At 65.8% G+C, this 56,236-nt stretch carries 52 protein-coding genes, 3 tRNA genes and 1 pseudogene (2 of these 56 cut by a window edge); 24 read left to right on the forward strand and 32 right to left on the reverse strand.

Translation table 11 applies throughout. The features are described from left to right. The 4 genes from R9J51_RS11475 to adhP all read left to right on the forward strand — a co-directional run. Nucleotides 1–562, forward strand: the 3' portion of a protein-coding gene (locus R9J51_RS11475; RefSeq protein WP_179504522.1) for a flavin reductase family protein. Its footprint begins 74 nt before the window's first position; only the last 562 of its 636 coding nucleotides appear in the window; the start codon falls outside the window, past its left edge; its stop codon occupies nt 560–562. A 189-nt stretch (nt 563–751) separates the two neighbouring features. Then, a complete protein-coding gene (locus R9J51_RS11480; RefSeq protein ID WP_169474091.1) occupies nt 752–3,256 on the forward strand; it encodes a TonB-dependent receptor in 2,505 nt (834 codons plus the stop codon). Nucleotides 3,257–3,351: 95 nt separating this feature from the next. After that, nucleotides 3,352–4,212: a pirin family protein gene (locus R9J51_RS11485; protein WP_179504523.1), complete on the forward strand. Its 861-nt coding sequence runs from the start codon at nt 3,352–3,354 to the stop codon at nt 4,210–4,212. Nucleotides 4,213–4,308: 96 nt separating this feature from the next. Beyond that, nucleotides 4,309–5,334: an alcohol dehydrogenase AdhP gene (adhP, locus tag R9J51_RS11490; RefSeq protein WP_179504524.1), complete on the forward strand. Its 1,026-nt coding sequence runs from the start codon at nt 4,309–4,311 to the stop codon at nt 5,332–5,334. Between the two features lie 41 nt (nt 5,335–5,375). Here adhP and R9J51_RS11495 read toward each other — a convergent pair. From R9J51_RS11495 to R9J51_RS11530, 8 genes are all read right to left on the reverse strand, one after another. Continuing rightward, nucleotides 5,376–5,451, reverse strand: a tRNA-Lys gene (locus tag R9J51_RS11495). Nucleotides 5,452–5,495: 44 nt separating this feature from the next. Beyond that, nucleotides 5,496–5,571, reverse strand: a tRNA-Lys gene (locus tag R9J51_RS11500). Nucleotides 5,572–5,619: 48 nt separating this feature from the next. Further along, nucleotides 5,620–5,695 (reverse strand) — tRNA-Lys (locus tag R9J51_RS11505). Nucleotides 5,696–5,799: 104 nt separating this feature from the next. Beyond that, a complete protein-coding gene (gene rodA, locus R9J51_RS11510; protein ID WP_168555473.1) occupies nt 5,800–6,915 on the reverse strand; it encodes a rod shape-determining protein RodA in 1,116 nt (371 codons plus the stop codon). Nucleotides 6,916–6,920: 5 nt separating this feature from the next. Beyond that, nucleotides 6,921–8,999 carry a penicillin-binding protein 2 gene (gene mrdA / locus R9J51_RS11515; protein ID WP_169474213.1) on the reverse strand — a complete coding sequence of 693 codons (2,079 nt, stop codon included), beginning with the start codon at nt 8,997–8,999 and terminating at the stop codon, nt 6,921–6,923. 1 nt (nt 9,000) lies between these two features. Then, nucleotides 9,001–9,555: a rod shape-determining protein MreD gene (locus R9J51_RS11520; RefSeq protein WP_168554597.1), complete on the reverse strand. Its 555-nt coding sequence runs from the start codon at nt 9,553–9,555 to the stop codon at nt 9,001–9,003. A gap of 15 nt (nt 9,556–9,570) precedes the next feature. Next, complete coding sequence (gene mreC / locus R9J51_RS11525) at nt 9,571–10,482, reverse strand: rod shape-determining protein MreC (protein ID WP_168554598.1); 912 nt, start codon at nt 10,480–10,482, stop codon at nt 9,571–9,573. A gap of 108 nt (nt 10,483–10,590) precedes the next feature. Further along, nucleotides 10,591–11,637: a rod shape-determining protein gene (locus tag R9J51_RS11530; protein WP_168554599.1), complete on the reverse strand. Its 1,047-nt coding sequence runs from the start codon at nt 11,635–11,637 to the stop codon at nt 10,591–10,593. Between the two features lie 189 nt (nt 11,638–11,826). Between R9J51_RS11530 and mutL the strand changes: the two genes are divergently transcribed. From mutL to R9J51_RS11545, 3 genes are all read left to right on the forward strand, one after another. Further along, entirely contained in the window at nt 11,827–13,680 is a 1,854-nt protein-coding gene (gene mutL, locus R9J51_RS11535) for a DNA mismatch repair endonuclease MutL (protein ID WP_179504525.1), read from the forward strand. A 149-nt stretch (nt 13,681–13,829) separates the two neighbouring features. Continuing rightward, nucleotides 13,830–14,567: a ribonuclease E inhibitor RraB gene (locus R9J51_RS11540; RefSeq protein ID WP_179504526.1), complete on the forward strand. Its 738-nt coding sequence runs from the start codon at nt 13,830–13,832 to the stop codon at nt 14,565–14,567. Next, nucleotides 14,564–14,956: a hypothetical protein gene (locus tag R9J51_RS11545; RefSeq protein WP_179504527.1), complete on the forward strand. Its 393-nt coding sequence runs from the start codon at nt 14,564–14,566 to the stop codon at nt 14,954–14,956. Before R9J51_RS11540 ends, R9J51_RS11545 begins: the two co-directional genes overlap by 4 nt. 121 nt (nt 14,957–15,077) lie before the next feature. Here the strand turns inward: R9J51_RS11545 and R9J51_RS11550 are convergent, their stop codons facing one another. Then, nucleotides 15,078–15,896 carry an AAA family ATPase gene (locus tag R9J51_RS11550; RefSeq protein ID WP_432787401.1) on the reverse strand — a complete coding sequence of 273 codons (819 nt, stop codon included), beginning with the start codon at nt 15,894–15,896 and terminating at the stop codon, nt 15,078–15,080. A 130-nt stretch (nt 15,897–16,026) separates the two neighbouring features. Between R9J51_RS11550 and R9J51_RS11555 the strand changes: the two genes are divergently transcribed. Together R9J51_RS11555 and R9J51_RS11560 are read left to right on the forward strand one after the other, a co-directional pair. After that, the gene (locus tag R9J51_RS11555) at nt 16,027–16,521 is read left to right on the forward strand and encodes a hypothetical protein (protein WP_179504529.1); all 495 of its coding nucleotides are present in this window, start codon (nt 16,027–16,029) and stop codon (nt 16,519–16,521) included. 122 nt (nt 16,522–16,643) lie between these two features. Continuing rightward, nucleotides 16,644–17,096 carry a hypothetical protein gene (locus R9J51_RS11560; RefSeq protein ID WP_179504530.1) on the forward strand — a complete coding sequence of 151 codons (453 nt, stop codon included), beginning with the start codon at nt 16,644–16,646 and terminating at the stop codon, nt 17,094–17,096. Nucleotides 17,097–17,146: 50 nt separating this feature from the next. Here the strand turns inward: R9J51_RS11560 and R9J51_RS11565 are convergent, their stop codons facing one another. Both R9J51_RS11565 and ychF read right to left on the reverse strand, forming a co-directional pair. Continuing rightward, nucleotides 17,147–17,605 carry a MaoC family dehydratase gene (locus R9J51_RS11565; RefSeq protein ID WP_168554605.1) on the reverse strand — a complete coding sequence of 153 codons (459 nt, stop codon included), beginning with the start codon at nt 17,603–17,605 and terminating at the stop codon, nt 17,147–17,149. Nucleotides 17,606–17,648: 43 nt separating this feature from the next. Next, complete coding sequence (ychF, locus tag R9J51_RS11570; protein ID WP_169474219.1) at nt 17,649–18,749, reverse strand: redox-regulated ATPase YchF; 1,101 nt, start codon at nt 18,747–18,749, stop codon at nt 17,649–17,651. Between the two features lie 171 nt (nt 18,750–18,920). On the opposite strand from ychF, the gene R9J51_RS11575 reads away from it, so the two are divergent. Further along, complete coding sequence (locus tag R9J51_RS11575; protein WP_179504531.1) at nt 18,921–20,495, forward strand: tetratricopeptide repeat protein; 1,575 nt, start codon at nt 18,921–18,923, stop codon at nt 20,493–20,495. A 158-nt stretch (nt 20,496–20,653) separates the two neighbouring features. Here R9J51_RS11575 and R9J51_RS11580 read toward each other — a convergent pair whose 3' ends face one another. The 5 genes from R9J51_RS11580 to R9J51_RS11600 form a co-directional block, all read right to left on the reverse strand. Further along, nucleotides 20,654–21,067: a PEP-CTERM sorting domain-containing protein gene (locus R9J51_RS11580; protein WP_169474221.1), complete on the reverse strand. Its 414-nt coding sequence runs from the start codon at nt 21,065–21,067 to the stop codon at nt 20,654–20,656. 212 nt (nt 21,068–21,279) lie between these two features. After that, a complete protein-coding gene (gene pth, locus R9J51_RS11585) occupies nt 21,280–21,849 on the reverse strand; it encodes an aminoacyl-tRNA hydrolase (RefSeq protein ID WP_179504532.1) in 570 nt (189 codons plus the stop codon). 117 nt (nt 21,850–21,966) lie between these two features. Next, a complete protein-coding gene (locus R9J51_RS11590) occupies nt 21,967–22,578 on the reverse strand; it encodes a 50S ribosomal protein L25/general stress protein Ctc (protein WP_169474223.1) in 612 nt (203 codons plus the stop codon). Nucleotides 22,579–22,709: 131 nt separating this feature from the next. After that, complete coding sequence (locus R9J51_RS11595) at nt 22,710–23,591, reverse strand: TraB/GumN family protein (RefSeq protein WP_168554611.1); 882 nt, start codon at nt 23,589–23,591, stop codon at nt 22,710–22,712. A gap of 3 nt (nt 23,592–23,594) precedes the next feature. Next, nucleotides 23,595–24,524 (reverse strand): TraB/GumN family protein, encoded by a 930-nt coding sequence (locus R9J51_RS11600; protein WP_179504533.1) that lies wholly within the window; start codon nt 24,522–24,524, stop codon nt 23,595–23,597. Nucleotides 24,525–24,622: 98 nt separating this feature from the next. Between R9J51_RS11600 and R9J51_RS11605 the strand changes: the two genes are divergently transcribed. The 3 genes from R9J51_RS11605 (at nt 24,623) to ppdK (ending at nt 30,371) form a co-directional block, all read left to right on the forward strand. Beyond that, entirely contained in the window at nt 24,623–25,528 is a 906-nt protein-coding gene (locus R9J51_RS11605; RefSeq protein WP_168554613.1) for a glycine--tRNA ligase subunit alpha, read from the forward strand. After that, nucleotides 25,525–27,639 (forward strand): glycine--tRNA ligase subunit beta, encoded by a 2,115-nt coding sequence (gene glyS / locus R9J51_RS11610; protein WP_432787402.1) that lies wholly within the window; start codon nt 25,525–25,527, stop codon nt 27,637–27,639. Before R9J51_RS11605 ends, glyS begins: the two co-directional genes overlap by 4 nt. A 65-nt stretch (nt 27,640–27,704) precedes the next feature. Further along, on the forward strand, nt 27,705–30,371 hold the full coding sequence (ppdK, locus tag R9J51_RS11615) for a pyruvate, phosphate dikinase (RefSeq protein WP_168554615.1): 2,667 nt from the start codon (nt 27,705–27,707) through the stop codon (nt 30,369–30,371). A 133-nt stretch (nt 30,372–30,504) separates the two neighbouring features. On the opposite strand, the gene R9J51_RS11620 is transcribed toward ppdK, so the two are convergent. Further along, entirely contained in the window at nt 30,505–31,332 is an 828-nt protein-coding gene (locus tag R9J51_RS11620) for a methyltransferase domain-containing protein (RefSeq protein ID WP_432787403.1), read from the reverse strand. 67 nt (nt 31,333–31,399) lie between these two features. On the opposite strand from R9J51_RS11620, the gene R9J51_RS11625 reads away from it, so the two are divergent. The 3 genes from R9J51_RS11625 to R9J51_RS11635 all read left to right on the forward strand — a co-directional run bounded on the left by R9J51_RS11625 (nt 31,400) and on the right by R9J51_RS11635 (nt 33,447). Then, nucleotides 31,400–32,146, forward strand: coding sequence for a ComF family protein (locus tag R9J51_RS11625; RefSeq protein ID WP_179504535.1), 747 nt, complete (start codon nt 31,400–31,402; stop codon nt 32,144–32,146). 401 nt (nt 32,147–32,547) lie between these two features. Next, the gene (hisI, locus tag R9J51_RS11630) at nt 32,548–32,931 is read left to right on the forward strand and encodes a phosphoribosyl-AMP cyclohydrolase (RefSeq protein ID WP_432787404.1); all 384 of its coding nucleotides are present in this window, start codon (nt 32,548–32,550) and stop codon (nt 32,929–32,931) included. Nucleotides 32,932–32,964: 33 nt separating this feature from the next. After that, nucleotides 32,965–33,447, forward strand: coding sequence for a MerR family transcriptional regulator (locus R9J51_RS11635; RefSeq protein WP_179504536.1), 483 nt, complete (start codon nt 32,965–32,967; stop codon nt 33,445–33,447). A 22-nt stretch (nt 33,448–33,469) separates the two neighbouring features. On the opposite strand, the gene R9J51_RS11640 is transcribed toward R9J51_RS11635, so the two are convergent. The 5 genes and pseudogenes from R9J51_RS11640 to tyrS all read right to left on the reverse strand — a co-directional run bounded on the left by R9J51_RS11640 (nt 33,470) and on the right by tyrS (nt 38,208). Continuing rightward, nucleotides 33,470–34,171 (reverse strand): dienelactone hydrolase family protein, encoded by a 702-nt coding sequence (locus tag R9J51_RS11640; protein ID WP_168554617.1) that lies wholly within the window; start codon nt 34,169–34,171, stop codon nt 33,470–33,472. A gap of 6 nt (nt 34,172–34,177) precedes the next feature. Then, a pseudogene (cysK, locus tag R9J51_RS11645) lies at nt 34,178–35,094 on the reverse strand (cysteine synthase A). A gap of 30 nt (nt 35,095–35,124) precedes the next feature. Further along, nucleotides 35,125–36,420, reverse strand: coding sequence for an MFS transporter (locus tag R9J51_RS11650; protein WP_349237437.1), 1,296 nt, complete (start codon nt 36,418–36,420; stop codon nt 35,125–35,127). 113 nt (nt 36,421–36,533) lie between these two features. Beyond that, nucleotides 36,534–36,872 carry a PilZ domain-containing protein gene (locus R9J51_RS11655; protein WP_168554619.1) on the reverse strand — a complete coding sequence of 113 codons (339 nt, stop codon included), beginning with the start codon at nt 36,870–36,872 and terminating at the stop codon, nt 36,534–36,536. 109 nt (nt 36,873–36,981) lie between these two features. Further along, a complete protein-coding gene (gene tyrS, locus R9J51_RS11660) occupies nt 36,982–38,208 on the reverse strand; it encodes a tyrosine--tRNA ligase (RefSeq protein ID WP_179506441.1) in 1,227 nt (408 codons plus the stop codon). A gap of 31 nt (nt 38,209–38,239) precedes the next feature. On the opposite strand from tyrS, the gene R9J51_RS11665 reads away from it, so the two are divergent. Together R9J51_RS11665 and R9J51_RS11670 are read left to right on the forward strand one after the other, a co-directional pair. Beyond that, nucleotides 38,240–38,806 (forward strand): DOMON-like domain-containing protein, encoded by a 567-nt coding sequence (locus R9J51_RS11665; RefSeq protein WP_248290278.1) that lies wholly within the window; start codon nt 38,240–38,242, stop codon nt 38,804–38,806. Continuing rightward, nucleotides 38,803–40,005, forward strand: a complete 1,203-nt coding sequence (locus R9J51_RS11670) for a DUF1343 domain-containing protein (protein ID WP_179504537.1) — start codon at nt 38,803–38,805, stop codon at nt 40,003–40,005. The genes R9J51_RS11665 and R9J51_RS11670 overlap by 4 nt, the downstream gene beginning before the upstream one ends. 60 nt (nt 40,006–40,065) lie before the next feature. On the opposite strand, the gene R9J51_RS11675 is transcribed toward R9J51_RS11670, so the two are convergent. Together R9J51_RS11675 and R9J51_RS11680 are read right to left on the reverse strand one after the other, a co-directional pair. After that, nucleotides 40,066–40,629 (reverse strand): outer membrane beta-barrel protein, encoded by a 564-nt coding sequence (locus R9J51_RS11675; protein ID WP_169474229.1) that lies wholly within the window; start codon nt 40,627–40,629, stop codon nt 40,066–40,068. Nucleotides 40,630–40,836: 207 nt separating this feature from the next. Further along, entirely contained in the window at nt 40,837–41,274 is a 438-nt protein-coding gene (locus R9J51_RS11680) for a GFA family protein (protein WP_218843467.1), read from the reverse strand. Between the two features lie 95 nt (nt 41,275–41,369). Between R9J51_RS11680 and R9J51_RS11685 the strand changes: the two genes are divergently transcribed. Next, nucleotides 41,370–42,110 carry a glutathione S-transferase family protein gene (locus R9J51_RS11685; protein WP_179504538.1) on the forward strand — a complete coding sequence of 247 codons (741 nt, stop codon included), beginning with the start codon at nt 41,370–41,372 and terminating at the stop codon, nt 42,108–42,110. Between the two features lie 156 nt (nt 42,111–42,266). Continuing rightward, nucleotides 42,267–43,076, forward strand: coding sequence for a hypothetical protein (locus R9J51_RS11690; RefSeq protein WP_169474231.1), 810 nt, complete (start codon nt 42,267–42,269; stop codon nt 43,074–43,076). Nucleotides 43,077–43,095: 19 nt separating this feature from the next. Here R9J51_RS11690 and R9J51_RS11695 read toward each other — a convergent pair whose 3' ends face one another. From R9J51_RS11695 to R9J51_RS11715, 5 genes are all read right to left on the reverse strand, one after another. After that, nucleotides 43,096–44,193: a hypothetical protein gene (locus R9J51_RS11695; RefSeq protein ID WP_179504539.1), complete on the reverse strand. Its 1,098-nt coding sequence runs from the start codon at nt 44,191–44,193 to the stop codon at nt 43,096–43,098. Between the two features lie 347 nt (nt 44,194–44,540). Further along, entirely contained in the window at nt 44,541–46,466 is a 1,926-nt protein-coding gene (locus R9J51_RS11700; protein WP_179504540.1) for a methyl-accepting chemotaxis protein, read from the reverse strand. Between the two features lie 114 nt (nt 46,467–46,580). Beyond that, a complete protein-coding gene (locus R9J51_RS11705; RefSeq protein WP_218847417.1) occupies nt 46,581–47,450 on the reverse strand; it encodes a hypothetical protein in 870 nt (289 codons plus the stop codon). A gap of 79 nt (nt 47,451–47,529) precedes the next feature. Next, nucleotides 47,530–49,554: a DNA topoisomerase IV subunit B gene (locus R9J51_RS11710; RefSeq protein WP_179504542.1), complete on the reverse strand. Its 2,025-nt coding sequence runs from the start codon at nt 49,552–49,554 to the stop codon at nt 47,530–47,532. A 69-nt stretch (nt 49,555–49,623) separates the two neighbouring features. Then, nucleotides 49,624–50,859: a penicillin-binding protein activator gene (locus R9J51_RS11715; RefSeq protein WP_432787405.1), complete on the reverse strand. Its 1,236-nt coding sequence runs from the start codon at nt 50,857–50,859 to the stop codon at nt 49,624–49,626. Between the two features lie 9 nt (nt 50,860–50,868). On the opposite strand from R9J51_RS11715, the gene rsmI reads away from it, so the two are divergent. From rsmI to R9J51_RS11735, 4 genes are all read left to right on the forward strand, one after another. Next, on the forward strand, nt 50,869–51,711 hold the full coding sequence (rsmI, locus tag R9J51_RS11720; protein WP_179504543.1) for a 16S rRNA (cytidine(1402)-2'-O)-methyltransferase: 843 nt from the start codon (nt 50,869–50,871) through the stop codon (nt 51,709–51,711). Further along, on the forward strand, nt 51,708–52,058 hold the full coding sequence (locus R9J51_RS11725) for a YraN family protein (RefSeq protein WP_179504544.1): 351 nt from the start codon (nt 51,708–51,710) through the stop codon (nt 52,056–52,058). The genes rsmI and R9J51_RS11725 overlap by 4 nt, the downstream gene beginning before the upstream one ends. A gap of 200 nt (nt 52,059–52,258) precedes the next feature. Then, complete coding sequence (gene gshB, locus R9J51_RS11730; protein WP_169474238.1) at nt 52,259–53,209, forward strand: glutathione synthase; 951 nt, start codon at nt 52,259–52,261, stop codon at nt 53,207–53,209. Nucleotides 53,210–53,267: 58 nt separating this feature from the next. Next, nucleotides 53,268–53,909: a DedA family protein gene (locus tag R9J51_RS11735; protein WP_179504545.1), complete on the forward strand. Its 642-nt coding sequence runs from the start codon at nt 53,268–53,270 to the stop codon at nt 53,907–53,909. An 89-nt stretch (nt 53,910–53,998) separates the two neighbouring features. On the opposite strand, the gene accC is transcribed toward R9J51_RS11735, so the two are convergent. The 3 genes from accC to aroQ all read right to left on the reverse strand — a co-directional run. Next, a complete protein-coding gene (accC, locus tag R9J51_RS11740; RefSeq protein WP_168554633.1) occupies nt 53,999–55,351 on the reverse strand; it encodes an acetyl-CoA carboxylase biotin carboxylase subunit in 1,353 nt (450 codons plus the stop codon). A 13-nt stretch (nt 55,352–55,364) separates the two neighbouring features. Further along, nucleotides 55,365–55,853, reverse strand: a complete 489-nt coding sequence (gene accB, locus R9J51_RS11745; RefSeq protein ID WP_432787406.1) for an acetyl-CoA carboxylase biotin carboxyl carrier protein — start codon at nt 55,851–55,853, stop codon at nt 55,365–55,367. A gap of 118 nt (nt 55,854–55,971) precedes the next feature. Next, nucleotides 55,972–56,236, reverse strand: the 3' portion of a protein-coding gene (gene aroQ, locus R9J51_RS11750; RefSeq protein ID WP_179504546.1) for a type II 3-dehydroquinate dehydratase. Its footprint extends 182 nt past the window's final position; 265 of the gene's 447 nt are visible here — the last part of the coding sequence; the start codon falls outside the window, past its right edge; the stop codon is at nt 55,972–55,974.

Consider the following 56,236-nt stretch of genomic DNA (forward strand, 5'->3'; position numbering starts at 1 on the left):
GATCGCCTGGGTCACCAGCCGCTCGTCCGCCGGAGTGGCCAACGCCGCGCCGTTCAGCTTTTTCAACATGGTGGCGGCCGATCCGCCGCTGGTGGCGATCGGCTTTTTGCGCCAGGCGGATGGGCGGCACAAGGATACCCCGGCCAACATTCTGGAAACGAAGGAATTCGTTGTAAACCTGGTGTCCGAAGCCGATGCCCCGGCCATGAATTTCACGTGCATTGACGCCCCACCTGAATTCGACGAGGCGGCCCACGCCGGCCTGGCACTGGCGCGTTCAAGCGTGGTGGCCCCTGATCGCATCGCCACCGCGCCGGTTTCGATGGAATGCCGCCTCTACCAGGCGATCGAGGCGGGGCAGAGCACGATCGTGCTGGGCGAAGTGGTGCGTTTTCACATCCATGATCGTTTCATCGACGCGGAAAAGCTGCATGTCGATACCATGGCCATGGGCCTGGTGGCGCGCATGCACGGGGCGGGTTGGTACAGCCGCAGCGACACCTCGTTCCAATTGCTGCGGCCGCGCTATGCCGATTGGCTGGCGGCGCAAAATGACCGCTGATTGACGGAATTCGTGCGAAATCGTTGCAATGCGGCATTCGTTTCGCCGCATTGCCACATCTTGCCAATGTAGTTTCATGTGTATCTTTGATAAACAAAAATATCAATATAAAACAACGGTATATACCGAATAACTGTAGCAAATCCGGCATATTTGCGCCTTATCCGATCGCGGTTTCAAGGAGGCAATATGACCCATCAAAAATACCGTCTGGCGGGCTACGCCAGCGCAGCCGCGCTTGCCCTGGCAGGTTTGGCCGCAGCCACGCCCGTGCTGGCCCAGTCCACCGGCACGCTCGATTTCGGCAACCAGATCGTGGTGACCGCCACGGGCCAGAAGGGCATTGCCGGGGTGGCCAATCCCGACACCACCAAGGCTTCGGCGATCCTCACTCAGGCCTGGATCGAGCGGCAGACGCCGGGCCAGTCGATCAACGACACGATCAACTATCTGCCCGGCGTGAGTTTCCAGAACAACGATCCCTATGGCGGCAGCGGCGGCACGCTGATGATCCGCGGCTTTGACGCAACGCGCATTTCCGAAACCATCGACGGCGTCACGCTCAATGACGATGGCAACTATGCGCTCTATTCGGGCGAACTCCTCGATTCCGAAGTGATCGACCAGGTTTCGGTGAACCTGGGCACCACCGACGTGGACAGCCCGACGTCTTCGGCTTCGGGTTCGAGCATCAACATCCGTTCGCACCGCCCGACCGAGGATTTCCACCTCAAGGCTTCGGGCGCGCTGGGCACCGACAACTATTACCGTGTGATGGGTATGGTGGACAGCGGCGCGATCGGGCCGGCCGGCACGCGCCTCTATGGCGAATACAGCCGCTCGCACAACGACTCGCCGTTCAACAACTATGGCAAGGTGCGCCGCGAACAGGCCAATGGCGGCATCTACCAGCCGCTTGGCAACAACGGCGATTTCCTGTCGCTGACCGGCACTTATGTGGGGACGGAAAACAACTTCTCGGGTTCGGTGCCGCTTTCGAACGTGGCGCTGACCAGCGACACCGGCACCGGCTTCACCTATTTCCCCACCAGCTTCAAGAACGCCTATTACAAGTACAGCCCGTGCACCACGGCCAGCGCCAATGCCGGGGTGGCCGATGCGGCCAACACCTGCGGCTCTGCCTATGACTACCGCGTCAATCCGGCGCAGTTGTTCAACTTGCGCGGCAGCGCGCGGCTGACGCTGGCACCCGGCCTGGTGTGGACGATCGATCCCAGCTTCCAATGGACCAAGGCCAATGGCGGCGGCACGGTCGTGGCCTCGGAAGGCACGTCGAGCGGGATGACCGGCTACATCAACGGCACATACTACCTGGGCAAGGACCTCAACGGCGATGGCGACACGCTGGACAAGGTGCGCCTGCTGGCCCCCAGCCAGACCGTGACCCATCGCATCGCGCTGACCACTTCGATGCGCTACGATCTGGATGATCACCAGGCCGTGCGCCTGGCCTATGCCTTCGCTCGCTCGGTCATCGCGCAGACGGGCGAACTGGGCACGCTGAACAGCGACGGTTCGCCCACGCTGATCTCGCCGGTCAACGATCCGCTGACCGACGCGGCCGGCAACGTGGTGGAAAAGCGCGACACGCGCTCGATCGCGCTGCTCAACCAGGTTTCGGCCGAATATCGCGGTACGTTCCTGGACAATCGCCTGAAAGTGAACGCCGGCCTGCGCGCGCCGTTCATGCACCGTGACCTGACCAACTATTGCTTCACCCGCAATTCCAGCGGCAGCGTGACCTGCGCGTTCGGGGATTCGGCCACGACATATGCCGCCTCGATCACCACGAGCCCCTATTACGGCGCGCCGCAGCGCCGCACCTATAACTACAGCGCCGTGCTGCCCAGCCTGGGGGTGACCTATGACCTGCCCGCGGCCGGGCAGATCTTCTTCAATTACTCCAAGGGCATGTCCGTTCCGCAGACGACCTCGCTCTACCAGTCGTTCTATTTCGCCAATGGCAGCGACGCCGGGCTGGTGAACCCGGAAAAGACCGACAACTTCGACCTGGGCTTCCGCCGCACCAGCGGTCCGCTCCAGGCGCAGGCCGATCTGTGGTATACCCACTTCACCAATCGCCTGGGCACGGCCTACCAGCCCGATGCGCAGACCACGATCTATACCAACCTTGGCACGGTGGACCGCTATGGCATCGATGCCAACCTGTCCTACCGCTTCAGCAGCCATGTGAGTGGCTATGTCTTCGGGTCCTGGCTGCATTCGCGGATCAAGGACAACGTGACCTCGTCCACCGGCGATCTGGCCACGGCGGGCAAGTTCGAATCCGCCGTTCCGATTACCACGTTCGGCGCGCGGCTTTCGGGCAATTTCCAGCCGTTCACGCTGGGTGCGCAGGTCAAGCGCACGGGCCCGCGCTATGTCAACGACCAGAACACGCCCTATTACCTGGCTGGCACCACCACGGTGGCCTATGGCGCCAAGACGCCGTCGTACACGGTGGTCGATCTCGACGCCCGCGTGGCGCTGGGCGCGGTGGGCCTGAACGACAAGTCGTACCTGCAGCTTAACGTGACCAACCTGTTCAACCAGTATTACGTCGGCGGGTTCTCGGGCACCTACAACAACCAGATCAGCTATTCGGGCAGCTATACCAATGCCCAGATCGGCGCGCCGCGCGCGGCGATCGCCACGCTGGTGCTGGCCTACTAAGCGACAACTTGCGTGCATCGATGGGGCGGCGGTTCGCAAAGGGCCGCCGCCCTTTTTTTCGCGCATTTGCCCTTGGCTTGCGCCTATCATGCGGCATGAGCACGATTTCCTGCGCGATTCATCGCCTTCATCCCGCCCAGCGCGACGATATCGGAGACCTGGTCACGCGCCGGCCGTTGCCGGGGCCCGATCTTGATCACCTGGGTGCGTTCCTGTTTCTCAACCACCATGGGCCGCAGGTCTATCCTGCGCCCAACCGGGGCCTGCCGTTCGGCCCGCATCCGCATCGCGGGTTCGAGACCGTCACGTTCATTCTCGACGGCGAACTGACCCACCGCGATACCGGCGGCCACGAGAGCACGATCTACGCCGGGGGTGTGCAATGGATGACGGCCGGCAGCGGCCTGATCCACGCCGAAATCTCGTCAGAGGCGTTCAAGCAGGCCGGTGGCCGCCTCGAAATCCTGCAATTGTGGGTGAATCTGCCAGCGCGGCTCAAGATGACGGCGCCGCGCTATACCGGGGTGCAGGCCGATGCCGTGCCGGTGCTGGTGGAGGACGAGGGTCGCGTGCATGTGCACCTGGTGGCCGGATCGCGCGGCGGCGCAACCGGGCCGGTCGATTCGCTGACCGGGGTGTTCATGAGCTTTGCCCACCTGGCCCCGGGCGGCACCCTGGCCATCGACGGTTTGGGCGGGCGCGACGTGTTTCTCTATATCGTGCGTGGGGCAGTCAGCATCGCTGGGCAAGTGGCGCCGGCGTTTCACCTGGCGGAGCTGGTGCCCGGCGAGCGGCTGGAATTGACGGCGCAGGAGGACAGCGTGATCCTGCTGGGCCATGCCGGGCCGATTGCCGAACCGATCGTGGCGCACGGACCCTTCGTGATGAACAGCGTGGCGGAAATTCACCAGGCCTATGCCGATTTCCGCGCTGGTGCGTTTGGTACCATGGGCTGAAATGCAGCACAGAACCGCCGATCGTTGATCGAGGCCAAAGCCTGTAGCGACGGGCAATGTCATTCTTCATGCAATTGGCAAAAAAGGAGAATGGCAATGGTCGATATGATGAAGGCCGCCGTGGTGCATGGCTTTGGGCAGCCGCTGGTGATCGAGGACGTGCCCGTGCCCACCCCGGGGCCTGGGCAAGTGCTGGTGAAGATCGCCACGTGCGGGGTGTGCCACACCGATCTGCACGCCGCGCATGGCGATTGGCCGGTCAAGCCGGCGCCGCCATTCATTCCCGGGCACGAGGGGGTGGGCCATGTCGTGGCTCTGGGGCCAGGCGTGACCGGCGTGAAAGAAGGCGACTGTGTGGGCGTGCCGTGGCTGCATTCGGCCTGCGGGCATTGCCCGCATTGCCTGGGTGGCTGGGAAACCCTGTGCCACGAGCAAGAGAACACCGGTTATTCGGTGAACGGCGGCTTTGCCGAATATGCCCTGGCTGAAGCCGCCTATCTGGGCCACGTGCCGCCCGGGCTGGACCTGGCCGAAGTGGCGCCGATCCTGTGTGCCGGCGTGACGGTCTACAAGGGGCTGAAAGTCACCGATACCAAGCCGGGCGACTGGGTGGCGATTTCGGGCATCGGCGGCCTGGGGCACATGGCGGTGCAATATGCCAAGGCCATGGGGCGCAAGGTGATCGCGGTGGACGTCGACCCGGCCAAGCTGGAGCTGGCAACCAGCCTGGGCGCCGATCTGGTGGTCAACGCGCTGGAACACGATCCCGCCGTTTTCGTGCAGGATCATTGCGGCGGGGCGCAGGGCGTGTTGGTCACGGCGGTTTCGCGCAAGGCTTTCGAACAGGCACTGGGCATGGCGGCGCGTGGTGGCACGGTGGCGCTTAACGGCCTGCCGCCCGGCGATTTCCCGCTGTCGATCTTCGACACTGTGCTGAATGGGATCACCGTGCGTGGCTCGATCGTGGGGACGCGGCTCGACCTGATCGAGGCGCTGGATTTTGCCGCTGCGGGCAAAGTGCGCGCCACGGTGCAGACCGCGCGGCTGGACGAGATCAACGCGGTGTTTGCACGGATGGAGCAGGGCACGATCGAAGGGCGCGTGGTGCTCGACCTGCGCTGAAGGCCTTCAGCCGGGCCGGTGCGTCTGCTGTCTGGAAAGGATGGTGGACGCACTAGGGCTCGAACCTAGGACCCGCTGATTAAGAGTCAGCTGCTCTACCAACTGAGCTATGCGTCCATGCCGGTGTGCGGCAGGCCGGTGGTGGGCACCGGAAAAAGGGATGGTGGACGCACTAGGGCTCGAACCTAGGACCCGCTGATTAAGAGTCAGCTGCTCTACCAACTGAGCTATGCGTCCACACCTGCGGTTTGCGCAGGCCGGTGTTGGTGCACCGGAAAAAAGGAGTGGTGGACGCACTAGGGCTCGAACCTAGGACCCGCTGATTAAGAGTCAGCTGCTCTACCAACTGAGCTATGCGTCCGGGTTCCCGAGCGACCGTCGCCGCCCGGGAGCGGCCCCAATAGCGTTTTCTCGCTCGCTGCCAAGCCCCAATTTCAACTTTTTTGGCAAAAGCCCTGTGGAGAATCAGGACAGGCCGGTGGCGCCCCGGCGGCTCCACCGATCGACCGCCATGATCGTGCCGATGCAGACCATGTTGGTCATCATCGACGAGCCGCCATGGCTCAGGAACGGCAGGGGAATGCCCACCACCGGCGCCAGGCCCATGACCATCATCATGTTGATGCAGGCATAGAAAAAGATCGTGGCGACCATGCCGGCGGCCAGCAGGCGGGAAAAGCGATCGGGCGCGCGCAGGGCAACCTTCAGCCCCCAGCGCAGCACCAGGCCGAACACCAGCAGGACGAACAGGCCGCCCAACATGCCCCATTCCTCGGCCATGGTGGCAAACACGAAGTCGGTGTGCGCCTCGGGCAGGTAGTCCAGGTGGCTTTGCGAGCCATGGCCAAAGCCCTTGCCGAAAAAGCCGCCAGAGCCGATCGCGATCTTGGACTGGGTGATGTGATAGCCTGCGCCCAGCGGATCGCTTTCCGGGTCCATGAACACCAGCACCCGCTTGCGCTGGTAGTCATGCAGCGCAAAGAAGAACGCGAGCGGGGCAATCACCGCGCCAGCGCCGCCCGCGCCCAGGAACCAGCGCAAGGGCAACCCGGCCAGGAACATCACGCAAACCGCGCCGAAACAGATCGCCAGCGCGGTGCCCAGGTCCGGCTGCAGCATCACGAAAGCGGCGGGAAAACCCACCAGCAGCGCCGGCGGCGCCAGCGCGCGCCAGGTGCGCGTTTCGCCCGTGGGCAGCACGCTGTAGAACCAGGCCAGCACCAGCACGATCCCCGGCTTCATCAGTTCCGAGGGCTGCAGCGTCATGAAGCCCAGGTTGAGCCAGCGCTGGCTGCCCCCGCCGATGCCGCCGATCAGTTCCACCAGCACCAGCAGCACGCAGAGCGCGCCATAGGCCGGCAGGGCGGCGCGGCGGAACCAATCCTGCGGGATGCGGGCCACCACCATGGCCATGGTCAGGAACACGAAGAAGCGCGCCACGTGCGTGGCCGCCCATGGCTGGAAATGCCCGCCGGCGGCCGAATAGAGCACTGCGCCGCCAAACAGCACCAGCATCAGCAGCGGCAGCAGAACGCCCCAGGGCTGGCGCGAGAGGGCAGCAGGGATATAGGCGCGGCGCATGGCGGTCACTGCCCCCCGTTGGCCGGCGTCGCCGGGCCACCGGCAGTGCCGGGCGAGGGCGTGGGCTGCGGGGTGGGCGCATCGGGTTCGGGGGCGGGGGGCGCGGCGTCGGTCTGCGCAGCGGACGGCTCGGGCGCGGGCTTGTTCTCGTCTTCCACCACTTTGCTCGCCTGCGCTTCGTCGGGCGCGCGCGGGGCGCTGGTGCCATATTGCGCGGCAAAGGCATTGTAGCGGGTGGCCATGCGCTGTTGCACGTTGCCGCCCCAGCCTTGCTCCAGTTCCTCCAGTGCGGCCATCGCCTTGGCCGGATCGAACAGATAAGTCATCACGTCGCGCGCGATGGGATAGGCGCTGGGTGAACCGCCGCCATGCTCGATCGCCACGGCGCAGGCATAGCGCGGCTTGTCGAACGGGGCGAAGCAGATGAAGTGGCCATGGTCGCGCCGCTTCCATTCCACGTTCTTGCCGTTGCCGTGTTGCAGACCCACGACCTGCGCGGTGCCGGTCTTCCCGGCCATCAGCACGTTTTCGATCGGAATGCGCGCCTTGCCCGCCGTGCCGCGCCCGTTGACCACTTCGTTCATCGCCGCGTGGATCAGGTCCAGATGGTCTTGGGCAAAGCCCATCGAGGGCGGCGGCGCGGCGTGCTTGTCAAGGATCAGGCGCGGGGTGAGTTGCAGGCCCGAGGCGATGCGCGACACCATCGTGGCCTGCTGCAGCGGGTTTACCAGCATGTAGCCCTGGCCGATGGTGGCGTTCACCGTGTCATAGATCGCCCATTCCTTGTGGTATTTCCGCAGCTTCCACGCCGGATCGGGCACCGTGCCATAGGATTGCCCCGGATAGGGCATGGGGAATTCCTGGCCCAGGCCCAGGCGCCGCGCCATGGCGGCAATCTTGTCCATGCCGATCTGTTGGGCGAAGTGATAGAAATAGACGTCGCACGACTGGTAGATGCCCTTGAGCATGTCGGTCGAGCCGTGGCCATGGTGGTTCCAGCAGTGGAACACGCGGTTGCCCACGCGCAGGCCGCCGGCGCAATTGACCGACGCCTTGGGATCGAGCCCGGCTTCAAGAAAGGCCATGGCCACCAGCGGCTTGACCGTGGAGCCGGGGGGATAGAGCCCGCGCAGCACCTTGTTGCGCAAGGGCACGTGATCGTCTTCCGACAGCATTTTCCATTCGATGCGGCCGATGCCATCGGAAAAGCTGTTGGGATCGTAGCAAGGCATGGAAACCATCGCCAGCACATCGCCCGTGGCGCAATCCATCACCACGACCGAGCCTGATTCCAGGCCGATGCGCCGCGCGGCATAATCCTGCAACCCGCCCAGGATGGTCAACTGGATCGGCTGGCCAGGCACGTCCTCGCGCGTGCCCAGATCGCGCACCACGCGGCCCGAGGCGGTGGCCTCCACCCGCCGCGCGCCGGGCACGCCGCGCAGGCGCACTTCGAAATGCTTTTCCAGCCCGTCCTTGCCGATCTTGAAGCCGGGCGTGATCAGCAGCGGGTTGCGCTCGCGCTCGTAATCCTCGGCAGAGGCGGGGCCGACATAGCCGACCAGGTGCCCCACCGACGGACCGGTGGGATAATAGCGCGAATAGCCGCGCTGCGGGATCACGCCGGGCATTTCGGGCAGGCGCACGCTGACCGCGGCGAACTTGTCCCAATCGAGCTTGGCCGCCACTTCCACCGGCTGGAACCCGCGCGCCTTGTCCAGCTTGTCCTTGATGTCGTTGATCTTGTCCGCCGTGAGGCCAAGCAGGCCCGACAGCTTGGACAAGGTATCGTCGGCATCGACCAGGCGATCGGGGATCACGTCCACCCGGAAATCGGCGCGGTTGGAGGCCAGCGCCGCGCCATTGCGATCGAGCACCCAGCCGCGGCGGGGCGGGATCAGCGACAGGTTTACGCGGTTGCTTTCCGATGCGGCCTTGTACTTCTCGTTCTCGAAGATCGAGAGATAGGCAAGGCGTGTGGCGAGCAGCGCGCCGACGCTGGCCTGGGCCATGCCCAAGACGAACGTGCGACGCTCGAAACGATTGGTCAGGATAGCCGAGGTGAGCGGCAACTTCTGCTTCACGTCACAGCCTTTTGAGCGGGAGCAGGCGGATCCGGTCGAGCAACGCGACGATCCGCGTGACCACCGGGTGCAGCAACACCGCGAGCAGCACTTGCGGTCCCACCGTGACGGGCAGGGGATAGCCGGTGGCCAACCCGGCGAGGCACGCCGTGAGCACGACATAGGCCGCAAGCAGCGTGGCGGCGGTCAGCCAGTCCTGGATAAAGCCGCGCCACAGGAATTTCTCGTCGATCACGTCCATGGCCAGCATGGTGAGCGACCACAGCACGATGCCGCTGCCAAACGGCTGGCCGCTGTAGAGATCGTCGAACAGGCCCAGCGGCAGCCCGGCCCAGACCGGCAGCAGCGTGGGCCGCAGCAGGCGCCAGGCGAGCAAGGTCATGAAGCCGAGCGGCGGCAGCACCGGCGCGGAGGCGACCACCGGCGAAAACGTGACCATCGAGGCGAGCATGATCGAAAGCCACGGCAGGCCTTGCGCGACCACGGGCGAAGGCCCGCGATTGAGGCGGCGCCGCACGAGGTCTTCGGGATGCGCGGGAAGGAAGGGGAGGGGCATCGATGCGGCCGCGCTTCAAGGATTGCCGTCGTCGGCGGGCGGCGGCGGCGCGGCTTTCTGTGCAGCTTCCAGCGCGGCCTGGGCGCCGGCCTGCCAGGCCGGCAGCACGACCACGAAATCGGCGTCCGACGGGTCGCTGGCGAGATGGCCGGTGGCGCCATCGCGGTGCGGCTCTGTCGCCACGGCCACGGGAATGCCCGGCGGATAGAGCCCGCCCGAGCCCGAGGTGACGAAGACATCGCCCTTTTTCAGTGTGGCGACCCCGGTGTTGATCAGGCGGATTTCGATCCGGCCGTTGGCACCGCCCTGCACGAAGGCGGTAAGGCCATCCGAGGCGCGGCGCACCGGAACCACGTTGTCGGGATCGGTCACCAGCAGCACGCGTGCGGTGTTGGGCCCGGTTTCCACCACGCGGCCGATGAGGCCGCCGGCCGCGCGCACCGGCTGGCCGTTTTGCACGCCCTGGTTGCTGCCTACCGAAAGCACGGCAAAGCGGCGGGTGGACGTGGCGGTGGAGCCGATCAGGCGCGCGCCGGTAACGGGGCGCACGGCGGGATCGACGATCCCGAGCAGCGCTTTGAGCCGGGCGTTTTCTTGTTGCAGCGCATGCATCGTAACCGCGTCGGCGCGAGCGGCCTGCACTTCGCGGGTGAGCGCGGCGTTCTGCCGGCCGGCGTTGAAATAGGCGCCGATCGCGGCGAACACGCCCTGGCTGGCGCTGCGCGTTTCCGCGCCGGCCTGGCCCAGCGGACGCGCCACTTCGCTGGCGGTGGTGCGGGCAAAGGCAAAGGCTTCCGGGTTGAACATCGAGACGCCGAGCACGACGAGACCCGCCACGACGCCCAGAACGGCGATCACGTAGCCGGTGAAAATCCCGTATTGCGCCCTGCGCGAAAAGCCCGGGCGCCGGTCAGGCGACCGCGCCATGATATTCTACCCCTGATACTCTTCTCTATGCCAAGCCAGAGACGCGATGAAGGCCGGCTGAACCGCCGCTTGCCCCAATCGCGCCGCCGGCCCGAATATCGGCATTCCTCAGGCGGTCATCAGCACGCCGCGATAGATCGGATCTTCCATCGCGCGCCCGGTGCCCAGCGCCACGCACGACAGCGGATCTTCCGCCACGCTGACGGGCAGGCCGGTTTCCTCGCGCAAGTGCTCGTCCAGCCCGCGGATCAGGGCGCCACCGCCGGTCAGCACGATGCCCTGGTCGACAATGTCCGCTGCCAGTTCGGGCGCGGTGTTTTCCAGCGCGATGCGCACGCCTTCCACGATCGCGCCGATCGGTTCGGACAGCGCTTCGGCCACGTTGGCCTGGGTGATGGTGATTTCCTTAGGCACGCCGTTGACCAGGTCGCGGCCCTTGATGTGGATGGTTTCACCGATGCCGTCGGCCGGCATCGTGGCGATGCCATAGTCCTTCTTGATGCGCTCGGCCGTCGCTTCTCCAATGAGGAGATTGTGATGGCGGCGCACATAGCTGACGATGGCTTCGTCCATCTTGTCCCCGCCCACGCGCACCGAGGTGGTATAGGCCAGGCCACGCAGCGACAGCACGGCCACTTCGGTGGTGCCACCGCCGATGTCGACGACCATCGAGCCCACCGGCTCGGTCACGGGCATGTCGGCGCCGATCGCGGCGGCCATGGGTTCCAGGATCAGGTAGACCTGGCTGGCGCCGGCATTGCTGGCCGCGTCACGAATGGCGCGGCGTTCCACCGAGGTGGACCCCGACGGCACGCAGATCACGATTTCCGGGTAGCGCAGCAGGCTCTTGCTGCCGTTCACCTTCTGGATGAAGTGCTTGATCATCGCTTCGGCGACTTCGATGTCGGCAATCACGCCATCGCGCAGCGGGCGGATCGCTTCGATGCTGTCGGGCGTCTTGCCCATCATCATCTTGGCATCGTCGCCCACGGCCTTGACCTTCTTGATGCCGTTCAAGGTTTCGATGGCAACGACGGACGGTTCATTGAGAACGATGCCGCGATCCTGGACATAGACGAGGGTGTTCGCCGTGCCGAGGTCGATCGCAATGTTCTGGGAACCGAACTTGAAGAATCGGGAAAACATCGAAGCCATCAGAAAATCCGTGTGATTCGCGCGCGGTACCACCGCCATTGGTGGCCTATGCGCAAAAGTGAGCGCCCGGGGAAGGCGGCTCATTAGCGCAAGCGGGGGGTAAAACCCAATATTTTGTGCGATGGCGGCGTGGGATAAGTCATGCCGCCCGTCTCGAAAAAGGGCACGTTCGTCGCTAGGTTGGCTTCCATGGCCAGTACAACCCGCGTGATACGCCGCCTGCCCGATACGCTGATCAACCGCATCGCCGCGGGCGAGGTGGTGGAGCGCCCGGCCAGCGCGCTCAAGGAACTGGTCGAGAATGCCATCGACGCGGGCGCCACGCAGATTTTCGTGCGCCTTTCGGAAGGCGGCCTGGGCCTGATCGAAGTGACCGACGATGGCTGCGGCATGCGCGCCGAAGAGATCGCCTTGGCGCTGGAACGCCATGCCACGTCCAAGCTGCCGGACGAGGCGATCGAACTGGTCGCGACGCTCGGTTTCCGTGGCGAGGCCCTGCCTTCGATCGCCTCGGTCGCGCGCGTCACGATCGAAAGCCGCAGGCGTGAAGATGGCAGTGGGGCGCAAGGCGAGGCATGGAAACGCGTGGTCGATCACGGCGCGCTGGTGGCCGAAGGGCCCGCCGCCCTGCCGCCGGGCACGCGGGTGCGGGTAGAAGACTTGTTCGGCAAGATCCCGGCGCGGCGCAAGTTCCTGCGCAGCCCGCGTTCGGAATGGGCGTCCAGCCTGGATGTGGTCCGCCGCCTGGCGATGGCACGGCCCGACATCGGTTTTACCCTGGAGCATGACGGCCGCCGCGCGCTGCACGTGCAACCCGGTGACAACCTTGCCGCGCGCGTGGCGCAGCTGGTGGCCCGCGAACTGGCGGACAACGCCGTCGCGGTGGACCTGGCGCGCGGCGATTACCACCTTGTCGGCGTCGCCGGGCTGCCCACCTACAACCGCGGCGTGGCCGATCACCAATACCTGTTCGTCAATGGACGCCCGGTGAAAGACCGCCTGCTGCTCGGCGCGGTGCGCGGCGCCTATGCCGACATGCTGGCGCGCGACCGCCACGCCGTGCTGGCCCTGTTCCTCAATGTCCCGCCCGAGGAAGTGGACGTCAACGTGCACCCGGCCAAGACCGAAGTGCGCTTCCGCGACAGCGCCCTGGTGCGCGGCATGATCGTGACGGGCCTGCGCCAGGCGCTGTCCACCGGCGATCGTCGCGCGGCCCAGACGCCCGACGCCGGGGCGATGCGGGCGTGGCAGGCAGAGCCGATCGTTTCATCCCCAGCGCCGCTGTTCACGCCGCCCGCGGCGCCAGAGCCAGCGCGCCAGGGCAGTATCTTTGCGCCCTCCTATCAGCCGACGCGGCTGAGCGAAGCGGGGCAAGCCTGGCGTGGTTATGAAGCCAGTGTCATGGCCCCGCCGGTTGCGCGGGCCGAGGAAGCGGCAGCCCCGGTGCCCGAAGCGGTGGAGCACCCGCTTGGCGTGGCGCGCGGCCAGGTGGCCAAGACCTATATCGTGGCCGAAGCCAGCGATGGCCTGGTGATCGTCGACCAGCACGCCGCACATGAGCGCCTGGTCCTAGAACGCTTGCGCGCCGCAGGAGCGGGGGACGGTGCCGCGCCGGCCCAGGCGCTGCTCCTGCCCGAAGTGGTGGACCTCGACGAACCGGCCTGCGACCGCCTGGAGGAAGCCGCGCCGCGCCTGGCTGATTTCGGCCTCGCGCTCGAACGCTTCGGCCCGGCCGCGATGCTGGTGCGCAGCGTCCCCGCCGCGCTCGCCAAGGGCGACGTGCAGGCCCTGGTGCGCGACGTGGCCGACGACCTCGCCAAGCACGGCGACGCGCTGCTCTTGGGCGAACGGCTGGATCTCGTCCTGGCCACCATGGCCTGCCACGGCTCGGTCCGCGCCGGGCGCGTGCTCTCGGTGCCGGAAATGAACGCCCTGCTGCGCGAAATGGAAGTGACGCCACGCTCGGGCCAGTGCAACCATGGCCGGCCTACCTGGGTAAAGCTGGCGCATGGGGATATCGAGAAGCTGTTCGGGCGGAAGTAGGGACCTAGCGCCGCAATAAACGACCGCGCATCCCGCCATTCTCGGAGCTTTGCAGGGAGAAGTCAGTGCTTGCGAGAATGGTGGCTCAGCTTATCGGCCTATCGCTGTTCGCATCGTCGGCACAGGCCGCGATGTAGAAGGTTGTCAGCGTGGCGCCGGAAAAGTGGGAACTTTACACACGGACAGCAGAAGATGGTCGTCCTCTTGTGGTGATGGCGCGACAGCGCGACGAAAGCACAGAAACGTTGTTGCAAAACGGCATCGTCACCCTGGTCCGGTGCCGTGCTGATCCTGATGCGGTAAACGGACAAGGGATGCCAAAGGGTACCGACCGCCTTTATCCGCTGGAAGACAGGCTTGATGAGGAGCCTGCGTTGCGTGCCGTTGGGGGGATTCGTGTGGCAAGCGTGACTGGGCAGGGCGAGCGCCGAATGATCCTCGTGCACAGAAGCCCCATCGACCTTGCCCCCGTTCTCGCTGCGTTTCCGGTAGAAGGCTATACTTGCGGAATCTCGGCGGTTTCGGATCGCGCCGCCCTGATCCAGCTCGTCACGCCCACCGAGGTCGAGCATCAATTCAACGCCGATGCAGACGTGATCGCGTCCCTTGAGAAGCAGGGGGATGACGGCCATGCACCGCGAAGTACCGATTTCTGGTTCTATGGCAGCCCAGAGGCGCTCAAAGCCACCGCCGGCCGGCTCGGGCCGCTCGGCTTTTCGGTAAAGCGATGGCTGGATGGCCGCTCCGGCATTGTCCTTTCCCGCACCATGCCGGTCGATCTCTCCAGCTTTCAGGCGGTCACCCCGGCAATCGTTGACGCAGCCGGCCAGAACGATGTCGAGTATGACGGCTGGGAAACAGAAGTCATCTCGGCGAGCGCGAAATGAAACAGTACCATCACGCATGGGGCAAGATCGGGCTTGCCGCCTTTCTCCTTGCCGGCACGGTTGGATGTAAGCAGCAAGGGTTGCCCGCAACGCCGCTGTTTGCCGGGGTTGAAGGCAGCACCTTTCAACAAGGCAGCGCGATGATCCAGCAAAGGCTCGATGCTCGTTTCCCCAAGGGCTCTTCCGCTCGCGCGCTGGCGGCATATCTTGAGCAACAAGGATTGATCTTGGTCCGTCCGGACGGAGGAGCGTTGCCCACCACCGGTAGCGCGCAGGCCAAAGTTCGCGGTTTTGTCTGCGGGAGTCAGGTCCGCGTGGATTGGAAAGCTGCCAAGAATCAGGCAGTTGAGCGGATCTTCGCCCTGTATGGCGACACGGGCTGCCTGTAGCGTAGGGTGTGTGCGTGCCGTTTACGGGCTGGCCAATGCCAAGCTGGCCCACAGCGTATTCAGAAGCTGTTCGGGCGGAAGTGGCATCAGACTACCCCACCGGAAGATGCTCTCGGCTGAGTCAGTCGATCATCGTTTCGACGGTTTCGTGTGGATAGAGCACGAATTCCCGATAGAGCTTGAAGTGCGCGGTCTGTTCGATGGCGGTGGGTCGAAAGCCGAATTCGTCGAGTTGCCAGAGATCGGCATCTGGCAGGGCCATCAGGATGGGTGAGTGTGTGGCCATGATGATCTGGCAGGTGCCGGCGCGCTGAAGTTGGCGCAGCAGCTTGAGGAACTCGAACTGCTTGGCCGGTGACAGGGCCGATTCCGGTTCGTCGAGAATGAAAAGACCCGGTTCGGTAAGGCGCTCTTCGAAGAAGCTGAAGAAGCCTTCGCCGTGCGACGCGCGCAGATAGCCGGCGCGCAGGGATCCCATCTCATCGAGATAGCGGGCCACGGAAAAGAAGCTCTCGGCGCGGAAAAACCAGCCATGCTTGACCTGGGGCAGCCATGCTGCCTTGAGCAGCTCGCCCAGGCGCGCTCCGTCTTCGCCCGAAGCGACCGAGGGGGCAACGGCACGCATGCCCGCTGCGCCACCGCTTTCGCTAAAGCCGGCCATGGTGGCCAACGCCTCCAGAATGGTGGACTTGCCCGAGCCGTTTTCGCCGACAATGATTGTGATTGCCTTTCCGAATGTCAGGTCGAGGCCCTCGTTCTGGACGATGGGCAACGACAGGGGATAGGCATTCCAGTCCAATTCGGCGTCTTGGGAAATGGTGGGCAGCCAGGCGCGCTTCAGGAATGGGGGCGGCAATCGGATGGTGCGGGATCTACGGCTCATCGCGGTTCTCTTCCAACAGGCGAGCAAGGCATAAGGAATGCGCGGAAGCGCAGGCAAGGACAGAAGGCGTTAACCGACAGGAAAACCGCGCCAACATCCACCTTCCGTGCAGCGGGTGAGGATCTGCTTGGTTGCTGGTGCTTGTGAGATTATCGAGGGGCTTGCCTGCGAAAAGGAGAGAGAGTTCATGCGGCACATTGCGATCCTTCTGCCCCTGGCCGCCCTGACCGCCTGCCACAAGGCGCCGCAAGAGAGCGACGCGGCCGCGATTGCCCAGGTGGAGGCGGCGCAGAAGGAGCGGGCGCCGGCGCGCGAGATCAGCCCGCAAGTGATCGACTTCTTCGATATCACCAAAGGCAAGCTGACCGGATCGGGATGCAACTTCGTACCTGACAATGGCGGGATGGGTGCCGTGCTGCTGGCGCAGGAGGACCGGGGCATCATCAAGCTGGACGGCGCGCCGGTTATCCTGGCGGCTGACAAGGGCAGCGCGAAGCTGCCCCAGCATGGCTGGTCGCACTACACCGGGCGCGAATGGGCGCTCACGCTGACGCGGATCGATGATGGCAAGGGCAAGACGATGGGCGTGATCGACAGCTTTACCGGGCAATTGATCATTACCGATGCCGATAATCGCCCGGTCTACAACGCCAAGGGCAATGTGCAGTGCAAGCCGATGTAGGTTTCGTCACCATATCGCGCAAAAACACCAATCTGGCGCGTTTGGGCATTTCCCGTGGTTCCCCTTTGCCGCCTTGTGCGTCTTCCATCGCGCGGGGGCGCCAACGACTAAGGGAAATGCCTATGAACAAGGGTCGCCACATCGTGTTGCTTTCAGCACTTTTGCCAATGGCGCTGGCAGGGTGCGCAACCACCGGATCGGTTAAGCGCGCGCAAGCGGCTGCTGATCAGGCACAGGCGCGAGCCGACGAAGGGGTTACGGCCGCACAGCGGGCACAGGGCTCTGCCGACACTGCGGCACAGGCTGCGGCGCAGGCCCAGGGTTCGGCCAACAATGCGATGGCTGCCGCACAAGGCGCCGGTTCGGCCGCGCAGGCCGCCTCGATGGCGGCGCAATCGGCCGGCACCCGTGCGGACTCTCTGGAAACGCGCCTGCGTTCGCTCGAACGCTGGAAGTGGGCGAAGACCCACCCCAAGAAGGCGAAGAAGCACCATGCCCGTCACCATGCGGCCAAGCGGCAGAACACGCTGCATCGCCCGGTGACCGCCGACCAGACTTCGGCACAGCACATGTAATCATTGCCAGGGCGCGCGTTGCATCGGCACGCGCGCCCTTTTTTCGCCGGTCAATCGGTGGCAGTGGGATCGCGCGTTGAAACCATCGCGTTGCTCACCATGGTCAGAACCACGACATCGTCTTGGTTGAGCACGCGGGTGGCGGCGCGAAACAGGCCCATCTCGGGGCGCGACTGGCTGCGGCGCTTGCCCAGGATTTCGGTTTCCACCCGAAGTGTGTCGCCGGGATAGACCGGATGGCGCCAGCGCAGTTCGTCGATGCCGGGCGAACCCAGGCCCTGGTGGCCGGCGCGCTCCTGCTCTTCCACGATCATTGCCATGGTCATGGCGCAAGTGTGCCAGCCGCTCGCCGAAAGCCGCCCGAAATGGGTGGCCGCGGCCGCTTCGTCAGACAGGTGGAACGGCTGCGGATCGTATTTGCCCGCAAATTCGACCACTTCCTCGCGCGTGACGACACGCTGCCCGAACCGGGCAACGGCGCCAACCTCCAGATCTTCATAGTATCGCATGGTGGCAGGGTGCACCTGCCTTACGCTTACGTCAACCGTGCACTCAGACGTTGAACTTGAAGTGCATCACGTCGCCGTCCTTGACGACGTATTCCTTGCCTTCCTGGCGCAGTTTGCCTGCGTCGCGCGCGGCCGCTTCGCCGCCCAGGCCGACGAAATCGTCATAGGCGATGGTTTCGGCACGGATGAAGCCGCGCTGCATGTCGGAGTGGATTTCGCCTGCCGCTTCGGGGGCCTTGGCGCCCTGGTGCACGGTCCAGGCGCGGGCTTCCTTGGGGCCCACGGTGAAGAAGGTGAGCAGGTGCAAGAGATCGTACCCGGCGCGGATCACGCGGTTGAGCCCGGTTTCGTGCAGGCCCAGTTCTTCCAGGAACGCCAGGCGCTCTTCGGTGTCCATGCCGATCAGGTCTGCCTCGATCGCGGCGGAAACCACCACGGCTTCGGCGCCTTCCGCCTTGGCCTTTTCGAACACGCGAGCCGAATGGGCGTTGCCGCTGGCCGCGCTTTCCTCTTCCACGTTGCAGACATAGAGCACCGGCTTGGCGGTGAGCAGCTGGGCCTGGCGGAACAGGCGCTCTTCCTCGTCGTCCTTGGGCTGGGTCAGCCGGGCGGGCTTGCCTTCGCGCAGCAGTTCCAGCGCCTGGCCCAGGACCGAGGCCATGGCCTTGGCTTCCTTGTCGCCGCTGGTCGCCTTCTTGGCGGCGGCGGGCACGCGCTTTTCCAGGCTGTCGAGATCGGCCAGCATCAGTTCGGTTTCCACCGTGTCGGCATCCGACAGCGGATCGACGCGGTTGTCCACGTGCTGGATATCGTCGTTTTCAAAGCAGCGCAGGACGTGGATGATCGCATCCACCTCGCGGATGTTGCCCAGGAACTGGTTGCCCAGGCCTTCGCCCTTGGATGCGCCGCGCACCAGGCCGGCAATGTCGACAAAGCCAAGCTGGGTGGGGATGATCTTCTGGCTGCCGGCGATCTTGGCCAGGGTATCGAGCCGGGCATCGGGCACGCCCACGTTGCCCACGTTGGGTTCGATGGTGCAGAACGGATAGTTGGCGGCCTGGGCGGCCTGCGTCTCGGTCAGCGCGTTGAACAGCGTCGACTTGCCGACATTGGGAAGGCCGACGATCCCGCAACGAAAACCCATCTTCGTGTCCTTGGCTATGGCCCCAAGCCGATGCGGGGCCGCATATTGCGGCTGGCGATGGTGGCTTGCACGCGCAAGGTCAAGGGGGCACGGGTGGCAGGGCACGGGGTTTTGCGTGGGGTGGCGACAATCTTCATCGAAGTTTCAACCCTTGCTGGCATGGCAGGCGGCATGAAGCGCCCTGCCTGGTCTTCCCTTTCGCGTTCCTCTCGTGGGTTGGCGCTCGCCCTGGTGGCGGGCGCGGGGCTGGCGCTGGCCGGCTGTGGCGATGATCCGTCAGCCCATGCCGCCCGCGCGCGCACGGCCTTTGCCGCGCAGGATTTCGTGGCGGCACGGATGGAGGCGCTGGCTGCGCTCGATTCTGGGCTCGATTCGGGCAAGCTGGCGCCGGGCGATGCCCAGGCCCTACTGCGCCTGCTGGCGCGCGCGCAGTTGCAATTGGGTGATGGCGATGGCGCCCAGGCCACCTTGGTGCGGCTGGACGAAGCCGGCGGTGGAGGGGCCACGGTCAATCGCATGAAGGCCGAAGCGGCGCTGCTGCGCGGGCTACCGCGCCAGGCGTTGTCGCTGCTCGGGCAGGATGGCGATGCCGATGCCTGGCGCCTGCGCGCCGCCGCGCAGCAGGCGCTGGGCAACAATGCCGATGCACTGGCCGCCTTCCGCCAGGGCCTTGCCGCTGGCGATAACGTGGCGCTGGCGCGCGATTATGCCCGATTCCTGATCACGGCCGAAGACTATGCCGGCGCGCAAGCGGCGCTGGCGGTGATGCAGCGCGGCGATCCCAAGGGCCTCGATACCGCGATGGTGGAAGGCGCGCTGCGGGCCAAGCAGGGGCAGCTTGACCAGGCGGCCGCGGCCTATGACCGGGCGATCGCCGGCTATCCCACCCGTGTGGAACCGTTGATCGAGCGAGCCAACCTGGCCGACATGCAGGGCCAGTTGGACCGGGCCATCGGCCTGATCACCCGCGCCGCCAAGCTGGCGCCGGGCGATGGCCGCGTGCTCGACCTGCAAGTGCAGTTCGCCAGCGAGAAAGGCGATTGGGAAAAGGTGCGCCAATTGCTGGCCCCGCACGAGATCGATCTCGATCCGCGCACGCCCAATGGCCTCACGTATGCCGAGGCGTTGTTGCGCCTGGGCCATCCCGAGCAGGCGCGGGTGATCTTTGCCCGCGCCCTGCTGCTTTCGCCGCAGAACCCCTATTCGCGCATGATGCTGGCCGAAGCGCAATTGGCCACCGGCGATCCCGCCACGGCCTTGCGCACGATCCGGCCGCTGTCGGATTCGCTGCTGGCCGGCCCGCGCGAACTGGACCTGGCGCTGCGTGCGGCGCGGGCGGCGGGCGATCCGGCTGCCGATGCCCTGGCGGGACGCATCCGCTCTGCCCAGTGGCAGCAGGACCAGCGCCTGGCCGGAGAAGGGCAGGCGGCCATGGGCCGGCGCGATTGGGCCGCGGCGATCGAGGCTTATACGGCGCTGCTGGCCGATGGCAGCGATGCCGAAGTGCTAAAGCGCCTGGCCGTGGCGTGCAGCAACGCCGGGCGCCACCACGAGGCGATTGCCTATGCCGACCGCGCCCTGCTGATCGCGCCGCGCGATCCCGACATGGTGCACATGGCTGGTCTCGCGCGGCTCAATGCCGGGCAAGACCTGGATGCGGCGCGCCGGCTGCTCGCCCGCGCCGCAGAGGCCGAGCCCGCCAACCGCCTGTTCCGCGCCGATCTGGCCCGCGCCCAGGCACGCTGACACCGCGCTGGGCCATTTTCAACGCAACACGCCGCCCAAGCCAGGCTTGGACGGCGTGCGGAGAAACAACGCTGAGGCGGTTGCGGGGGCCAGCCGGGCCGCGCCGTATGCGCAAACCCGTCCCTGTGCCGGTATCCCCCGCTATGCGCCGGCGTGGATCAGCGGCGACGGCGGCGCACGAAGGCCAGGCCGGCCAGGCCCGCACCCATCAGGCCGAGCATGCCCGGTTCCGGCACGTCGGTGCCGCCGGTCGACGAGGAAGTGGTGCTGCCGCCCGAGGTCGTCGAAGAGGTGGTCGAGCCGCCCGAAGTGGTCGAAGACGTGGTGCTGCCACCCGAAGTCGAGGACGAGGTGGTCGAACCGCCCGAGGTGGACGACGTGGTCGAAGACGTGGTGCTGCCGCCCGAGGTCGACGAAGTCGAGGACGAGGTGGACGACGTGCTGCCGCACATGGCCGCACCGGACGAGTGGCCGCAGTTGCAGTAGTGCGTGTGGAAGAAGGTGGCATGGGCCGGTGCGGCAGCAATGGTGGTGGTCATCGCGGCGGCGAGAATGGCAATCGAGCGCTTCATGGTCTGTCCCCTGTCAAATCCGGTAAAGTGGCGAATTCGAGAATTCCGTCTTGGTTGACGGGAATAAAAGCAAATCCGGTGCCAATTGCGGATTTCCGCCATTTTCGATAGTTAATGGTGCTTCAGGGGTATGGCTGTTGTAAGCGTTTCCGACGGTTTGTACGCGGATCGGCGTTAACCTTTTCGTTTCGTTGCAGTCCGCGCCGATGGGGTCAATCCTGCTGGCGCAGCGCCACGTCGTTCATGAAACGGGTGTCTTCGCCGCGTGCCAGGCGGTCCGCCTCTGCCGCCACGGCGCCCAGCATGGTGACCAGGTCGTCCTGCTCGGCCTTGGCGAAGGGGCTGAGTACATAGCCGGTGACGCGATCCTTGTGGCCGGGATGGCCGATGCCCAGGCGAATGCGGCGGAAATCGGCGCCGCAATGCTGGTCGATCGATCGCAAGCCGTTGTGGCCGGCATGGCCGCCGCCTTGCTTCACTTTCACCTTGAACGGGGCCAGGTCCAACTCGTCGTGGAACACGGTGAGCGCGTCGGTCCCCAGCTTGTAGAAGCGCAGCGCTTCGCCCACGGCACGGCCGCTTTCGTTCATGAACGTTGCGGGCTTGAGCAGGATCACCTTGTCGCCACCGATGCGGCCTTCCTGCACCCAGCCCTGGAATTTCTTCTGCACCGGGCCAAAGCCATGCACTTCGGCAATGGTGTCGAGCGCCATGAAGCCCACGTTGTGGCGGTGCAGCGCGTATTGCGGGCCGGGATTGCCCAGGCCAACCCAGACTTGCATGGCAGATGCTCCTTGCCGTCGCGCGGCTCCAAAAAGAAACCCCTCCTGCGCGGCAGAAGGGGTTCCCGATAGCTTGCCGGCCTGCACAGCTTTTTGCGCTGCGCAGGCCCGGAAGGATCAACCTTCCGTGGTGGCTTCGCCGGCTTCTTCTTCCTCGGTCAGCACCGTGGGGGTGGCGATCGTGGCAATGGTGAAGTCGCGGTCGGTAATGGCCGAGCGGGCGCCGGCGGGCAGGTTCACAGCGCTGATATGCACCGAGTCGCCCACTTCCAGACCGGAAAGATCGACGATGATGTCATCGGGGATCTTGTTGGCTTCGCACACCAGTTCGAGTTCGTGGCGCACGATGTTGAGCACGCCACCAGCCTTGATGCCGGGGGCCTTTTCTTCATTCTGGAACACCACGGGCACGTTCACGTGCACTTCGGCGTTGGCGGCCACGCGCAGGAAGTCGGCGTGCTGCGGACGGTCGCTCACGGCGTGGAAGGCCACGTCCTTGGGCAGGGTGCGGACGGTCTGGCCGCCGATGGTCAGCTCGACGATCGAGTTGAAGAAGTGGCCGGTGCCCAGGGCCTTGGCCAGCGCCTTTTCCTCGATGTGGATGGCAACCGGTTCCTGGTTGCCGCCATAGATCACGGCGGGGGTGCGGCCTTCGCGACGCAGAACACGGGAGGCTCCCTTGCCAGCCCGTTCGCGCAGCTCAGCCGACAGAGTCAGCGTCTCGCTCATGTGAATTACCTTCCGAAATAAATCTGTTGTGCATTCCTTCCGCCACGCCTCCAGGGATGACCATGACGGGGAAGCGGCGGCCCATAGCCGATTGCCGCGAAAATGCAAGCGCGCCAGTGCTTGATCAGGCGCTATTCCACCCGGCGCACCAGCCAGCCGCGCGCCTTGAGCAGGGCAGGCAGGCCATCGCTGCCCGCCACATGCGCCGCGCCAACGGCGATGAACGGTGCGGCGCCATCTTTCAGCATCGCATCGATCTGCGCCGCCCAGGCCGCATTGCGCGCCGTCAGCAGCGCCTGGTGCAGCGTGGGATCGGACAGGAAGCCTTTCTGGCTTTCGCGGGCAATGCCCAGGTCATCGCCGCGCAGCCACAGGCGCACCATGTCGGCATCGTCGTCGCTGTCGTCGGCCGCCTCCACGGCAACTTGTTCCAGCAGGGTCTGCTGCGCGTATGGCGGCAAGGTATCGAAAATGCCGAATTGCCCGTCCAGCGTTTCCAGGCCCTGCACGGGCTTGCCGCCGATCAGCTTGCGCAATTGCGGCTCCACCCCGCTGGCCGGGTCCATGCCCTGCTTTTCCCCGCCGATCGAGGCGATCTGCAGGGCTACGGCCCAGGTTTCCTCGTTCTGGAACTGCGCGTCGGTGAGGTTGAGATCTTTGTAGACCTTGGCCAGCGCCGCGCGATACTTCATTGCCACCCGTTGCGACGGGGGCGGCAGGCCGGGGGTGTAGGCCAGGCGTGCCAGGGCGACGCCGGCGACATTGCCATCGAGCGGTTGCGCGATTTCCAGCACGAGACGGTCGGCATTGGCCAGCGCGTGGTCGATCGCCGGCCGGCGCCATTGCAGCCCGGCGGGCAGGGCATGCACTGTGCCGAAGATCCAGCCGCGCGTGCCGCTGGTATCGGCGATTTCCCACAGCGCCACTTTGGCCGGCGGCGCTTGCGGCGCAGGCTTGTGACAGGCGGCGGCGAGCAGGGCGAACGCGGCGGCAAGGACGTTTTTCCAGCGCATGGCCTATTGCACCCGGGTGACGGCAATGCCGTCCTTGGCCAGATCGTCCTGCACGCTGCCCTTGCCGGCAAGGTGCCCGGCGCCCACTGCCACGAACACCGTGCCCGGCGTTTTAAGGCGTTGCACGATCCATTTGGCCCAGGTGGCGTTGCGGCGGGTGAGCAAGGTTTCGACCAGGCGCGGATCATCCTGCATGTCTGCGGTCATCAAGCGGCCCAGTTCGTCGGGATCACCCGCGCGCCAGGCATTGACCATCTGGGCGATCTGCATGCCGATGGTATCGTACTGGGCGATCACCGTGTCGAGCCAGGCGATTTGCGCGTCCTGAGGCAGGCCATCGAGCAGGCCAAGCTGGAACGCCACGGTTTCGAGCGCCTCCTGCTTTTGCGGGTGGGCGTTTTCCAATGTTGCTTCCACGCCTTGCGAGGTCAGATAGCCGCGCTGGATCAGCGGCAGCAGGGATAGCGCGGTGGCCGCCATCCATGGCTTGTAGGCATCGAACTGTGCAGCCGGAACGCCCGAGGCGGTCAGCGTGGCGGCAAGCCTGCCGGCGCGTTCCGGCCCCAACAGCGCGGGCAGGGTCTGACCGGCCGGCAGCATACCGGGGGAAAGGCTCGCCCCATGCTCTGCCGAGGCCTGCGTGTCGGCCTGCGCAATTTCGGTAACGAGCGTGTCTGACCCTTGCAGCGCTTGCGCGACGGGCCCCACCAGCCATGGCGCGCCGCCCTTGGGCAGCACATGGATCGTGCCGAACAGCCAGATGGTGGTATCGGCATCGGACACTTTCCACAGCGCTGGGCGCGATGGCGGCGGCGTATCGGCGGCGGGCAGCGACGGCACGATCTGGGCCTTGGCCGGCAGCGGCTGCCACAATAGCGCGAACACGGCGCAGGCGGAGATCAGGCTGGGAAGGGGCTTGGGAAAACGGCGCATGCTTGTCCCATGCACAGCGCAGGCTGCCATGGGAAGTCCCCATCTCGCGTCTGCTTGCGGTTGATTTGCAGCCCGCCATCGGCCATGGGCGGCACACCATGGCCGACACTGCACCAAAGCCGCTCAGCCTGCAGGACATGATCCTGCGCCTCCACGCCTATTGGAGCGAGAAGGGCTGCCTTGTCCTGCAACCCTATGACATGCGCGTGGGCGCGGGCACGTTTCACCCTGCCACCACGCTGCGTTCGCTGGGTCCGGAACCGTGGAACGCAGCCTATGTGCAGCCCAGCCGCCGGCCGACCGACGGCCGCTATGGCGAAAATCCCAACCGGCTTCAGCACTATTACCAATACCAGGTGATCATGAAGCCGAGCCCGGAGGCCATGCAGGACCTCTATCTCGACAGCCTGCGCGCCATCGGGGTGGACCCGCTGCAACACGACATCCGCTTTGTGGAAGACGACTGGGAATCGCCCACGCTGGGCGCCTGGGGCCTGGGCTGGGAAGTGTGGTGCGACGGGATGGAAGTGACCCAGTTCACCTATTTCCAGCAGATGGGCGGGTTCGATTGCAAGCCGGTGGCGGGCGAGCTGACGTATGGCCTCGAACGCCTGGCGATGTACATCCAGGGCGTCGATAACGTCTATGACCTGGCTTATAACAGCCAGGGCGTGACCTATGGCCAGGTATTCCTGGAAAACGAACGCCAGATGTCGAAGTGGAACTTCGAGATCGCCAACACCGACGCGCTGTTCGACCTGTTCAACAAGGCCGTGGCCGAATGCCAGAATTGCCTTGAGGCCAAGCTGCCGATCCCGGCCTATGAACAGGCGATCGAGGCCAGCCACGTGTTCAACCTGTTGCAGGCGCGCGGCGTGATCTCGGTGCAGGAACGCGCCAGCTACATGGGCAAAGTGCGCGATCTCGCGCGCGGCTCGTGCGAAGCCTACATGGACAAGTACAAGGACGAATGGGCGCAGAAATTCCCGGGGTGGAGCGCATGAGCATGACCGCCGATTTCCTGCTCGAACTGCGCAGCGAAGAAATCCCCGCGCGGATGCAGGCCGGCGCGCGCGCCGATCTGGAAAAGCTGTTCGTCAAGGAACTGGCCGCTGCCGGACTGAAGGCCGGCGCGATCACGGTGTGGTCCACCCCGCGCCGCCTGGCGCTGATCGCGCGTGACCTGCCGCTGGCAACGCAGGCGTTGCGCGAGGAAGTCAAAGGTCCGCGCGCCTCGGCCCCGCCGCAGGCGCTCGAAGGCTTCCTGCGCAAGACCGGCTTGACGCGCGAGCAACTGACCGAGCGTGACGGCGTGCTGTTCGCGGTGACTGAAAAGCCCGGCCGCGCGACCAAGGACGTGCTCGCCGAAGCGATCCCGGCGATTGTCCGCGCGTTCCCCTGGCCCAAGTCGCAGCGCTGGGGTGCCGCGTCGGTCAGCCCGGAAAGCTTGCGCTGGGTTCGCCCGCTGTCCGGCATCATCGCCATCCTGGGCGACGAGGCCATCGATCTCGAAGTGGGCGGGGTGCGCTCCGGCACGGTCACGCGCGGCCACCGTTTCCACCACAGTGGCGACGTGACCATTACGGGCGCCGGCGATTACGCCGCCAAGCTGCGCGACGCTTTCGTGATCGTCGACCATGCCGAGCGTGAAGCGATCGTGCGCGACAAGGCGCGTGCCGCGGCGCAGGAAGCCGGCCTCGTGCTGGTGGACGACGAAGGCCTGGTGGTGGAAAATGCCGGCCTTACCGAATGGCCTCAGCCGCTGCTTGGCCGCTTTGACGAGGCTTTCCTGGAAGTGCCGCCCGAAGTGATCCAGCTGACCGCGCGGGTGAACCAGAAGTATTTCATCTGCCGCGATGCCGCCGGCAACCTGGCCAATGCCTTTGTCTGCACGGCCAACATCGCTGCCACCGATGGCGGCGCGGCGATCGTGGCGGGCAACCGCAAGGTTCTGGCCGCGCGTCTGTCCGACGCCCGCTTTTTCTGGGAGCAGGACAAGAAAGTGCCCTTGGCCACCCAGGCCAAGAAGCTGGCGCGCATCACTTTCCACGAAAAGCTCGGCACCGTGGCCGACAAGGTTGCCCGCGTGGCCGACCTGGCCGAATGGCTCGCCCGCGAAGGCGTGGTGCCCGGCGCCGATCCGGTGCTGGCGCGCCAGGTGGCAGAGCTGTGCAAGGCCGATCTCGTCACCGACATGGTCGGCGAGTTCCCCGAACTGCAGGGCCTGATGGGCGGCTATTACGCCCGCGCCGAAGGCTTGCCCGATGCCGTGGCTGACGCCATCCGCGATCACTACAAGCCGGTGGGACAGGGCGACGATGTGCCGACCGCGCCGGTTTCGGTCTGCGTAGCGCTGGCCGACAAGCTCGATACGCTGCGCAGCTTCTTTGCGATCGATGAAAAGCCCACCGGATCGAAGGATCCCTTTGCGCTGCGTCGTGCGGCGCTCGGCATCATTCGCCTGATCACCGAGAACGGCTTGCGCTTTGCCGTGGGCGAGGGCGAACTGCTCGCCTTCTTCGCCGACCGCCTCAAGGTCCAGCAGCGCGAAGCGGGCGTGCGGCATGACCTGATCGATGCGGTGTTCGCGCTGGGCGGGGAAAGCGATCTCGTCCGCCTGCTGGCGCGCGTTTCCGCGCTCCAGGCCTTTGTCGGCACCGAGGACGGCGTGAACCTGCTCGCCGGGTACAAGCGCGCGGCCAATATCCTGAAAAAGGAAGGCACCGCCACGGCCGGCGCCAAGGGCGAAGGCGTGGTGCCGCCCACGGGCGAGGAAGACCCGCTGGTGCTGGTGGACGACCCGCTGTTCAAGGATATTGCGGCCGAATTCGCGCATGGCCAGCCTGGCTTGCCCTATGCGCCCGAACCGGCCGAAGCGGCGCTGATGGCGGCGCTGGCCCAAGCCGCGCCCAAGGTCGAAGCGGCCGTGCGCGAAGAGGCGTTTACCACCGCGATGGCTGCGCTCGCCTCGCTCCGCGCGCCGATCGACGCCTTCTTCGACACGGTTACGGTTAATGACGCAGATGCGGAAAAACGGACCAATCGCTTGGCCCTGCTTGACCAATTCCGTGCTGCGGTGCACAAAGTAGCGGACTTTTCGCGGATCGAGGGCTAAGCGCCCTCGATCCACTTCCTAGACCTTGCAATGGCTCAACTTTGCTCAGGGGACGGACTGTAATTATGAGTGCATACGTATTCCATTTCGGCGGTGGTGCGCGAAACGACGATCCTCGGGCCAAGGACAAGACCATCACCGGGGGCAAGGGGGCGAACCTCGCCGAGATGGCGGGCATCGGCCTGCCGGTGCCGCCGGGCTTCACGATCAGCACCGAAGTGTGCGCGCAATACAACACGGCCGGCAAGACATTCGATGCCGGTATCGAGGCGGGCGTTGCCGCCGGGATCGCGCATATCGAAAGCGCCACCGGCCGCGTGTTCGGCGATCCGGCCAATCCGCTGCTGGTTTCGGTGCGTTCGGGCGCGCGGGTTTCCATGCCCGGCATGATGGACACCGTGCTCAACCTGGGCCTCAACGACGTGACCGTCGAAGGGCTCGCCACGGATTCGGGTGACGCGCGCTTTGCCTGGGACAGCTATCGCCGCTTCATCCAGATGTATTCCGACGTCGTGCTGGGCGTGGACCACCATCGCTTTGAAGATGCGCTGGAAATCGCCAAGGAAGACAACGGCTATTACGCCGACGTGGAAATGAGCGCGGACAACTGGCGCAAGCTGGTGGGCGAATACAAGGCGATCGTTTCCGAAGAACTGGGCCGCCCGTTCCCGCAGGACGTGCACGAGCAGCTCTGGGGCGCGATCGGCGCGGTGTTCGATAGCTGGGAAAGCGAACGTGCCAAGGTCTATCGCCGCCTGAACGACATTCCGGCCGAATGGGGCACGGCGGTCAACGTCCAGGCCATGGTGTTCGGCAACATGGGCGATACCTCGGCCACCGGCGTTGCCTTCACGCGCGATCCGGCGACCGGCGAAAAGGCCTATTACGGCGAATGGCTGGTCAACGCCCAGGGCGAAGACGTGGTGGCCGGCATCCGCACCCCGCAGTACCTGACCAAGTTCTCGCGCGAGCGGGCCGGGGCCAAGCCGCTGTCGATGGAAGAAGCCATGCCCCAGGCCTATGCCGAGCTGGCGAGCGTGTTCGAGTTGCTGGAAAAGCACTACAAGGACATGCAGGACATCGAGTTCACGGTCGAAAAGAACAAGCTGTGGATGCTGCAGACCCGCTCGGGCAAGCGCACCGCCAAGGCCGCGCTCAAGATGGCGGTCGACATGGTGGCCGAGGGCCTGATCGACGAAGCGACCGCGATCGCCCGCGTCGATCCCATGGCGCTTGACCAGTTGCTGCACCCCACGCTCGATCCCAAGGCGCCGCGCGACGTGCTGACCAAGGGCCTGCCGGCGTCGCCGGGCGCGGCCAGCGGCGCGATCGTGTTCGATGCCGATACCGCCCAGGCGCGCGCCGAACGCGGCGATGCGGTGATCCTGGTGCGGGTGGAAACCTCGCCCGAAGACATTCACGGCATGCACGCGGCCAAGGGCATCCTTACCGCGCGCGGCGGGATGACCAGCCACGCCGCCGTGGTGGCGCGCGGCATGGGCCGTCCCTGCGTTTCGGGCGCCTCGGGCCTGTCGATCGACATGGTCTCGCGCAAGGCGCGCATCGGCAACCGCGATGTGGCCGAAGGCGACCTGATCACGCTCGACGGTTCGACCGGCGAGATCATGGCCGGTGAAGTGCCGATGGTGGAACCCGAACTGGTTGGCGATTTCGCCACGCTGATGGTCTGGGCCGACAAGCACCGCCGCATGAAAGTGCGCACCAACGCCGAAACCCCGCTCGATTGCCAGGTCGCGCGCCAGTTCGGTGCCGAAGGCATCGGCCTGTGCCGCACCGAGCACATGTTCTTCGAAGCCGGGCGCATTTCCGCCGTGCGCCAGATGATCCTGGCCGAAGACGAAGCCGGCCGCCGCGCCGCGCTGGCCAAGCTGCTGCCCGAACAGCGCGCCGACTTCATCTCGATCTTCGAAGTGATGGCGGGCCTGCCGGTCACCATCCGCCTGCTCGATCCGCCGCTGCACGAATTCCTGCCGCATGGCGATGCAGAGTTCGAGGAACTGGCCGAAGTGACCGGCCTGGGCGTCGACCACCTGAAGCGCCGCGCCGGGGAACTGCACGAATTCAACCCCATGCTGGGCCATCGCGGCTGCCGCCTGGGCATCACGTTCCCCGAAATCTATGAAATGCAGGCCCAGGCCATTTTCGAGGCGGCGGTGGAAGTTGCCACGAAGTCTGGCGAAGCGGTCGTGCCCGAAGTCATGATCCCGCTGGTGGCGACGAAGAAGGAACTGCAGATCCTGCGCGCGCTGGTCGATCGCGTGGCGGCCCAGGTCTTTGCCGACAAGGGCAAGACGCTGGACTACCTCGTCGGCACGATGATCGAACTGCCGCGCGCCGCGCTGATGGCCGGGGAAATCGCCGAGGAAGGCACGTTCTTCTCGTTCGGCACCAACGACCTGACGCAGACCACCCTGGGCGTGAGCCGCGACGATGCCGCGCGCTTCCTCAATCCCTATGTAGACCAGGGCATCTACCCGCGCGATCCGTTCGTCAGCCTGGATATCGAAGGCGTGGGCCAGCTGGTGGAACTCGCCGCCGAGCGTGGCCGCAAGACCCGCCCCGATATCAAGCTGGGCATCTGCGGCGAACATGGCGGCGATCCGGCCTCCATCGCGTTCTGCGAAAAGGTCGGCCTCGATTACGTCTCCGCCAGTCCCTATCGCGTGCCGATCGCACGGCTGGCGGCGGCGCAGGCGGCATTGAAGGCTTGAGGTTAGCTTAGGCCTCGCACCACCCCCCGACCCTTTCCTCTAAAGAGGAGGGTGAGTTAAGCCGCTGAAAAAAGCCCCCTCCTCTTCAGAGGAGGGGGTTGGGGGTGGTGAGAGGCCTTACGCAATCCAACGATTAAAACTTCGGCGCGCGCAGCGGCTTGGCCCAGCCGCTCAGCGTCAGGATCTCGAACGTCTCGGTCACGCGGCCATCCGCATCGGCCATTTCGGCAAAGGCTTGCTGCGCGCGGGCCAGCGCGGACTTGCCCAGCGGGGCGCCGGGGCGGGCAAGGCAGTTGGACAGGCCCTGTTCGCGCAAGTCCTGCACCAGCCGCTTGAGGCTGCGATAGCGCACCGCCAGGCTGCGGCTGTCGATCACCGGATCGGCAAAACCGGCGCGTTGCAGCAGTTGCCCGCCGGCGCGCACGTCCACCTGCGGGTGCACGCGTGGCGCGGGCCGCTCGGCATCGGCGGCCAACATCACGCCGCGCAAGGCCGGCAGGCTGCCGGCGGCGGTAAAGCTCATCATCGCCAGGCCATCGGGCGCGAGTGCGCGGCGCAAGTGCACCAGCGCGCCGGGCAGGTCGTTGACCGTGTCGAGCGTGCCGAGCACAGCGATCAGATCAAAGCCTTGAGCAAAGGGCAGGGGGGCTTCCTGCTCCACGCCGGTTTCGCCCGGCAGCGGCGCGGGATCGGCGCGTGTCACCGCCACGCCCTGGGCAACGAGCGCGGTGGCCAGCGCCCCGCGCACATCGCCGATCACCAGCGCCGTCTTGGGCGAGTGGCGCAGGAACGACAGGCGATCGAGCATGTCCTCGATCATGTCGTCGGCCAGGAAATGCGCGGCATCGGGCCGCTGGGCCAGGCGGCGCATGCGCGCACGCTGGGCCAGGCGGCGCTGCGGGGCAAAGATCACCGGCGGGGCCGGATTCGTGGGCTGGGAAGGGGATGCGGATTGAGCCATGGCGTGCTGCCTGCCCGCAAGCTGCGCGCTTGCCAAGCCTCTTGCGCTGGGGGATGGAGAGCAGGCGATGCTGCGCCCCGCATTCCTTGCTCCGGTCGTTGACCTGCTGTTCCCGCCGCGCTGCCCGCTGTGCGGCGAAACGCTGGCAAGCCATGGCGGTCTGTGCGCGGCGTGCTGGTCCAATCTGGAAATCCCTGGAGAGCCGGCATGCAAGCTGTGCCAGCGCCCGCTGGAAACCAGCCTGGTGGGCCAGGAAGACGCGCTGTGCGCGCCGTGCATGGCGCAGCCGCCCCGGCACGACGGGATCGCCGCCGCCACGCTCTATGGCGATGCCACGCGCACGCTGGTGCTGCGCTTCAAGCATGGGCGCAAGGTTGGCCTGGCCGGCCTGATGGCGCGGCTGATGGTGGCGCGCCTGCCCGTGCTGGAGGGGGAATGGCTGATCGTGCCGGTGCCGCTGCACCGCTGGCGGCTGTGGCAGCGCGGCTATAACCAGTCGGCGCTGCTGGCCAGGCAGATTGCCCAGGCCACCGGGCAGCGGCTGGTGGTCGATGGCCTGGTGCGGCGCAAGCGCACGCCCTCGCTGGGCGGCCTGGGGGCCAAGGCCCGCGCGCAGGCGCTGTCGGGCGCCATTGCCCCCCATCCGCGCCACGGCGCATCGCTCAAGGGCGCGCAAGTCTTGCTGGTGGACGATGTGCTGACCAGCGGCGCCACCAGCGATGCCTGCGTGCGCGCGTTGCGCCGGGCTGGCGCGGCCAAGGTGAAAATCGCCTGCTTTGCCCGCGTGCTGCGCGAGGTCGAAGGGAAGGGGTGATTCGCGCCCGCGCTGTTTCGCGCGATGCAAACGGCATCAAACCGAAAACGCCCGGAACCTTGCGGCCCGGGCGTTTCGTGACGAAACCTTTTGATTGACGGGGCTCCCTCTCGGCCCTGACCGTAGCCCCGCCACTCAATCTCTCCGAACGGCCGTGCCTTCCTTGTCAGAAGGTCGAACCAGCCACCCGGTCCCTCGCGTGTCCCTGAACTTTGGCGCTTGCCGCGCCGCCTTTCGGCGGTTCAGTTCGCGGTTCCCTCAAACCGCATGTTCTTTCTTGACGATTGCGCCGCCGGAAGGAAGGGGAAGCCGCGTATACCGCCGATTTTGCCCCCGCCATGTGGTTATCGTGCAACAATGGATGCGGTTGGGGTGCTTTTTGCAGAAGGGATTTACCCACAGTGTCGGTCGATAACGATTCGCTGCAACGCGAGCAGGGCACGGCATTCATGCCGCGCTTCGATTCCCAGGGCCTGGTCACCGCCGTGGCGATCGAGCATCGCACCGGGCAATTGCTGATGCTCGCGCACATGGACCGCGAGGCGATCGAGCGCACGCGCGAAACCGGCCTGGCGCACTTCTGGTCGCGCTCACGGCAACGGCAATGGATGAAGGGTGAAACCTCGGGCCACGTGCTCAAGGTGCTGGAGATTCGCGTGGACTGTGACCAAGACGCGCTAGAACTGCGGGTGGAGGCGGCGGGGCCGGCTTGCCACACCCTGGCCACCAGTTGCTTCTATCGCCGCATCGCGGCCGACGGATCGCTCGAGCGGATTGCAGTTTGACGTTTACGTAAGCTGCGCGGTATCGTGGCGGGCATGGAAACCGTGCCCGCCAATTCGACCAGCGCTGCATCTGCCCCAACACCGGCTCAGGGCCCGGCCGGCCATATCGATCGGCCCGATGCCCTTGCCCGCGATCAGTTTTCCATCACCGACTTGTCTGCCGAATTCGGCGTCACGGCGCGGGCTTTGCGCTTTTACGAGGATGAGGGGCTGATTTCGCCCACGCGGCAGGGCACGCAGCGGATCTATTCGCGCCGCGACCGGGCGCGTCTGGCGTGGATCATGCGGGCCAAGAACGTGGGCTTCAGCCTAGCCGATATTCGCGAAATGATCGATCTTTACGATCTGGGCGATGGCCGCGCGCAACAGCGCAAGGTAACCATTGCCAAGTGCCAGGACCGCATCGCCGCGCTGGTGCGCCAGCAGGCCGACATTGCCGGCGCTATCGCCGAACTGGAAGGGTTCGTTGCCCAGTTGCGCGGGCTGGAGGGAGCAGTGGGCGACACCCCGGCGTGAGGTGCCGCCCGATTGCACTCGATCAGGGATAGACTTCATCGAGCAAGGCGGTCAGCGCCAGCCACGACTGGCGATCGGCACTGGCGTTGTAGCCCAGGAAATCCTTGCCGCGCGCTTCGCTGTCGGGATCGGTAAAACCATGCTTGACCCCGGCATAGGCGTGGAAATGCCAGTTGCCGCCGGCGGCATCCATTTCCTTCCAGAAATCGAGCACCTGCTCGCGCGGGACCAGCGGATCGGCATCGCCATGGCATACCAGGATGCGCGCCTTGATCGGCGTTTCCGCCGTTGCCGGGCGACCGGTGGCCAGAATGCCGTGGAAACTGGCTGCCAGCGCGATCGGCGCGCCTTCGCGGGCCAGTTCGAGCGCGGCCTGGCCACCCATGCAATAACCGATCGCCGAGAGCGTGAGGCCCGGCGCGGCGGCGGCCAGGGCATCGAGACCGGCCTGCAAGCGGGCGCGATAGTGATCGACATTCTCGCGCAGGGCATTGCCCAGCGGGAACGAGGCTTCGAAACTTTCCACCGGCTCGCCATAGAAATCGGCAACCATGGCGACAAAGCCCTGGTCGGCCAGCATCTGGGCGCGGCGGCCCATCGCTTCGTTGTAATTGGCGATGGTCGGCAGGATCAGGATCGCACCGCGCGCAGTGCCTTCGGGGCGGGCAAGCCACCCCGTCAGCGCCACGTCGCCATGCGCATAGTCGATGCGTTCAAGGCTCAAGGCTTGTTACTCCGGAAGGAAATCGGGCACCGACAGATAGCGTTCGCCGGTGTCGTAGTTGAAGCCCAGCACGCGGCTGCCCGGGGCAGCTCGCCCAGCTTGGCGGCGATCGCAGCCAGCGTCGCGCCCGAAGAAATGCCCACCAGGAGGCCTTCCTCGCGCGCCGAGCGGCGAGCCCATTCCTTGGCATCGGCAGGATCGACCTGGATCGCGCCGTCGATCGCCTGGGTATGCAGGTTGCCCGGAATGAACCCGGCGCCGATGCCCTGGATCGGGTGCGGCGCGGGCTGCCCACCGGAAATGACCGGGGAGAGCGTGGGTTCCACGGCATAGGCCTTGAAACCGGGCCAGACTTTCTTGAGCTCTTCGGCGCAGCCGGTGAGGTGGCCGCCGGTGCCAACGCCGGTGATCAACACGTCGATCGGGCTATCGGCAAAATCGGCCAGGATTTCCTGGGCCGTGGTGCGCACGTGCACCGCCACGTTGGCGGGGTTGTCGAACTGCTGGGGCATCCAGGCGCCGGGCGTTGACGCCACCAGCTCCTTGGCGCGTTCGATCGCGCCTTTCATGCCCTTTTCGCGCGGCGTCAGGTCAAATGTTGCGCCATAGGCCAGCATCAGCCGGCGCCGCTCGATCGACATCGATTCGGGCATGACCAGCACCAGCTTATAGCCCTTGACGGCGGCCACCATGGCCAGGCCGATGCCGGTGTTGCCCGAAGTCGGCTCCACGATGGTGCCGCCGGGTTGCAGGCTGCCGTCGGCTTCGGCCGCCTCGATCATCGCCAATGCGATCCTGTCCTTGATGGAGCCACCGGGATTGGTGCGCTCGCTCTTCACCCATACCTCGTGGTCGGGAAACAGGCGGGACAGGCGAACATGCGGCGTGTTGCCGATAGTGGCGAGAATGGAATCCGCTTTCATGTCGCGAGTGCTCCTTGGATGGTGAGCGGGTCAGGATTGGTATTTTGCAGCAAAGGTCCGGGCGCGGCGCAATTCGGGAAATCCGATCGCCCAGGCCAGGGTAACGATTATGGCACCCACCCCGCCAAACACAACTGCGCCGGTTGCGCCCAGCAGGGCCGCAGCCACGCCCGATTGCATGTCGCCCAGTTCGTTGGAGCAGGAAATGGCCAGGCCCGAGATGGCCGAAACCCGGCCGCGCACCGCGTCGGGCGTGTGCAACTGCACCAGGGTGGTGCGGATATAGACCGAAACCATGTCGGCCGCGCCAAGCAGGGTGAGCATGGCCAGCGACAGCCACAAGTTGCGAGACAGGCCAAAGACCACGGTGGCCGCGCCAAAGGCCGCCACGGCCAGCAGCATCTTGGCACCCACTTCGCGCTCCACCGGCCGTCGCGCCAGGAACGCGGCGACCAGCGCCGCACCCAGGCCGGGCATGGCGCGCATCACGCCCAGGCCATAAGACCCCACCGGGCGGCCGTCGAAGGTCAGGATGTCGCGCGCATAGACCGGCAGCAGCGCCGTGGCCCCGCCCAGCAGCACGGCGAACAGATCGAGCGTGACGCAGCCGAGCAGGAAGCGATCGTGCGCGACGAAGCGAAAGCCGTCGGCAATCTGGCGGAACGGATGGGTCTGGCGGTTTTCGGCCGGCGGCGGAATGCGCCGGATGCCAAACGCGCCCACGGCGGCAATCACCAGCAAGGCCACCGAAACGCCATAGGGCAGGGCGGCTGCCGCGGCGAACAGCACGCCGGCCAGCGCCGGCCCACCCATCGAGCCGATCTGCCAGGCCATGGCATTGATCGCCACCGCGCGCGGCATCAGCTCTGCCGGCACGATATTGGGGGCGATCGATGACAGCGCCGGGCCGATGAACACGCGGCTGGTGCCGTGGCAGGCAGCCATGGCGAACAGCAGCGGCAGCGACAGCGCATCGGCATACGTCGCGAGCGTGAGCACCAGGGCGATCAGCGCGTCGAGCACCATGGTCAACCCCGCGATCACGCGGCGGTCGAACCGGTCGGCGACCACGCCGGCCACGGGCGTGAGCACGAATTGCGGCAGAAATTGGACCAGGCCCATCAGGCCCAGCTGGAACGCGGCTTCCTTGATGCCCATGCCATACTGGCCGCGCGCCACGTCATAAAGCTGATAGCCCAGCACCACGACCATGCCCGACGTGGCCACCACCGAAAACAGGCGGGCCACCCAGAACCGGCGAAAATCGGCGATCTGGAACGGCGATGAAGGGTGTTCGGGCAGCGCCGGGGCAGGGGTTTGCGTCACGAAGGCGTCTGTGGCAGCGCCATGCGGCTTTGCCAAGCCAACAATTGTTTGTCGTCGCTTCAGAAATTCATGACGGGCAAGCAGTTTTGCTCAAGTGTCGTGGCGCCTGGTGCTCAACCCTTGGCGCGCAGCCTGGCGTTCGGCTGCAATTGCTTGATCATCTTGGTAAAGTCATCCTGCCGCACGATCCGTTCAAACTGAAAGCCGGCGCGGCTGTCATCGCTCCACACCAGGAAGGCCTCGATCCGGCCGATTTGCGGGAGGCGGATGGTCACGCGCTCGCCCCGGCCCAGATCGAGGGTGTCGCGCACCATGAAACCGGTGGTGGAGATGTTGACGATATTGAGCATCACGTCGCCCAAACGCCGATGTTCCCCGATCACTGGCAAGTGAACGGGGTGGCGGGTAGACCGGCGCAGGTCGGTCACTGATAGCTGCGCGCCGCCAGACATGGCTTCTCCTGCCGGTAAGAGCGATTCCAGCAGCAAGAATAGAACCAAATTGGCTTAGATTTGGTTAACGGGCGGCAGCGGGCTGCCGCCGCCCGGCAAAAACAAGTCGTTAAGCTGGCTTGATAATGCCATGCTTCTTTTTGCCTGACGAAAGGCGTCGTTCGGCCGATACTTCGATAATGGTGGTATCGTCGCGCACCGCTTCGCCATCCAGCCGCGCACCGCCGCCCGCGACTAGCCGCTTGGCCTCGCCGCGGCTGGCGGCAAAGCCCAGCCCGATCAGCGCCTCGATCACGCTGATGCTGCCACCGCCCACTTCCAGCGTGGGCAGGTCCTGGCCCAGCCCGCCACCGGCAAAGGTGGCCTTGGCGGTCGCCTCGGCCGCGTCAGCCGCCTCGCGCCCGCGGATCAGGGCGGTCACCTCGTTGGCGAGCACGGTCTTGGCGGCATTGATCTCGCTGCCCTGCAGCGCTTCCAGGCGGCCGATTTCGTCCAGCGGCACATCGGTGAAGATGCGCAGGAAACGGCCCACGTCGCGGTCGTCGGTGTTGCGCCAGAACTGCCAGAAATCGTAGTTGGGCAGCTGATCTTCGTTCAGCCAGACCGCGCCGTTGACCGACTTGCCCATCTTGGCGCCATCAGCCGTGGTCAGCAGCGGGGTCGTGGCGCCGAACACCTCGATCCCGTTCATGCGCCGGGTCAATTCGATGCCGTTGACGATGTTGCCCCATTGGTCGGACCCGCCGAACTGCAGGCGGCAGCCATGGCGCAGCGCCAGTTCGCGGAAGTCATAGGCCTGGAGAATCATGTAGTTGAATTCCAGGAACGTGAGCGGCTGTTCCCGATCCAGGCGCAGCTTCACCGAATCGAAGGTGAGCATGCGGTTGACCGTGAAATGCGGCCCGACGTCGCGCAGCAGATCGATATAGCCCAGCTTCGAAAGCCATTCGTCGTTGTTGACCAGGGTCGCGCCCGTCGCGCTGTCATCGAATGTCAGCAGGCGATCGAACACCTTGCGAATGCCGGCGATGTTGCTGGCGATGACCTCTTCGGTCAGCATCTGGCGGCTGGCATCCTTGCCCGAAGGATCGCCGATCTTGGTGGTGCCGCCACCCATCAGCGCGATGGGCTTGTGGCCGGCCTGTTGCAGGCGGCGCAGCAGCATGACAGAGGCCAGGTTGCCGACATGGAGCGATGGCGCCGTGGCGTCATAGCCATTATAGCCCACCACGATTTCCTTGGCCGCCAGGGCATCAAGCCCCTCGGCATCGGTCAACTGGTGGATATGGCCCCGCTCGGACAGCAGGCGCAACAGGTCGGACTTGTATTCGGTCATGGTTGCCTCGATGTGGAGCGGGGCGCCTAGCATGAAAGGACGTGCCTTGGAACCGGCGCTGCTTGTTGCCCATCCCGATCACCCGGCGATCGCCGTGCGCCAGGTTTCGGCGCGCATCCTGTCGATGGATGCCAACTGGCTGTGCCTGCGCTGGCGGGTGGAGGGTACGGCCGCCCTGGTGGTGCCGCCGTTCGCCGGGCGCGCGCGCACCGACGGCCTGTGGCAATCCACTTGCTTCGAGCTGTTCCTGGCCGAAGACGAAGGCATTGCCGCGGGTACCTATGCCGAATTCAATTTCGCCCCGTCGGAACGCTGGGCGGCCTATGATTTCGATGGCTATCGCGCCGGCATGGCGCCTCGGCCGATCCCGCGCGAACCGGTGATCACCCCGCGCCGGGGCCAGGACCTGCTGATCTGCGATGCGGCGCTACCCATCGCAGGCCTGCCGCCGCTGCCCTGGCGCATGGGGCTTTCGGCCGTGCTGGAAGAGGCGGACGGCGCCAAATCCTATTGGGCGCTGGCCCATCCGCGCGGCAAGCCCGATTTCCACCATGCAGCTTGCTTCGCCGCGCGGGTTGAGGCACCGCAAGCGGCATGAAGACCGGACTTGATCGCCTTGTGGCCGATGCCGCGCTGCGCGCGCCGCTCGCTGGCCGCCGCGTGGCCCTGGTGGCCCATCCCGCCTCGCTCACCCAAGGCCTTGTGCACGCCCTCGATGCCCTGGCGGCCTGCACGGACGTGAACCTGACCGCCGCCTTTGGCCCGCAGCACGGGCTCAAGGGTGACAAGCAGGACAACATGGTGGAATCGCCCGATTATCGCGATCCCGCCCTGGGGATTCCGGTGTTCAGCCTTTATGGCGAAGTCCGCCGGCCCACGCCGGCCATGATCGATGCTGCCGATGTCTTCCTGTTCGATCTGCAGGATCTGGGCTGCCGCATCTACACCTTCGTTACAACCTTGCTCTACCTGCTGGAGGCCTGCCACGGCACGGGCAAGGCGGTGTGGGTGCTCGACCGGCCCAATCCCGCCGGTCGGCCGGTGGAAGGCACCCGGCTCGTGCCTGGGTGGGAGAGTTTTGTCGGCGCCGGCCCCATGCCGATGCGCCACGGGCTGACGCTGGGGGAAATGGGCCGCTGGTTCATCGCGCACTACAACCTCGATGTGGATTACCGCGTCATCGCCATGGACGGCTGGCAGCCCGATGCCGCGCCGGGCTTTGGCTGGCCGCAGGACCGCATCTGGATCAACCCCAGTCCCAACGCGGCGAGCCTGGCCATGGCGCGCGCTTATGCCGGCACGGTCATGCTCGAAGGCGCGACGCTTTCCGAAGGCCGCGGCACGACCCGCCCGCTTGAAGTGCTGTTCGGCGCCCCCGATGTCGATGCGCTGGCGGTGCGGGCTGAAATGGCGCGCGTGGCGCCGCACTGGCTGGCCGGCGCGGCGATCCGCGAATGCTGGTTCGAGCCCACTTTCCACAAGCACGTCGGCCACTTGTGCCACGGCCTGATGCTCCACCCCGAAGGCGGCTTTTACGATCACGCCGCGTTCCGTCCCTGGCGGCTGCAGGCGCTGGCGTTCAAGGCCATCCGCAATCTCTATCCCGATTATCCGCTGTGGCGCGATTTTCCCTATGAATACGTGCTCGATCGCCTCGCCATCGATGTGATCAATGGCGGCCCGGCCTTGCGCGAATGGGTGGACGATCGCGGGGCGCAGGCCGCTGACCTCGATGCCGTGGCCAGCCCCGATGAAGCCAGTTGGATCGAGGAACGGCAGCAGTTCCTGCTCTACTGACAAAAAAGGGAGGGCCAGGCCCTCCCTTTTTCCATGGATGAAAGGGCTGCTATCGGTGGCTCAGAAGCGCGTCCCGACCTGCACCGCCACGTGGCGACGCTGGAAGTTGATGCCTTCATAGCTGCCGAGATCGGCGTAGTTCAGCGAGAAGCCGGCATAGACACGCTGGCTGACGACAAAGTTCACGCCCAGTTCGCCACCGATCCCGTCGAGATTCTCATGGCCGGTGCGGCTGCCGATCGAGGCCTTGAGGCGGAAGCGGTCATAGCCCAGCTTGAAGAACGCCTCGACCTTGGGGGTCACGGCCACGCCCACGCGCGCGCCGGTCAGCAGGTTGCCGTTGGAACCCAGGCACACGCCATCGACACAGTCCTTGGCATCGGCATAGTCATAGTTGATGAACGGGCCCGCGGTCACGCTGTTACCCAAGGGCACGTCATAGCCCAGTTCGCCACCGATCGAGGCAGAATTGCCGATCTTGTAGACTTCGCCATCGCCAAGGCCGCTGACGGTGGGCGTTTCGTAGCCCACACGCACTTCGGCGCGCAGGCCCGAGAACTTGGCATCTTGTGCAAAAGCAGGCTGTGCAGCCACCATGGCAGCCAGCAGAACGATCTTCTTCATGTTTTCCCCTGTTAGGCCTGTCTTGCCGCCGGGTTGTTAGCGGATCGGCAGTCACGCCACTGTCATGGCGGCGTGATGCGCGGCGTCTGGTCGAAGACACCGCGCAAAACAAGAGGGAAGATTGCTATTTGTTTCGAGATTGGACGAATAATACTGGCGGATACTTGCCGATCTGCACGCGTTTTGCGTTTTACTGTTGCAGCAATGTCACGCCTGCTCTGCCACCGGCTGGCCCGGCGCGGGCGGTTGCCCGCTATAGCTGGCATCGCGGCGGTCGACCTGGGCCCAGGCCGGCGCCTCGTCCGTCCAGATCACGGTATCGGGTTCCAGGCCATGGCCGGGATCGAGAAAGCCCAGGCGCACCGTCCGCAAATGCATGCGCCCCGATGATTGCGCCATGACGCCGGTGCCGCACTGCGGGCAAAAGAACTGGGTCAGCGTGTTGCCCGATGGCGCGACATAGCCGAACGAACCCAACGCGCCGCTGACCGTGACGGATTCTGCCGGAAACACTGCATTGTTGGTGGAGCCACCTGCGGCGGCCTGCTGGCACTGGCGGCACCAGCATTGGCGCACGGCCACCGGCTCTGGCGCAGAAATGGTGGCGGTAACCGCCCCGCAGGCGCAGCGTCCGGTAAAGGCCATGGCAATTCTCCATTCGGGTATTGTTAGGTTGGCAAACAATGTCTAGGCTGCGTTGGCAAAGCCGGGAAGCAACCCGGGAGAGGATAACAGGCTCCATGCTCAAGCTCTACAGTTTCGGCCCTGCCGCCAATTCCATGAAGCCCTTGCTCACCCTGTTCGAAAAGGGCCTGCCGTTCGAAGCCAACCGCCTCGATCCGGTCAAGTTCGAACATCATGCCGATTGGTTCAAGGCGATCAACCCGCGTGGGCAAGTGCCCGCCTTGGTGGATGGCGACAAGGTGATCACCGAAAGCACGGTGATCTGCGAATACCTGGAAGACGAATATCCCACGCAAGTCTCGCTGCGTCCGGCCGATAGCTATGGCCGTGCGCAGATGCGGGTGTGGACCAAGTGGGTGGACGAATACTTCTGCTGGTGCGTGTCGACCATCGGTTGGCACCGCTATGTCGGCAAGATGGTCCAGGGCCTGTCCGACGCCGAATTCGAAGCCAAGGTCAAAGCCATTCCTGTGGTCGAGCAGCAGGTGAAATGGCGCCGCGCCCGCGAAGGCTTCCCACAGGACCTGCTGGACGAGGAAATGCGCAAGATCGCCTTTTCGGTGCGCCGGCTGGACGATCACCTGCGGGATCACGAATGGCTGGTGCCGGGGCAATATACCCTGGCCGATATCTGCAACTTTGCCATCGCCAATGGCATGCAGTTCGGCTTTTCCGAACTGGTCAACCGCGCAGACACGCCGCATCTGCTGCGCTGGATCGAGCAGATTGCCCAGCGGCCGGCGGCGCGCACGATGTTCGAACGCGTCGAACTGGAAAAGCTGGGGCCACGCGATTGAAGCCATCCCCCGGCGCGAACAATCTTTTTTGTCGTTGCCGCGAAGGGTAACGCGCAATCGAAGGGTTTTGTCACTGCCGGCCTTGGTATAGGGCGGCGGCTGGCGGGGCCTGTTGCGCATGCGCAGCGCACAGGCACCCGCGGTGACGGAGCCTAGATGCAAGACGTGCTGCTTGCGGAGGGGGGCGGGCGCTATGGCGCCGATCCCCGCCGCCGTTCCCTGTCGTTCGTGCTGGCGCTGGCCATGTCGCTGCTGTTGCTGGCGGCGTTGCTGTCCGTGGGGCTTTACGAGCCACCGGCCAAGCACGAAGGCGGCACGCTGACCGCCGTCAACCTGTCTGCCGCAGCCGGCGACAAGAGCGACAATCCCACGCCCAAGCAGCAGAAGGCGGCGCAGCAGGCCACCCGTGCTGCCGCCACCATGCCCGCCGCGGCCAAGCCGCCGCGCGTGGTGATCCCCACCGACAACAAGGTGGTCTGGCCCGAAGGCTTCATCCCGATGAGCCGGTCAGACTTCGCCTCGGCCGACATTTCCAAGCTGAAAGGCCCGGCCGGGACCGGCAGCGCGGCGCAGCAGGCCTCTGCCGGCGGCGGTGGCGGCGGCACCGGGGGCACCGCGCCCGATGGCTCGCGCCTCTACAACGCCGAATGGTATCGCGAGCCGCGCGACGCGGAAATCAACGGCTATATGCGGCCGGGCCAAAGCTCGGGCCGCTGGGCGATGATCGCGTGCCGCACCGTGGCCGATTATCACGTGGAAGACTGCCAGGAACTAGACGAAAGCCCGCGCGGATCGGGCATGGCCCGCGTGCTGCGCCAGGCGGCGTGGCAATTCCTGGTGCGCCCGCCGCGCGTGAACGGCACGCCGCAAGTGGGCACCTGGGTGCGCATCCGCTTCGACTTCATTCGCGGCAAGCGCGATGACGACGCGGGCGGCGCGGGTGCAGGCCCCAACGGCGACGGTTGAGCACCGGACCGCCGCGCCGTCAAAGGCTGATCGTCACGTTGTCGGTCCCGCTGGAGGTGCCCTGAGGCTGTTCGTGGTTCAATGCGTCCATCGCCTGCTCTGGCGTGGGAAGGCTCTTGAAAGGTTGATAGAACAGTATCTTGTCGAACAAGATCAGATGCAGGTCAAAATTGTCCGGCTTCTTCTTCATGGCTGCCAACACATTGGGGCCCGCTTCCAGCGTGACGCCGGCATCACCGAGTGCGATGATGTAGTGCTGGGTGTCGCCCGGTCTGCGGTATAGCGCGCGGTCTGGCGTCGCGCCGGGATCGCGGCAGAGCGTGTCCGCATAATCCGGGCTGACATCCTTGTCCCCATCGTCCTTGTCGGCGTTTGCCACTGCGTTGCTAAGCGCGGCTCCCAGCAAGGCATTCATCATCACGCTGGCGCGGCTATCGTCGCCATTTAGGCGCTTGGCGGGCTTGATCGACAGCGCATCGGCACAAGCCGCAATCGGCTGTGCAGCCGGCAGAGGTTTCGCCGGCACGGGCACGCGCAGGGCCGCCGCCGTTGCTGCCAGTTGCGCATCGAGCGCCGCGGCGTCGAACTTGGGCGAACTCATCCGCATGGTCACCAGCCAGTTGCCGGCCGGGATCACCACGGCACCGGTGGCCTGCAAAGCGCCGCCCTGCGCGCTCTGCACCACGCGCATGCCACTCGCACTGGCATGGCCGGTGGGCGTGAACGGCGTGAACACAGGCGTTCCTGCCAGCGTGCCGCCCATGCGCTGCACGGTCATGCCCATCACCTGGCTCAGCCGGTCTGCCCACAACGGCGCCTGGGGCCAGCCGGCGCGGAAGATATAGATCGTCAGCGTGGTGCGGGTGGTGTTGTCGTCATAGCCGATCGAAACGTCGGCCAGGCCGTGGTCGCTTTGCGACACCGACGTGCGGGTGAAGGCCCCGATGGCAGGCGGGATCACGATGCCGGTGGGTGGGTGTGTCCAGGCTGCCGCGGTATCCACCACGATTGGCCCGGCCTTGGGCGGGGGCGGTGGTTCTGCCGCCCCGGCAACCGCCGATCCGCCAGCCGTGGCCACGCCCATCGCGGCCAGCATTGCCCATACCACCTTGTTCATTGCGCCTTGCCCCTGCACGCGCCGCAATAGTGCAGCAAAGCATGAGCTTGGCGTGGCGGGCGGGCCCGCGCAAGCGAGGCTTCTAGGTCGTGAACTCATAAATGGCGCCCCCGAGGCGCCAAAATGGCGAACATATCGGCCCAAAGTGCCCGCCGCGAAGGCTGGTAGCCTTTGCAAGGGCGCTTTGCTGAGATGGAAGCCATTTTGGCGTCCCTTCGGGATTTGACCCAAAGGCCCCCTCGCAGCGTCGAAAGCACTGGAAATATTGCCGATATTCCTGCGCGTTTTCTCCTCGCGACGGGGCCTTTGACCCCAAACCTCGGGGGCGCCATTTATGAGTTCACGACCTAGAATTCCGACCAATCTTCCATGCCACCGCCACCGCCACCGGCCACCTTGCGCGGCGCAGGTGCCGGCGCTGGCGCCGGCGCCGGTGCGGGTGCGGGCGGTGGGGGCAGGGCGCGCACGGCCGCGCTGGGCGGGGGCGGCGCCGCAATGGCAACCGGGGTCGCCGGTGCCGTGGCCACGGGCGAAGCACTGCGCAGCGGCTGGCGGCTGCCACCGGCACGGAAGCGCGCCACCAGCGTGCTGAGCGAATCGGCCTCGGTCGCCAGGGTGCGGGCCGCGGCCGTGCTTTCTTCCACCATCGCGGCGTTCTGCTGCGTCATGCGGTCGATCGCGCCCACGGTTTCATAGACTTTCTTGACGCTTTCCGATTGGTCGGCCGTCGCTTCGGCGATGCCTGCCACCAGGCCGCGCAGATTGCCGATGCGCGCGATGATCGCCTCCAGCGCTTCGCCGGTGCGCGTCACCAATTGCACCCCGGCTTGCACCTGCCCGGTGCTCTGGCCGATCAGGCCCTTGATGTCGTTGGCAGCATCGGCTGATCGGCGGGCAAGCGCGCGCACTTCGGTGGCCACCACGGCAAAGCCCTTGCCGGCATCGCCAGCGCGCGCCGCTTCCACCCCGGCGTTGAGCGCGAGGAGGTTGGTCTGAAAAGCAATGCCTTCGATCAGGTCGATGATCTGGTTGATCATCTGCGATGACTTGGCGATGCCGTCCATTGCCGCCACCGCTTCGCTCACCACCGCGCCGCCTTCGCTTGCCGCGCTCGATGTTTCCTCGATCGTCTGGCGCACCGCCTCGGCCTTGGCCGCACTGTCGTCCACCATCGCGGTCACGTTGCGCATGGCGCTGGCAGCCGATTCCAGTTGGGCGGCCTGCGCCTCGGTGCGGTGGGCAAGATCGTCGGAAGCGGCACGGATCTCGGTCGATCCGGTGCGCACGTTGTCGGCCGCGCCGGTTACCGCGCCGATCACTTTGCCCAGTTCGGCCGCCATGGTGTTGAAATCGTCACGCAACTGGGCAAACGGGCCTTCCAGCCCGGCATCGATCCGCGCACCCAGGTTGCCGCTTTTCAGGTCGGCCAGCGCCACCCCCAGCGTGCGCACGATGAGGTCGACCTGGGCGGTCTTGGCTGCATCGGCGGCGGTGAGCTGGTCGCGTAGCGCGTCGAACGCGCGGGCAAGATCGCCCAGTTCGTCGGCGCTGCCGCCGTGGTCCACGCGCACGTCGCGATCGCCCGCGCCCAGCCGCACCAGCGCCTGCGCCACTTGCGATACCGGGCGCGCCACCAGCCGTTCAAGCAGGCGATAGCTCCACGCCAGCACCACGATCAGCCCGGCCAGCGCGCAAAGGCCGGTGCCCAGCGAAAACCAATAGGCTTGCGCGGCTTCCGCCGTCGCGGCGGTGATATGGCCGCGCTGGTAGTTGATCAGCTTGTCCAGCGCCTGGTCGATACGGTGAGCCAGTTCCTCGCCCCGCTGGATCAGCGCCTGGGCTTCGGCAACGCGGTTCTGCTCGGCGAGGCTCTCGACGTTGTCGATCGAGGCTGCGTATTCGCTCCAGCCCTTGGCGAAATCGGTCACGAAGGACGATTCGTTTTCATCCAGATCGGTGCTCTTCAGCCCGGTCAAACCCTCTTCGAGCAGCTTGCGGTTTTTGGCAATGCGCGCTTCATGAGCCTGGCGCACCTGGGCTGATGACGACATCGTCAACGCGCGCAGATCCGCGTCGATCTGGGCGATGGCCGTGTCCATGCCGTTGGCCAACATGGCCTGTGGCACGTGGTCGTTGGTGATTTCTGCGTCCTGCAGGCTGATCTGGTGCAGCCCGGCGCCGATCATTGCGAGCGCCGCCATGATCATGATCGCAATAATTGTAAACAACCGCGACAGCTTACGCCCGATCGGCGCGTTCATGAGGTAGTTCATCAGCACTCACCCGGTCCACCGACGCCGCCCAGGCACCGGTTCTTGATCGGGTGGAATGCCACAGCGCGCTTAGGCGCTGTTCAATGGCGGCCTAAGCGAAAGCGCCTAGTGCGCCTAGCCGTTCGTATCGGCGTTGTCGTGAAACAGCGCGGTTCGCAGCCGCCGGACGGGCGGCGTGCGCCATAGCAAAACCAGGGCCAGCGCGAGCAGCGCCCAGGGCAGGGCCATGCCGCCGATCACCAGCACCGCCCACACCATGGTGCGCCCGCTCGACAGTGTGTTTTGCAGGGCATCGGCAAAGGGATTGTCGCTCAATGCCAGACCTGTGGCCCCTTCATAAGTGAAGTGCATCGGTGTGGTGGCGAGTTCGGCGCGCGCCGCGGTGCCGCTTTGGACGGCGGTGGCCAGAGCCTGATCCAGCGCGGCGATCTGGCGGGTCAATTCCGTCCGCTCACGATCGGCCAGGCCGGGCTGGGCCAGTCGCTTCTGCAACGCCTCGCGCTGTTGGGCGCTTTGCCGTTCGCTGTTCCGTGCTTCTTCGATCTTGGGCGCCTGGTCGGTGCCCTCGATCTCGGTGTCTTCCAGCCTCCCGCCTTCCTGGGTTACCGTGGCGATGCGGTCGCGGCCAAAGCCGCGTGCGAGATCACGGGCCAGGGCAAGGTCCAGCCGACCCGAGATGTCGCCGTGGCCATCGTTGCTAAAGCGCATGCCCACCACGCGGCATTGCGCCGGGCCAAGCCTTTCACAGGCGGTGGCATGCTGCTCCTGGATCGCCGCCAACTTGTTGCCGGGCACGAGCACGCGATAGAAATAGGTGAACGCCACCGAAGGCGCGGAACTGGCATCGATGCCGTCGAACCTGCCTTGGTCCGCAACGTCTGCCGGCTTTTCAGAGCATGCCGACAATGCCAACGCGCCGGCGCAAAGGCCGGCCAGGGCCGCGTGCTTTTTGCGCCAAACGAAATGCCCAACGGCGGTAAACATGCCGGCGTGGCCCCCCACGGATTCAACCGCAACAGTCTGCACGCGTGGACAAAGATTGCAAGGCGTGTTCCCGGCGGGCTCAGGCGTCGATCAGGTCGCGGTCCAGGTCGCCGGCGCGGTTTTGGATGAACATGAAGCGGTGTTCGGGGTTGCGACCCATCAGGCGGTCGACCAGGTCCTTCACCGCCGCGCGGCCTTCGTATTCGGGGGGCAGGGTGATGCGCAGCAGGCTGCGGCTGGCCGGGGCCATGGTGGTTTCGCGCAACTGGCCGGGGTTCATTTCACCCAGGCCCTTGAACCGGCCCACGTCCACCTTCTTGCCCTTGAACTTGGTCTTTTCCAGTTCGGCGCGGTGCGCATCGTCGCGGGCATAGGCCGAAACGGTGCCTGCCGTCAGGCGGTAGAGCGGCGGCTGGGCGAGGTAGAGATGCCCGCGCTTCACGATCTCGGGCATTTCCTGGAAGAAATAGGTCATCAGCAGGGTCGCGATGTGCGCGCCGTCCACGTCGGCATCGGTCATGATGATGATGCGGTCATAGCGCAGCGCGTCGGGATTGCAGTCCTTGCGCGTGCCGCAGCCCAGCGCCAGGCACAGGTCGGCGATTTCCTGGTTGGCGCGGATCTTGTCGGCCGTGGCGCTGGCCACGTTGAGGATCTTGCCGCGGATCGGCAGGATCGCCTGCGTCTTGCGGTCGCGCGCCTGCTTGGCGCTGCCGCCGGCCGAATCCCCTTCCACGATGAACAGTTCGGTCTCGCCGCTGCCTTCGCCCGAACAATCGGTGAGCTTGCCCGGCAGGCGCAGCTTGCGCGCGTTGGTGGCGGTCTTGCGCTTCACCTCGCGCTCCGCCTTGCGGCGCAGGCGCTCGTCCATCCGCTCCATCACCGCGCCCAGCAGCGCGCGGCCACGGTCCATGTTGTCGGTCAGGAAATGGTCGAAATGGTCGCGTACCGCGCTTTCCACCATGCGCGCGGCTTCGGGCGAGGTGAGGCGGTCCTTGGTCTGGCTCTGGAACTGGGGATCGCGGATGAACACCGACAGCATGATCTCGCTGCCGGTGATCATGTCTTCGGGCGTGATGTCCTTGGCCTTTTTCTGGCCAACCAGATCGCCAAAGGCGCGGATGCCGCGGGTGAGCGCGGCGCGCAGGCCCTGCTCGTGCGTGCCGCCATCGGGGGTGGGAATGGTGTTGCAATACCAGGAATAGGCGCCGTCAGACCACAGCGGCCAGGCAATCGCCCATTCCACCCGGCCCATTTCCTGGCCATCGGGGCCCAGCGGAAAGTCCTGCCGCCCGGCAAAGGGCACGGTGGTCACGCATTCGCGGCCCTTGACCTGTTCGGCCAGGTGATCGGCAAGGCCACCGGGGAACTGGAACACCGCCTCGGCCGGGGTATCGTCGGCAATCAGCGCGGGATCGCACTTCCAGCGGATTTCCACCCCGGCAAAGAGATAGGCCTTGGACCGCACCAGGCGGAACAGGCGCGCCGGCTTGAACTTGGCGTCCGCGCCAAAGATCGTGGCATCGGGAATGAACGTGACGGCGGTGCCGCGCCGGTTGGGCGCATTGCCCACGCGCGCCAGCGGCCCGGTGGCCAGGCCGCAGGAAAACTCCTGCGCGTACAATTCCTTGTTCCGGGCCACTTCCACGCGGGTGAGGGTGGACAGAGCATTGACCACCGAAATGCCCACGCCGTGCAGGCCGCCCGAGGTGGCATAGGCCTTGCCCGAAAACTTGCCGCCCGAGTGCAGCGTGGTGAGGATCACTTCGAGCGCGGACTTGCCCGGATACTTGGGGTGCTCGTCCACCGGGATGCCGCGCCCGTTGTCGGTGATCGTCACTTTGCCCGCCGCGCCTTCGGCAGCTTCGAGCGTGACTTCGATGCGGTTGGCGTGGCCGGCAACGGCCTCGTCCATGGCGTTGTCGAGCACTTCGGCCACCAGGTGGTGAAGCGCGCGCTCGTCCGTACCGCCGATGTACATGCCGGGCCGGCGGCGAACCGGCTCAAGCCCTTCCAGCACTTCGATGGCAGAGCCATCATAGCTTTCTTGAGGGCTGCCCTGGGGCAGCTTGTCGAACAGGGAGCCGGAATCTTCTGTCGCCATGAGAACGGCTATAGAACACGCGCGAATTGCCGCGCAAGCCGTCGCCGTCCCCTTATTCGCTTCAAATGCTCAGTTTGCGAACTTTTCCGGCGCGCGCGACACCGTCACCACCGTGCCGCCGGAAACCTCGCGCACTTCCAGCGCGCGCTCGGCCACGCCATTGGCGTTGAAGCGGAACACGCCGTCGGTGCCGATGAAGCCATCGCGGTCATAGAGCCGGGCGGTGGGGAACAGCGTGCCCGGCTTCCACCCCCGCGCGATGTTGAGCGTGAGCAGCACCGAATCATAGCCCAGCGTGGCGATGCGCGCAGGGCTGGCACCAAAGCGCTGGCGATAGGATTGCTCGAAGCGGGGCAGGCGATCGTCGGAGATGGCAGCAAACCATGCGCCCTTCATCGCCGGGCTTTTCGCCAGCATGGAATCGCCCTTCCACAACTCGGTGCCCAGCAGGCGCGTGCCCTTGGCAAAAGGCGCGGCCTGCAGGGCGATGCGCGCGCCATCGCCGATCAGCAGCGCGTCGATCGGGCCCTTGGCCTTGACACGGCGCACCGCGCTGGCGGCCGAGGTATTGCCACGGTCATAAGTCTCGATCGCGGTCAGGCGAATGCCCTGGAGCCGCGTGGCCTCGGCCAGCGCGCTGCTCACCCGTTGGCCATAAGTGCCGGTCGGCACGATCGCGCCCACGGTCTTGATCCCCTGGCTATGAGCATAGCCGACAACGCGCGCGATCGATTGGCCGGGCACCTGGCCCAGCACGAAGACATCGCGATCGGCCACCGCGCTGTCGTTGGAATACGTGATCATCGGCACTTTGGCCGGGCGCGCCACGCCAGCCACCACGCTCACGTCATCCGCCGTCAGCGGCCCCAGGATCAGCCGGTTGCCGTCCATCACTGCCTTGCTGGCCGCCGCCGCCGCACCGCTGCCGGTGTCATAGGTGGTGATGCGCAGCGATTGGGCGTTGGTATCGAGCAGCGCCATGGTGGTGGCGTTGGCGATCGCCTGGCCCACGGCCGCGTTGGGGCCGGACAGCGGGACGAGCAGCGCCACGCGATGGCGCCCGGCGTCGGTCGGCAGGACGTTTTCCTGCGGGGCGGTTTCTTTGGGCGGGGGCGGCGCGCCTTGCGTGCCGGGCTTGGGGATCACCGAACAGCCAGCCAGCAGCACGGCAGGAAGGGAAAGGGCCAGCCACTGCCCCGCGCGGCGTCGGCTCCATCCGGCAGGCTGGTTTCCTGCACGCGAAATGCCGTCGTTGCCGCTCTTGCCCATCATCATCTGCTTGCCGCTCCCGTAAGGCCGGTCCATGGAAAAGGGATGGATACACCACCCCTTGCGTCCGGGCTCTATATCGTGGCCACGCCTATCGGCAATCTTGGCGATATCACCGCCCGTGCTGCCGACGTCATTGCCCGGTGTGACGTCATAGCCTGCGAAGATACCCGCGTCACGGGCAAGTTGCTCAATCATCTGGGAATCCGCAAGGCCATGCGCCGCTATGACGACCACGCTTCGGCCGAGGTGCGCGAGCGTCTACTCGGTGAAATGGCCGAAAAGTCGGTCGTGCTGGTGTCGGATGCGGGCACGCCGCTGATTTCCGATCCCGGCTATCGCCTGGTGCGCGAGGCGCGCGAGCGGGGCCTGGCGGTCACCAGCCTGCCGGGGCCGAGCGCGCTGACCGTGGCGCTGACGCTGGCCGGCCTGCCCACCGACCGCTTCCTGTTCGCCGGGTTCCTGCCATCCAAGGACAAGGCGCGGGGCGATGTACTGGGCGAGCTGGCGCCAACCCCGGCCACCCTGGTGTTCTACGAAACCGGGCCGCGCCTGGTGGCCTCGCTCACCGCCATGGCGCAGCACCTGCCGGGCCGTGAACTGGCCGTGGCGCGCGAATTGACCAAGCTGCACGAGGAATGCCGCAGCGGCACCCCCGAAGAACTGATCGCGCACTATACCGCCCATCCGCCCAAGGGCGAGATCGTCCTGCTGGCCGGCCCACCGCCCGAACCGGTCGCTCCGCAGGCCGATGATGTCGATGCGCTGCTGCGGGCCGCGCTGGCGCAGGCATCCCCCTCGCAAGCGGCAGGGCAGGTGGCCAAGGCGCACGGCCTTGATCGCAAGGCGCTTTATGCGCGCGCCATGGCGCTGAAAGCCGAGCCGTGAACCGTGCCCGGGCCGAGGCGCAGGGCCGGCGCGGCGAGTGGCTGGCCGCGCTCTACCTCAGGTTGACCGGCTGGCGCGTGCTGGCGCAGAGGATGAAGATCGGCGTGGGAGAGGTGGACCTGGTCGCGCGGCGCGGGCGCACGGTGGCCTTCGTGGAAGTGAAATGGCGCGCGAGTGCCGCCGCGCTCGATACCGCGATCGACGCACGCCGCCTCGCGCGCGTGGCGCGGGCCGCCCAAGCCCTGGCGCCGCGCTATGCCGCGCCGGATGACGATGTACGGATCGACGTGATCCTGCTGGCGCCGGGGCGCTGGCCGCGCCGCATCGTCAATGCGTGGCAGGGGTGACGGTCAGGCATGAACCAGGCCGGGCACGTCGATCAGCACCACGGCACAGGCGATCAGGCCAAGAAACGGGGTGACGAGCCGGGCGGCGAGCATGGTTGAATTTTCCTGATGCGGTTGCGGCTCCTTTTTGGTCGCGCTGCTGCCAATTCGCCTTTAAACGGGCCACCCGCAAGACCACGGATATCATTCGGAGCACTGCCTTGACCCTGCGCGTTGCGGTCCAGATGGACCCTCTCCACTCAATCAAGATCGGTGGTGATTCGACCTTTGCCCTGATGCTTTCGGCGCAGGCGCGCGGGCATGAACTGTGGTATTACCACGTCACCAGCCTGGCCTGGGAAGCGGGCCGCGTCACGGCCGATGCCGCGCCCGTCACCGTGCAGCATGTGCAAGGCGATCACTACAAGCTGGGTGAAACGCGCAAGATCGACCTGGGCCACGATATCGATGTCGTGCTGATGCGCCAGGATCCGCCGTTCGACCTGGGCTATATCACCGCCACGCACCTTCTGGAGCGGCTGGAGGGCGAGACCCTGGTGGTCAACGATCCCCGCTCGGTCCGCAATGCCCCCGAAAAGGTCTATGTGCTCGATTACGCGCGGTTCATGCCGCCCACGCTGATCACGCGCTCGGCCGCCGATGTTCGCGCGTTCCAGCACAAGCACGGGGACCGTGCCGTGGTGGTCAAGCCCTTGCACGGCAACGGCGGCAAGGCGGTGTTCAAGATCGATGCCGATGGCGGCAACTTGTCGGCGCTGGCCGAACTGTTCGGCCAGGTCTGGCCCGAACCCTTCATGGTCCAGCCGTTCCTTCCCGAAGTGGCCGAGGGCGACAAGCGCATCGTGCTGGTCGATGGCGAAGTGGCCGGCGCGATCAACCGCAAGCCGGGCGAGGGCGAGTTCCGCTCCAACCTGGCCGTTGGCGGTTATGCCGAAGCGGCCACGCTCACCACGCGCGAGCAGGAAATCTGCGACGCGTTGGGGCCCGAACTCAAGAAGCGCGGGCTGATCTTCGTGGGGATCGACGTGATCGGCGGCCAGTGGCTCACCGAAATCAACGTGACTTCGCCCACCGGTATCGTGGCCATCGACAAGTTCAACGGCACCGACACGGGCGGCATGATCTGGGACGCGATCGAGCGGCGCATCTGAGCGCGCCGCATCGGAACGGCGCGGGGAGCATTTCCGGCTCCTCGCGCGTTTTGCCGTGATGAATGACTGGATTCTGCAACTCATCGCCGATGGCGGCTATTGGGGCATTGCGTTCCTGATGGCGCTGGAAAACATCTTTCCGCCGATCCCGTCCGAAGTGATCATGGGCATGGGCGGCATTGCCGTGGCGCAGGGGCGGATGGAAGTCCTGCCGCTGATGATCTTCGGCACGGTGGGTTCTACGTTGGGCAACTATGCCTGGTTCCTGCTGGGGCGGTCGCTCGGCTATCGCCGGCTGCGGCCCTTCGTGGCGCGGTATGGCCGCGTGCTCACGCTCGATTGGCCGGCCATGCGCCGCCTTGTCGCGTTCTTTCGCCGCCACGGGCAATGGGTGGTTTTTGCCATGCGCTTTTCCCCCGCCATGCGCACGATGATCTCGCTGCCCGCGGGACTTGCCGCGATGGGCCACGCGCGGTTCCTGGCCTTCACCTTTGCCGGCGCGGCGATCTGGAACGCGCTGCTGGTCTGGGCTGGGTGGCACCTGGGGCAGCATTACGAAAAGGTGGCCGCCTATACCGGGCCCGCCTCGCTCGCGCTCATGGCCGTGCTGGTGGGGGCGTACCTGTGGCGGGTGATCACCTGGAAGCCGCGGGACAAAGATCCTCCCTCGCGCAGCGGGGGAGGGGGACCGCCGGCATAGCCGGGGGTGGAGGGGGCGGGTGCAGGACATTCTCCCTCCGTCAGGCCTGCGGCCTGCCACCTCCCCCACGATGTGGGGGAGGATCGAGGTTACTTGCCGCCGCCCTGGGCCAGCCATTCCTCAAGATACTTGATGGAATAGCCGCCATCGAGCACCGTCGGGTCTTCCAGCAGGCGCTGGTGCAGGGGGATCGAGGTCTTGACCCCGTCGATCACCATTTCCTCCAGCGCGCGCTTGAGGCGCATGATGCAGCCTTCGCGGGTGCGGCCATAGACGATCAGCTTGGCGATCATCGAATCGTAATAGGGCGGAATCTTGTAGCCGGCATAGAGCCCGCTATCGACGCGCACGTGCATGCCGCCCGCCGCGTGATAGCTCTTCACCAGGCCCGGCGAGGGCGCGAAGGTGAAGGGATCTTCGGCGTTGATGCGGCACTCGATGGCGTGGCCCTTGAACTCGATCTCGTCCTGCGTCACCGACAGCGGCTTGCCATCGGCGATGCGGATCTGTTCGCGCACCAGGTCCACCCCGGTGATTGCTTCGGTCACCGGGTGTTCCACCTGCAGGCGGGTGTTCATTTCGATGAAATAGAACTCGCCGTTTTCCCACAGGAATTCGATCGTGCCCGCGCCGCGATAGCCCATGTCGGCCATCGCCTTGGCCACGATGCCGCCCATGCGCGAGCGCTCGTCGGACGAGATGACCGGCGAGGGGGCTTCTTCCAGCACCTTCTGGTGGCGGCGCTGCAACGAGCAGTCGCGTTCGCCCAGGTGGATCGCCTGGCCATTGCCATCGCCAAAGATCTGGAATTCGATGTGGCGCGGGTTGCCCAGGTACTTTTCCAGGTACACCGTGGCATCGCCGAACGCGGCCTTGGCTTCCGAGCCGGCCTGCTGCATCAGCGTTTCCAGGTCATCGGGGCTGTTGCACACTTTCATGCCGCGTCCGCCGCCGCCCGAAGCGGCCTTGATGATCACCGGATAGCCGATTTCCTCGGCAATTTTCCGCGCTTCTTCCACGTCGGAAATCGCGCCGTCGGAACCGGGTACCAGCGGCAGGCCCAGCGCGCCCGCGGTGCGCTTGGCTTCCACCTTGTCGCCCATCGTGCGGATGTGCTCGGGCTTGGGGCCGATCCAGGTGATGCCGTGCGCTTCGACGATTTCGGCAAAGCGGGCGTTTTCCGAAAGGAAGCCATAGCCGGGGTGGATCGCGTCGGCCTGGGTGATCTCGGCCGCGGAAATGATCGCGGCAATGTTGAGATAGCTGTCCTTGGCGGCCGGCGGGCCGATGCACACCGCATGGTCGGCCAGGCGAACGTGCATAGCATCGGCATCGGCGGTGGAATGAACCGCCACCGTCTCGATGCCCATTTCATGCGCGGCGCGATGGATGCGCAGCGCGATTTCGCCGCGATTGGCGATCAGCAGGCGCTTGATGGCCATTGTGTCCGCGTCCTTAGCCGATGACCACGAGCGGCTGGTCGAATTCGACCGGCTGCGCGTTTTCGACCAGAATCGTCTTGATCGTGCCGCTGGTGGGCGCGGTGATCGGGTTCATCACCTTCATCGCTTCCACGATCAGCAGGGTGTCGCCAGCCTTCACTGCCTGGCCCACCGCGATGAACGGGGCCGCGCCCGGTTCGGGGGTGAGGTAGCAGGTGCCGACCATCGGCGATTTCACCGCGCCGGCGACATCGGCCGCCGCCGCCGCTTCAGGCGTGGGGGCGGCGGCGGCAGGCGCGGCGGCCGGGGCCGCGGCGGGCGCTGCCACCATGTGCGCCACCGGGGCGGCGGTGAGTGTGCGTGCCACGCGGATCTTGCGCGGCCCGTCTTCCACTTCGATTTCGGAAAGCCCGGTATCGGCCAGCAATTCGGCCAGTTCGCGCACGAGCGCGCTGTCGATTGCCATGGTTGCGGCGGTCTTGTCGCCGGTGTCGTGGCCCATTGTTAACCTCACAGGTGGGAACTTCAAGCGCAGCGCCATGCCCGCACGGCGCCACGCTGGCAAGGGGGAAGGCAGGCGAAAACGCCCACCCTTCGGGGAAAACGGCGCTGGCGACGCGTTAAAGATGCAAAACCGCGTCCAACGCCACGAGATAGCTGGCAGCGCCGAACCCGGCGACGGTGGCCTTGGCCGCCATGCCGACATAGCTCTTGTGGCGGAATTCCTCGCGCTTGTGCGGGTTGGAAAGGTGCACTTCGATCACCGGGGTCTTGATGCCCTTGATCGCATCGTGCAGCGCCACACTGGTGTGGGTATAGGCGCCGGCGTTGAGCAGAACGGCGCGGGCGCCCACGGCCTGGGCTTCGTGGAGCCAGTCCACCAGG

Origin of the sequence: Novosphingobium rhizosphaerae, from assembly GCF_050920675.1 — a bacterium.
GTDB classification, from domain to species: domain Bacteria; phylum Pseudomonadota; class Alphaproteobacteria; order Sphingomonadales; family Sphingomonadaceae; genus Novosphingobium; species Novosphingobium rhizosphaerae.

Coding starts and splice junctions, on each gene's coding strand:
- R9J51_RS11480 (WP_169474091.1), top strand. CDS start 752: ATGACCCATCAAAAATACCGTCTGGCGGGCTACGCCAGCGCAGCCGCG.
- R9J51_RS11485 (WP_179504523.1), top strand. CDS start 3,352: ATGAGCACGATTTCCTGCGCGATTCATCGCCTTCATCCCGCCCAGCGC.
- adhP (WP_179504524.1), top strand. CDS start 4,309: ATGGTCGATATGATGAAGGCCGCCGTGGTGCATGGCTTTGGGCAGCCG.
- rodA (WP_168555473.1), bottom strand. CDS start 6,915: ATGCGCCGCGCCTATATCCCTGCTGCCCTCTCGCGCCAGCCCTGGGGC.
- R9J51_RS11520 (WP_168554597.1), bottom strand. CDS start 9,555: ATGCCCCTCCCCTTCCTTCCCGCGCATCCCGAAGACCTCGTGCGGCGC.
- mreC (WP_168554598.1), bottom strand. CDS start 10,482: ATGGCGCGGTCGCCTGACCGGCGCCCGGGCTTTTCGCGCAGGGCGCAA.
- R9J51_RS11530 (WP_168554599.1), bottom strand. CDS start 11,637: ATGGCTTCGATGTTTTCCCGATTCTTCAAGTTCGGTTCCCAGAACATT.
- mutL (WP_179504525.1), top strand. CDS start 11,827: ATGGCCAGTACAACCCGCGTGATACGCCGCCTGCCCGATACGCTGATC.
- R9J51_RS11545 (WP_179504527.1), top strand. CDS start 14,564: ATGAAACAGTACCATCACGCATGGGGCAAGATCGGGCTTGCCGCCTTT.
- R9J51_RS11555 (WP_179504529.1), top strand. CDS start 16,027: ATGCGGCACATTGCGATCCTTCTGCCCCTGGCCGCCCTGACCGCCTGC.
- R9J51_RS11560 (WP_179504530.1), top strand. CDS start 16,644: ATGAACAAGGGTCGCCACATCGTGTTGCTTTCAGCACTTTTGCCAATG.
- R9J51_RS11565 (WP_168554605.1), bottom strand. CDS start 17,605: ATGCGATACTATGAAGATCTGGAGGTTGGCGCCGTTGCCCGGTTCGGG.
- ychF (WP_169474219.1), bottom strand. CDS start 18,749: ATGGGTTTTCGTTGCGGGATCGTCGGCCTTCCCAATGTCGGCAAGTCG.
- R9J51_RS11575 (WP_179504531.1), top strand. CDS start 18,921: ATGAAGCGCCCTGCCTGGTCTTCCCTTTCGCGTTCCTCTCGTGGGTTG.
- R9J51_RS11580 (WP_169474221.1), bottom strand. CDS start 21,067: ATGAAGCGCTCGATTGCCATTCTCGCCGCCGCGATGACCACCACCATT.
- pth (WP_179504532.1), bottom strand. CDS start 21,849: ATGCAAGTCTGGGTTGGCCTGGGCAATCCCGGCCCGCAATACGCGCTG.
- R9J51_RS11590 (WP_169474223.1), bottom strand. CDS start 22,578: ATGAGCGAGACGCTGACTCTGTCGGCTGAGCTGCGCGAACGGGCTGGC.
- R9J51_RS11595 (WP_168554611.1), bottom strand. CDS start 23,591: ATGCGCTGGAAAAACGTCCTTGCCGCCGCGTTCGCCCTGCTCGCCGCC.
- R9J51_RS11600 (WP_179504533.1), bottom strand. CDS start 24,524: ATGCGCCGTTTTCCCAAGCCCCTTCCCAGCCTGATCTCCGCCTGCGCC.
- R9J51_RS11605 (WP_168554613.1), top strand. CDS start 24,623: ATGGCCGACACTGCACCAAAGCCGCTCAGCCTGCAGGACATGATCCTG.
- glyS (WP_432787402.1), top strand. CDS start 25,525: ATGAGCATGACCGCCGATTTCCTGCTCGAACTGCGCAGCGAAGAAATC.
- ppdK (WP_168554615.1), top strand. CDS start 27,705: ATGAGTGCATACGTATTCCATTTCGGCGGTGGTGCGCGAAACGACGAT.
- R9J51_RS11620 (WP_432787403.1), bottom strand. CDS start 31,332: ATGGCTCAATCCGCATCCCCTTCCCAGCCCACGAATCCGGCCCCGCCG.
- R9J51_RS11625 (WP_179504535.1), top strand. CDS start 31,400: ATGCTGCGCCCCGCATTCCTTGCTCCGGTCGTTGACCTGCTGTTCCCG.
- R9J51_RS11635 (WP_179504536.1), top strand. CDS start 32,965: ATGGAAACCGTGCCCGCCAATTCGACCAGCGCTGCATCTGCCCCAACA.
- R9J51_RS11655 (WP_168554619.1), bottom strand. CDS start 36,872: ATGTCTGGCGGCGCGCAGCTATCAGTGACCGACCTGCGCCGGTCTACC.
- tyrS (WP_179506441.1), bottom strand. CDS start 38,208: ATGACCGAATACAAGTCCGACCTGTTGCGCCTGCTGTCCGAGCGGGGC.
- R9J51_RS11665 (WP_248290278.1), top strand. CDS start 38,240: ATGAAAGGACGTGCCTTGGAACCGGCGCTGCTTGTTGCCCATCCCGAT.
- R9J51_RS11670 (WP_179504537.1), top strand. CDS start 38,803: ATGAAGACCGGACTTGATCGCCTTGTGGCCGATGCCGCGCTGCGCGCG.
- R9J51_RS11675 (WP_169474229.1), bottom strand. CDS start 40,629: ATGAAGAAGATCGTTCTGCTGGCTGCCATGGTGGCTGCACAGCCTGCT.
- R9J51_RS11680 (WP_218843467.1), bottom strand. CDS start 41,274: ATGGCCTTTACCGGACGCTGCGCCTGCGGGGCGGTTACCGCCACCATT.
- R9J51_RS11685 (WP_179504538.1), top strand. CDS start 41,370: ATGCTCAAGCTCTACAGTTTCGGCCCTGCCGCCAATTCCATGAAGCCC.
- R9J51_RS11690 (WP_169474231.1), top strand. CDS start 42,267: ATGCAAGACGTGCTGCTTGCGGAGGGGGGCGGGCGCTATGGCGCCGAT.
- R9J51_RS11695 (WP_179504539.1), bottom strand. CDS start 44,193: ATGAACAAGGTGGTATGGGCAATGCTGGCCGCGATGGGCGTGGCCACG.
- R9J51_RS11700 (WP_179504540.1), bottom strand. CDS start 46,466: ATGAACTACCTCATGAACGCGCCGATCGGGCGTAAGCTGTCGCGGTTG.
- R9J51_RS11705 (WP_218847417.1), bottom strand. CDS start 47,450: ATGTTTACCGCCGTTGGGCATTTCGTTTGGCGCAAAAAGCACGCGGCC.
- R9J51_RS11710 (WP_179504542.1), bottom strand. CDS start 49,554: ATGGCGACAGAAGATTCCGGCTCCCTGTTCGACAAGCTGCCCCAGGGC.
- R9J51_RS11715 (WP_432787405.1), bottom strand. CDS start 50,859: ATGGACCGGCCTTACGGGAGCGGCAAGCAGATGATGATGGGCAAGAGC.
- rsmI (WP_179504543.1), top strand. CDS start 50,869: ATGGATACACCACCCCTTGCGTCCGGGCTCTATATCGTGGCCACGCCT.
- R9J51_RS11735 (WP_179504545.1), top strand. CDS start 53,268: ATGAATGACTGGATTCTGCAACTCATCGCCGATGGCGGCTATTGGGGC.
- accC (WP_168554633.1), bottom strand. CDS start 55,351: ATGGCCATCAAGCGCCTGCTGATCGCCAATCGCGGCGAAATCGCGCTG.
- accB (WP_432787406.1), bottom strand. CDS start 55,853: ATGGGCCACGACACCGGCGACAAGACCGCCGCAACCATGGCAATCGAC.